Origin of the sequence: Flavobacterium fluvii (assembly GCF_900129545.1) — a bacterium.
Lineage (GTDB): Bacteria > Bacteroidota > Bacteroidia > Flavobacteriales > Flavobacteriaceae > Flavobacterium > Flavobacterium fluvii.
Window position 1 is genome coordinate 230,687 of sequence record NZ_FQWB01000005.1, and the last position, 57,671, is coordinate 288,357.

Genomic DNA, 57,671 nt, shown 5'->3' on the forward strand with positions numbered 1-57,671 from the left:
CTATAAAATGGTATATTTGCCAAAAATTTAACAAAAATGAACGAATTACAATCCATAATAGAACAAGCTTGGGAAAACCGTGCTTTGTTGCAAGAAACAAAAACTACTGAAGCCATTAGATCAGTTATTGAATTATTAGATTCAGGAAAATTGCGTGTTGCTGAGCCTGTTGGTGAAGGTTGGCAAGTAAACGAATGGGTAAAGAAAGCTGTTGTGCTATATTTCCCTATCCAAAAAATGGAAACATTGGAAGCCGGAATCTTCGAATACAACGACAAAATGTTGCTAAAAAGAGATTATGCCGAAAAAGGAGTTCGCGTGGTTCCTGGAGCATCTGCCCGTTACGGAGCTTTTCTTGCCAGCGGCGTAATCATGATGCCAAGTTATGTAAACATTGGTGCTTATGTTGATTCTGGAACAATGGTAGATACTTGGGCAACTGTTGGTAGCTGTGCTCAAATTGGTAAAGACGTTCACCTTTCTGGCGGTGTTGGAATTGGTGGTGTTTTGGAGCCTTTGCAAGCTGCACCGGTAATTATTGAAGACGGTGCTTTCATTGGTTCTCGTTGTATCATTGTTGAAGGAGTTCACGTAGGAAAAGAAGCCGTTCTTGGTGCCAATGTATGTTTGACCGCTTCAACAAAAATTATTGACGTTACCGGAGAAACTCCAGTGGAAAGAAAAGGTTTTGTTCCTGCTCGTTCCGTTGTGATTCCTGGTAGTTATACCAAAAAATTCGCTGCCGGAGATTTCCAAGTGCCTTGTGCCTTGATTATCGGAACTCGTAAACCTTCAACAGATTTAAAAACATCCTTGAATAATGCGTTGCGTGAATATGACGTTGCCGTTTAATATTATTTCATAAAAATATTGTACATTCCTCCCTCAAAAAGGGAGGTTTTTTTATACTATGAAAATACTAGTAATACAACAAAAAATGATTGGCGACGTGCTGGTAAGCAGCATTATTTGCAATAATTTGCGCCAAGCTTATCCTGATGCCCAAATCGATTATTTGGTTTACGAATCGACAATTCCAGTCTTGCAAGGCAATCCGAACATTGACAATGTGCTCTTGTTTCAGGAAAGACATCGCAAAAGCAAAAGAGAATTCCTGAATTTGGCTCTCGAAATTCGCTCTTTCCAATACGACTTGGTGATTGATGCCTATTCGAAATTGGAAAGCTGGCTGATTGTATTATTGAGTGGCGCCAAAAGAAAGATTTCCTATAAAAAATTTGGTCGCACTTTTTTATATACCGACAATGTTCCGTTTGCCGAATTTCCAAAAACAAATTTGGGCTTGGCCATCGAAAGACGACTTTCGTTGTTGGAACCACTTGACTTGAAAATTGAAGTTGACCCTTTTCCAAAGTTGTATGTTACCGATAAAGAAAATAAAGATGCACTTGTCCATTTTGAACATCATCACTTAAAAAAAGACCAAAAAACAGTTATGATTAGCCTCTTGGGTAGCGAAAAACTAAAAACCTATCCATTGGAATATATGGCGAAAGTGGTAGATTACATCGCCGACAATCAAGATGTGAATATTCTTTTCAATTATTTTCCAAAGCAAATTAACGATGCCAAAATCGTTTTTGATGCTTGTAAACCCTCCACTCAAGAAAAAATTTATTTTGATTTGTTGGGCAATGATTTGCGCTCTTTTATTGCGATAATGAACAATTGCGATTTGATCATTGGCAACGATGGCGGAGCAATCAATATGGCAAAAGCTTTAGGGAAATCCTCTTTTATTATTTTTTCGCCTTGGATTGAAAAGAAAATTTGGGCCACTCTCGAAGATGGCGTACATCACATTTCAGTACATTTGAATGATTTTAAACCCGAATTATTAGCCACGAAAACAGAAAAAGAGCTCAAAAAAAATGCGCTTTCTTTGTATCAAGAATTCGAACCCGACTTGTTCAAGGATAAAATTGAATTGTTTTTGAAACAGAATCTATAAAATTAAGCCTTCCAGAATTTCAATTTCTTTTTCAAACGTCTTTTTTTGGCAAAACGCTCTTGAAAATCATTGGTGTAAAACCACATTTTTTCAAAAATAGCCGCTTCCGTTTGAGCTGGATATAATTTGGAATATTCGTTGCTCATCAGGGCAATCATTTCCTTTTTGGGAGTCAAATGACTGAGGTTTTTCATTCTGGAATCAAAATCCATGTTGTCGTGAAAATTCATTCGATTCAAATCGACCAAGAAGAAATCGTAATTTCCTTGGGCATTTTTTTTAATCAGGGTATTTCCTGGAGAATGGTCTAAAAACTCGATTCCTTTTTCGTGCAAATCGAATGAAAACTGGGTAAATTGTCTTAAAATGTTTTCGTGATCTGGAAAATCAGGAATTTCGACCAATTCCCTATAAGTCAAATCACACTGAAGATGTTCGCTCACATAGTAACTATCCTTTAGTCCGATGAAATCTTGGTTTTCGAAATAAGCAATGGGTTGTGGCGTTCCAATTCCTTTTTCCAATAAAGTGGTGGCATATTCAAAAGAACGTCTGGCTTTGGATTTCCTGAAATATTTGTAAGCAATCTTATTGACTAAATGTGGAATTTTGAAGGATTTCACATTGATGGTTTTGCCTTCTAATTCAAATAGCTTGATTTTATTTCTTTTCCCATCCCCAAAAAGAATCCCGGTGGAGTTGAAGTTTTTTATGACAGAAACAATTTCCTTGTCCGCTATTTCGAAAAATGGATTAATGGTAAATTTCATCAAATGTATTTGTTAATGACTGACAAATGTAAGTATTGCATTTTACTAAAACAATTCTATCACAAATACTGATTGATACCCCGACTAATCCTTACCGTTTTATTTTTTATGGTTTCATTTTGTATTTTGTCGTTCAACTCAAAATTTTGTTTCGAATTAATTTTATGATGAATGTGAAATACAATTGCGGCATACCTTATCCTTTTTGCTTTTACTCCATTATTGCCCATACGAATGACTAAATCCGAATCTTCTCGTCCCCAACCTTCAAAATCTTCGTTATAGCCGTTAATTGCAATAATATCTTCACGCCAATACGACACATTACAACCCCTGAATTTCTTGGATATCCCTTGGTGTTTTTTATAGAATTTAGACAAAAATGGAAGGTGTAAACTTCTTGTTTTATTTTTAATCTCTTTTGAAAATAAATTAAAATTAGTTTTCTTTTTTTGAAAAACATCAACCACAAAATCTGGCAAAACATTGACCCTGGAACCATAGAGATACACCCCTTTTTGAGCTTCATTCAAATGGTCTTCAATAAAATTTTTATGCATAATGCAATCTCCATCGACTTGAATAATGTAGTCCGAATTAGTCTGGGCAATAGCTTTATTTAAAATTTTTGATTTTCTAAAACCAATATCTTCTTGCCAAACATGATGTATCGGAACATGACTTTTTTGAGTAAATTGTTCGATGAGTAATTTTGTTTCATCATTTGAACCATCATCTGCAATAATAATTTCATCGGGCATTTGTGTTTGAGACAAAGCACTTTTCAATACTAATTCAAGAGCTTCTGTCCAATTATAAGTAGATATTAATAGGGCTGATTTCATTATTTTAATATGTGGATTTCTACAGATTTCATTTTTCCATACATTGGATATGGATTAAAAAGGGCAAATTCATATCACTATCTAAACAAGAATTTAAACCATTGTCCGAAGTTTTTCTTTAAAATATAAAAATCCGAGGGAACCGCTTTAGACAAATCTAAATTTTCTTCAACCTCTTTGATGGTAGTTCCTTTTACAAATGCCAATTTTTTCCATTTTTCCGGTTCCAAATAGAAGAAATTCTCCATCGATTTATAATTATCTTGATTGACGGTTTCCCATTTCTCCAAGAACTGTTTTTTATTGATATCTACATTGTGTCCCCAATTATCCAATTTGAATTCAAGTTCCTCCCTTGTCCTTGACAAACATTCATGAAGTATTAATCCCCTAAAATAAATTATTCTTTGGCGTGTTTGTCTTCCCACTTTATAACTCGGAAAATTCGTGGCCAGTAGTTGTTTTGATGACTTTTCGACAAACAATAAGCCTTCGTCAAGCCTTTTATATAAATTGATTAAAAATGGAGAAATTTGAACTGGCGTTTTCTCTGGATTCTTCAAGAAATGATTTTTTGACCTTAAAAATGCTACGAACGATTTAAAATCCAAAAAATATTCATCGGCATCAATTTGTATTAGCCAATTGCCAATTCCCATTTTTTCCGCGAGCATTTTTCGTTCCCGCACTTCACATTGCATGGTTGTCAGGGTTGGGACATAGAACTCTTCTTCAAAAAGAACTATTTTATTGTCTACGTCAAAAGTCTTTATCCAATCAAAAAAATCAGGATTAATATCGATAGCATCTCCTTTCCAGGTTTTCCTGTTTTTATCGATAGCCAAAAAAATGGTGTCTGACTCTTTATATATGGTTGGCAACGAATTTTTTAATAATTCATAATCATACGAAACCAAATAACCTACTTGTATTTTTCCTGACATTGATGCTGTATAAAATTTGTTGCAATTTACTAATTAATATCTACTTTTGCGAAATGAAAAATGAATACGATTATTTAATTGTTGGGTCAGGACTTTTTGGAAGCGTTTTCGCCTACGAAGCAACAAAAGCAGGAAAAAAATGCTTGGTAATTGACAAAAGGGAGCATATCGGTGGAAATGTGCATTGCGAAAACATTGAAGGAATCAATGTTCATAAATACGGAGCCCACATCTTTCACACCAATGACAAAACTTTGTGGAATTATGTGAACCAATTTGTGGAATTCAACAATTTCACGAATTCACCTATGTCATTATCCAAAGGGAAATTATACAATTTACCCTTTAATATGAATACCTTTTACCAACTTTGGGGTACCAAAACTCCCCAGGAAGCCAAGGCAAAAATCGATGAACAAATCGCTATTTACGGAGTAGAAAACCCGAAAAACCTGGAAGAACAAGCATTAAGCCTAGTCGGAAAAGACATTTACGATCATTTCATCAAAGAATATACTGAAAAACAATGGGGCAGAAAAGCGACTGAATTACCCGCTTTCATCATAAAAAGGCTTCCCGTAAGATTCACTTTCGACAATAATTATTTTAACGATACTTATCAAGGAATTCCCATTGGCGGATACAACAAACTAATCGAAGGATTACTGGAAGGCATCGAAGTTGCAACAAAAACCGATTATTTTTCAGACAGGGAGAAGTTCAACAAACTATCCGACAAAATAGTCTATTCAGGAAAAATAGACGAATACTTTGATTACAAATTGGGCGTTCTGGAATACCGATCGCTTCATTTTGAAAATGAAATTCTGGAAACCGACAATTTTCAAGGAAATGCCGTTGTCAATTATAACGATGCCGATTATGATTATACAAGAATCATAGAACACAAGCATTTTGAATTTGGCAAACAAAATAAAACAGTCATCACAAAAGAGTATCCGCAGGAATGGAATCCGGGCAAAGAAGCTTTTTATCCCATAAATGACGCCAAAAATCAATCCTTGTTTGATGAATACAAAAAATTATCTTTGGAGGAAAAAAACGTGATTTTTGGTGGTAGACTATCGGAATACAAATATTACGACATGCACCAAGTGATTGCTTTGGCATTAACAAGATCAAAAAAAGAATTAGAAAATGGTTAAACTTTTTATAGTTACTCACAAAGAAAATCCTTTACTGTCCAATGAATTGCTCATCCCAATACAAGTTGGAAATAACGATGACATTACAGAAACTATATTAAGAGACAACACGCTTGACAACATATCCGACAAAAACAGTAATTATTGCGAACTGACGGCTACTTATTGGATTTGGAAAAACATAAAAGATGCCGAATATGTAGGCATTTGTCATTATAGAAGGTATTTTAATTTCTTTAACCCTTTTTATAATTTAAAACCCTCTGCCCAGAAAAAAATCAAGATTGCCGATTTCAAGAAAACCAAAACATTCCATTCTGGTGCGGAAAAGATGCAGAATAAAATTACTTCCATTTTAAAAAATCACGACATCATTCTTGGCCGTCCCTATAAATTCAAAAACACGACCCTGACCGATAATTTCTGCCATGGCCACAGAAAAAGTGACTGGGATTTAACCAAAAAAATAATTGTCGAAAAATATCCCGAATACGAACAAAGCATAATCAAGCATCTGGATGAAGGCGTATTATTTCACATGGGCAACATGATGATTTGCTCCAAAGAAAAATTCGATGCATATCAAACCTGGTTATTTTCGATATTATTTGAATTGGAATCCAAAATTGAAATTCCAAAAGACCAATACCAAGCACGTATTTTTGGTTTCATTTCGGAAAGACTCATCAATCTGTACGTATATCACAATAATTTCAAAATCAAGGGAATCCCTTCCTATAGAATAATCGATTTATAATGAACGAAGAAGTCCACAAAGCATTCGAAATAATACAGCAAGGCGGAATTATCCTTTACCCTACTGATACCGTGTGGGGAATTGGTTGCGATGCCACAAATCCTGAAGCTGTTGCCAAAATCTACAAACTCAAACAAAGAGCCGAAACACAATCGATGATTTGTTTGATGAACGGCGAAAAAATGTTGTACAACGTTTTCAAGGATATTCCAGAAGTGGCTTGGCAAATTATGGATTTATCCGAAAAACCAACTACCTTGATTCTTGACAATCCAAGAAACGTGGCAGCCAATCTTATCGCCACCGACAACACTCTTGGAATTCGAATCGTCAAAGAACCTTTCTGTTTCAAATTGATGGAACGAATGAAAAAGCCGTTGGTTTCCACCTCGGCAAATATCTCTGGACAACCCACTCCTATCGCCTTCAAAGATATTAGTCCCGAAATTATAAAAGGAGTTGACTATGTTGTAAATTTGCACCACGATAAAATTGCCGGAAAACCTTCTACAATCATAAAATTGACGAGCGATTCTCAGGTAAAAGTGATAAGGAAATAGGATTTTTACCGCAAATTCGCAAATTATTTTTTTACTTATATGGAAGAATACATTTATAAAGATGAAAATTACAAAATAGTAGGTATTCTATTTGAAGTACACAAAAATCTTGGAAAAGGATTTTCTGAAATTGTATACAAAGATGCTATTGAGTATGAATTTCTACAACAAGACATTCCATATCAACGAGAAAAAGAGTTTTCAATTAACTATAAAGACACCACTTTAAAACATAAATTTTACGCAGACTTTGTAGTTTACGATAAAATTATTCTCGAAATAAAAACCGTCGATTGTTTCAACAACAGTCATTATAATCAATGTTTAAATTATTTAAAAGTCTCAAAAAACAAATTGGCAATACTTGCTAATTTCAATTTAGTTTCTTTAGAATACAAACGCATCATAAGTTCAAAAAATTAATTTGCGAATTTGCGGTAAAAATTATGAATTACAAATCAGCCTTAAATAATAAAATATTCGAAGTCATCTCTCGAGCTTCCCAAGAACTTAATCTCGAAAGTTACGTGATTGGCGGTTTCGTGAGAGATTTAATCCTTGAAAGGGATTTTAAAAAAGACATCGACGTTGTTGCCGTTGGAAGCGGAATAGAATTAGCCCTAAAAGTTTCGGAATTATTGCCCAACAAACCAAAAGTCCAGGTTTTCAAAACCTATGGAACGGCAATGTTGCGTTTTGAAGACACCGAAATCGAATTTGTGGGCGCACGAAAAGAGTCCTATAACCTCGACAGTCGCAATCCTGTCGTGGAAAACGGAACTTTGGAAGACGACCAAAACCGTCGTGATTTCACCATCAATGCATTGGCTTTGTCATTAAACAAGGATAATTTTGGCGAATTATCAGATCCATTCAACGGATTGGAAGACCTGAAAAACAAAACCATCAAAACTCCGCTCGATCCCGATATCACTTTTTCCGACGATCCTTTGCGAATGTTGAGAGGAATTCGTTTTGCCAATCAATTGGGATTTGAAATTGAAGAAAAATCATTGCAATCCATTACCAAAAATGCAGACCGAATCAACATCATTTCTGGTGAAAGAATTGTCGATGAGTTGAATAAAATCCTTTCAACCGACACGCCTTCAGTTGGATTTTTATTGCTGTACAAAACCGGACTCTTGGATATCATTCTTCCTGAATTAACTGCTCTAAATCAAGTGGAAGAAATTGAAGGCCAAACGCATAAAAACAATTTCTACCACACCCTGGAAGTAGTCGACAATATTTGCCCAAATACGGATGATGTTTGGCTGCGTTGGGCCGCATTGTTGCACGACATAGGCAAAGCACCAACCAAACGTTTCAACAAAAAACAAGGCTGGACTTTTCACGGTCACGAATTCCTGGGTGGAAAAATGGCCAAGAAAATCTTCGAAAGATTAAGAATGCCGTTGAACCACAAAATGAAATTTGTGCAAAAAATGGTGATGATGAGTTCGCGTCCCATCGTGCTTTCACAAGATTTGGTTACCGATTCTGCCGTTCGACGCCTGGTTTTTGATGCCGGTGAAGACGTGGAAAGCTTGATGACTTTGTGTGAAGCCGACATCACGACCAAAAACCCCAATAAATTCAAGAAATACCACCAAAATTTCGAGATTGTCCGCAAGAAAATAGTGGAAGTGGAAGAACGCGACCAAGTTCGTAATTTTCAACCGCCTATTTCCGGCGAAGAGATTATGGCGATTTTCAATTTGCAACCTTCCCGAGAAATTGGAGTACTGAAAGAAGCCGTGAAAGAAGCTATTTTGGAAGGTGAAATCCCGAATGAATATCAGGCAGCTTATGATTTTGTATTGAAGCGTGGAGCAAAATTAGGCTTGAAGAAAGTTTAAATAAAAAAATGATGGATACTTTAGTAGTATTTTTTTAATTTTATTTTTAATAATAATCATATTATCAATTTTCATATTTATAAAAAGATTAAAAAAAATTGGAACTAATCATTTCATATACAAATTAACATTTACCTTATCCTGTTTTGTCTCTGTTATAACAATATTAATGTTTTATTTTATTTTTCAAAATGGTGTTTTAATCGATTTATTTAAGCTAAAAATTGACATTGACAGCTATACAAATAGAATCACATCAATGGCAATAGTCATGATTTTAAATATAATTGTGAATTTTTATCTATCAAAATTTTATTCAAAAAGGATTTACTTAAAGGAAACTAGAAAAACAGACGAAATCGAATTAATCGGAAAAGAATGAAAAAAGAAAACAAAGCCGTAATTATCTGGCTACTTTCAGGTTGCTTACTATTGTTTATAATGGTTGTGGTTGGTGGAATCACCCGATTGACCAATTCAGGATTATCAATGACCGACTGGCATTTAGTCACAGACACTTTTCCTCCGTTAACCGAAGCCAAATGGCAGGAAACATTCGAACAATACAAGAAATTTCCGGAATATCAAAAAATCAACGTTCACAATGATTTCCAATTGGATGATTATAAATTCATCTATTTTTGGGAATGGTTTCACCGATTTATAGGACGAATTATTGGATTGGTATTCCTCATTCCTTTTGTCTATTTTCTCATTAAAAAAAGACTTTCAAGCGAAACCCTAAAAAAATGTGTGGTGTTGCTTGGAATGGGTGCTTTTCAAGGGTTTTTGGGTTGGTTTATGGTACGAAGCGGCTTGATTGACAATCCAGACGTGAGCCATTTCAGGCTTTCCTTGCACTTGACATTTGCCTTTATCACATTTGCTTACACGCTTTGGGTTGCCCTGGATTTGATTTATCCCAATCGAAATGAAGCCATACTTCCACTACGAAAAATTGCTAGATATACGTTGGTATTTCTGCTATTGCAAATCATCTACGGTGGTTTCGTGGCTGGATTGAATGCTGGTTTAATTCACAACCATTGGCCTTTGATGAGCGACGGACAATTTCTTCACGAAAGTGTTGTTTTAGAAAAAGACTCTTGGTTATTAAGATTGACTGAAGGCAAAAGTGGAGTGCAATTTGTACATCGAACTTTGGCTTATGTTGTAGTTGGATTGATATTGCTCCTGGCTTTCAAAAGCCATAAATTTTATTTAAATGACAATCAAAAATCAGGAATAACCGCCTTGGTAATCCTAGTGATTTTACAATTCAGTTTAGGCGTTCTCACATTGCTTTACAGCGTTCCACTTTGTTTAGGATTAATCCATCAAATAATGGCTTTCTTTTTGCTTACGGCAATGACATATACTTTGCACCGATTGTCGAAATAACACTTTCAAAAGTAAATTATGAAAAAACTACTGCTCCTGTTCTCCATATTCTTCTTGTCAAACCTTTGTGCTCAATCAAAACCAAATCCAATGATTGTCATTGATGCAAAGAAAATAGGATTCATGCAAGATATTAACGAGCAAATGCAAGCCTTAAACCCAGATGATATTTCTACTTTGACCGTGTATAAAGATTCCTTGGTATGCACAAAATATGGTTCGAATTCTGGAGCAATAATCATTACAACCAAGAAATTTATACTGGATACATTTTATAAAAACAACATTGAAAATTCTCCTCTAAAAGAAAAAATAAAATCGTCGGATGATTTACTGAAAATTGGAGTTGTAACCGATCATCCTGAAAGCAAAAATCAACCGTATGATGAATTGTACCAATACATTGACACCTATACCATCAGCGAAAAAATAAAAAAAGTAGCCCAAATAACTTATTTAAATCCAGAAGATTCCATCAAAATAAATCCCGAATGGGTCAATGGAGCCATAGAAATTGCTGCAGAAATTGAATAAAAATCATTAAATTACACCTGACTATATTGTCGTATCCTACTTGTACATCCATAAATGTCTAAACTTGCTACCGAAGATGAATTTCTAGATTTGTCGGATTACGGAAGACCGATTGCAAAACTGTTTGCCAATCAATTAAAAAACACCCCATTTACGCCCATTCACGTCACTTTGCTTTTTGGCATTTGTGGTTTGATTGCCATATATTGCATTTTGCAAAATCACTACTTTTTAGCCAGTTTTTTCATCATTCTAAAATCGATTATTGATGCTGTTGACGGCGAATTGGCTCGAATAAAAAACACGCCTTCCTACGTTGGAAGATATCTCGACAGCGTGTTTGACATCATATTGAACTTCCTATTTTTAATGACGATTTGCCTTGTGTCCAAAACCTCATTTTGGATGACGTTATTGGCGTTTTTTTGCATCCAATTGCAAGGCACTTTGTACAATTATTACTATGTGATTTTGAGAAACAAATCAATTGGCGGAGACAAAACCAGCAAGATTTTTGAGGATAAATCACCTCAAGCTTTGCCTGGGGAAACTCAAAAATCAGTGGATATTTTGTTTGGGATTTACACCATCGTTTATGGCCTTTTCGACAAAATAATTCACGTTTTAGACAACAAGGCACACACGGTAAAATCCTTTCCAAACTGGTTTATGACATTTGTTTCTTTATATGGATTGGGTTTCCAATTACTGATTATTGCCGTTATGTTGCCTTTGGGATGGATAGAAATGATTGTTCCTTTTTTTATTGGCTATTCCGTATTCATCTTTGTTTTGATAGGCATCAGGAAAGGTTTCATAAAATAACAAGCAAAAAAACTCCTAAATATCAAAAGAGAATTATACAATTCGCTGTTTTATTTTAGGTTCCGTTCGGAAAAATCCAAAATAAAATTCCAAAAGCCGTATCCACAGGATAGTTAATCTGAAACCATTTTCTATTTTTGGTATTAAACTTGATAGGTACAAGTTGGAATTTTTAAAACCACATTTCATGAAAAATAAAGTTGTTCTCCTTTTTTCTCTTTTTATCTTGCTGCAAAATAGCGTGGCACAAACCAACAAAAACATTTTCCCCGACGGAACCCCTATTCCAAACTGGTTTCTCGACGCTTCGAAAATACCATTGAAAAGTTTGGGCAAACAATACGTCATCACTGCTTTTGGTGCCAAAAAAAACAGTACAGCCATACAAACCCTTGCCATCCAAAAAACGATTGACCAAGCAGCCAAAAATGGTGGTGGTGTCGTGGTAATTCCCAAAGGGACATTCTTCAGCGGAGCATTGTTCTTTAAACCCAAAACCCATCTTTATGTGTCGGAAGGCGCAGTCTTGAAAGGTTCGAACAACATTGCCGATTATCCAAAACAAGCCTCAAGAATGGAAGGTCAAAACCTGGATTATTTTGTGGCACTTGTCAATGCGTATGGTGTGGACGGTTTTACCATCAGCGGAAAAGGAACCATCGACGGCAACGGACTCAAATATTGGGAAGCTTTTTGGCAACGCCGAAAAGAGAATCCTAATTGTACCAATCTGGAAGTATCTCGTCCGCGTTTGGTTTTCATTTGGAACTCGAACAACGTGCAATTACAGGATGTCAAGTTACACAATGCCGGTTTTTGGACCAGCCATTATTACAAATGCAACAACGTAAAAATTATCGATTTGCATATTTATTCTCCATACGAACCCGTAAAAGCTCCAAGCACCGATGCCATTGACATTGATGCCTGTTCCAATGTCTTGATAAAAGGATGTTATATGTCCGTTAACGACGATGCCATTGCGCTTAAAGGCGGCAAAGGACCATGGGCCGACAAAGACCCTTTGAATGGAGGAAATTCCAATATTCTTATCGAAGATTGTGAATTTGGATTTTGTCACGCCGCATTGACTTCTGGAAGTGAGGCCATCCACAACAAAAACATCTTGATGCGAAACTGTCACGTCAACGAAGCCAAACGCCTCTTGTGGTTAAAAATGCGTCCTGATACCCCACAAAAATACGAATACATCACGCTTGAAAATATTAAAGGACAAGCTTATAGTTTAATCTACGTTAAACCTTGGACACAGTTCTTTGACATGAAAGACCGCAAAGATACTCCGGTTTCTTATTCCGAGAATATCACGCTAAAAAACATCGACCTGAAATGTGACGTCTTTTTTGACATTGCCATCAACCAATATGTGAAGCTAAAAAACTTCACTTTCGAGAATCTAAACATTGAGACCAAAAATTCGGCCATCGACAAAAGTATCGTCAACGGATTTACTTTGAAAAACGTGAAAGTGAACAATGTTTTGGTGGAGTAATAAAAAGTAAAATAATCAAAAATTAATTTTTTATAAAAATATTCTTTACATTTACTAAAGTGAAAAACCGAAAATTAATCTTTAAAAATACATACCATGGCTAAAAGTCAAGACGCAAAGAAAACCGTAAAAAAAGAACCTCTGAAAACCGCCAAGGAAAAGAAAGAGGAGAAAAGAGAAAAGAAAAACAGTCCGAAAAGGGATTAGTTTGCAGGTCACAGATTGCAGGTGACAGAAAAAAAGCAGTTTAAAATGATTCCTTTCATTTTTAAACTGCTTTTTTATTTATGCCAAATTACCTGATTTCTTATGTACTAAAATCTGCAACCTGAAATCTGATTACTACTTCACAGGAATGTTCTTCAAAATTTCCAGAACAAAATTCCAGAATTTTTGGGAAGATTTTATGGAAGCCCTTTCGTCTGGCGAATGTGCCCCTTGAATTGTTGGTCCAAAAGAAATCATGTCCATATCAGGATAATTCGTTCCCAGAATTCCACATTCCAAGCCGGCGTGACAAGCCACTACTTTAGGTTTTTCCTTGTTTTGTTTTTCGTAAACATGAACCAAAATATCCAAAATTTCAGATTTCACGTTGGGTGTCCAACCCGGGTAAGAACCTGACAAATTCACTTCGCAACCGCATAATTCAAAAGCAGAACGCAAGGCATTAGCCAAATCAAACTTGGACGTTTCCACAGAAGAACGCGTCAAGCATCCAATGGAAATTTCGCCATCCTTGATGATTACCCTTGCAATATTGTTGGAGGTTTCCACCAAATCTTCCATATCGGCCGACATTCTGTAAACACCATTGTGTGCGGCATAAATCGAACGGATAATTCCTTCCTGTACGCCCAAATCCATTACTTTATTCGGCAAATCGCTTTTCACGATTTCGATGGTCAAGTTTGGTTCGGTGGTTTTGAATTCCGTTTTGATGTCGTTGATGATTTCCTGCATGTCAAAAACATAGGCTTCGTCATACATTCCGGCTACGATGACTTTGGCAACGCTTTCTCTCGGAATCGCATTGCGTAAACTGCCACCGTTGATTTCGGAAACTTGCAAACCATAGTTTTCGAAAGCATCAAACAACAAACGGTTCATTATTTTGTTGGCATTGCCCAAACCTTTGTGAATATCCATACCGGAATGTCCGCCATTCAAGCCTTTTACTGTTATGGTATAACCAACGGAACCTTCGGGAGTTTCTTCTTCATAATACTCTCTTGTTGCCGTAACATCGATTCCACCTGCACAACCTATGTCTATTTCATCGTCTTCTTCGGTGTCCATATTCAACAGGATTTCGCCTTTAAGGATTCCTCCTTTTAGATTCAAAGCTCCCGTCATTCCAGTTTCTTCATCGATGGTAAACAAGGCTTCAATCGCTGGATGTGCAATTTCTTTGCTTTCCAAAATCGCCATAATCATCGCCACGCCAAGACCGTTGTCGGCACCAAGCGTGGTTCCACGAGCGCGAACCCAGTCGCCGTCAACATACATGTCAATTCCTTGTTGGTTAAAATCAAAAATGGTATCGGCATTTTTTTGGTGCACCATGTCCAAATGTCCTTGCAGGACAACGGCTTTACGATTTTCCATTCCTGCCGTGGCCGGCTTGCGGATAATCACGTTTCGGATTTCGTCTTCAAAGGTTTCCAATCCCAATGAATTTCCAAAGTTTTTGATAAACGCGATTACGCGATCTTCTTTTTTTGATGGACGCGGAACGGCATTCAAATCGGCAAATTTGTTCCAAAGTGCTTTGGGTTCCAGATTTCTTATTTCTTGGCTCATTATATATTATTTGTTTTTTGATACAGATTTTACAAAAAAAATACAGATCATGTTTTGAAAAAATCCAAAACAATTATCTGCATAAAAATTAGAATGGACGATGATATTTAATTATTTAAATCACTGGCTCAATAAAAATCCTCTTCTTCATCATCAATAAATTCATACGATTTTAAGTTTGAAACAAGTCTTTTATTAGCTCGTGATTTTTTTTTATCATCGATTGTGCTTTCCAAAAAATTCACAAAATTTAACGCTTCCTGAATTTTGGAGTCTGGAAATTGTCGCAATTTTTCGATAGTTTTAATAATAAGTTCTTCTCTTGACATCGCTTTTGAAGTATTTAAGTTTCAAAAATGGAATTCCTTTCAAATTTACAAAAAAAGAAAGTGCGCTTCTATTTTAATTGTTATTTTTATGCCAAAAGTAAAACCGTGAAAAAAAAGCATATTCTTCCCTTATTTCTCCTAATTCAAATTCTGTTTCTGAAAATAATTGCCTTTTTTCCGGAATTTGTGGAACGATTTTACAGCAATGGATTGTATGTTTTTATTTCAAAAATTTCTCGGTTTACTTTGGGAAAAATCCCTTTTTCGGTTGGAGACATTATTTATGGAATCCTGATTTTATATCTTCTGAAGTCGATTTGGAAAGCCAGGAAAACGTGGAAGACGGAATGGAAAAATAATGCTTTACGGGTTTTAAGCGTTCTTTCGGTGGCGTATTTTTTGTTTCATGTTTTGTGGGCGATGAATTATTACCGCCAACCGCTTTTTGAAAAAATGAAAATTGAAAGAGACTACACCGATGCCGATTTATTGGTTTTTACCAAAAAACTGATTGCCAAAACCAACGAAATTCAAACCCAAATCACCAAAAATGACAGCCTGAAAGTAGTTTTCCCCTACTCACAGGAACAGGTTTTCGAGATGAATCTGAATGGGTATAAAATCCTTTCTGCTCAATATCCTTTCTTTGAATATATCAATCCCAGCATCAAGAAATCGCTTTTCAGTTTGCCGCTGACTTATATGGGTTTTGGAGGTTATTTGAATCCGTTTACCAATGAAGCGCACGTGAATTATTTGATGCCAATGTATAATTCCCCGACCACTTCTTGCCACGAAATGGCACACCAAATGGGTTTTGCCAGCGAAAGCGAATGCAATTTTATTGGGTTTCTGGCTTCGATTAAAAACGACAATTTATACTTTCAATATTCGGGATATAGTTTTGCTTTGCGCTATTGTTTGGGTAATTGGTATGTTCGTGACGAAAAAGTGTATGACCAATTATTGAAAACCGTTCATCCCGGAATTTTGAAAAATTATCAGGAAAGCGAGGATTTCTGGAAACAACACGACACTTTTATCGACGAAGGCTTTCATTTTTTTTATGATAACTTCTTGAAAATGAACCAACAAAAAGACGGAATGGATAGTTACAGCAAATTCGTGAATTTGATGGTGAATTATTACAAGGAAAAAGAATTTTAGAAGAGATGGTTTCAAGCCCATCTCTACTCCCAATTAAAAAAACAAATTTGTAACAAATTATACTTTTTGCCCACTTATAGCATTATGAGCAACGATTTAGAACAATCTTTTGTGCAGCAATTGAAAACCAATCAGAATATAATCCACAAGATTTGTAGGTTGTATACGAATGGCGAAGACGCACACAAAGATTTGTTCCAGGAAATTACCATACAGCTGTGGAAGGCTTTTCCGAAGTTTCGCGGCGACAGCAAATTTTCGACTTGGGCTTATCGAGTGGCCTTGAATACGGCCATTACTCTATATCGAAAAAGCTCCAAAACGGTGAAGACGGTAGATTATGAAAAACAGCAGTTTTTCATCAGCCAAGAGGATTACAATTATGAAGAAGAAGAACGATTGAAGTTAATGTACCAAGCGGTTTATCAATTGAACGATATCGAAAAAGCCCTGATTTTCATGTATCTTGAAGACAAGGATTATGCGGAAATATCGGAAACTTTGGGAATCAGCGAGGTTAATGCAAGGGTGAAAATGAACAGAATTAAAGGGAAGTTGAAAAAAATATTAAATCCTTAATGAGTATGAAAGAGCTGGATTTATTAAAAAAAGATTGGAAAAAAAATAACACTTTTGAACAGGTTTCCGAAGTGGATATTTACAAGATGTTGCACTCCAAATCGTCTTCCATCGTGAAGTGGATATTTATTATCAGTATCCTGGAGATTTTGCTTTGGACATCAATCAGCGTTTTTTTTAATACCGACGATTATTTAAAAAAAATAAAACATGAGGAATTAAACCTCTTTTTTGAAATCTTGACGTATTTTAATTATGCCGTGATATTGGTCTTTATTTATTTGTTCTATAAAAACTATGTTTCCATTTCAACCACCGTTTCCACAAAACAGTTGATGAAAGACATTCTAAAAACCAGAAAAACGGTGCAATGTTATGTTTGGTACAACCTTGGAATGGTTGCATTTAGCATGATGATGGGTTTTTTCATGGCTTTTACCTACAATCCAGAAGTGGTTACCCTGATAGATAAAATGAACAACAATACCAAGATCATGGTTCTGACAATAGGGATATTTATTTTGCTTATTGCCACTTTCATGGGCCTTTTTTGGCTGTTTTACAGACTTGTATACGGAATCTTGCTCCGAAGATTGTATGCCAATTACAAGGAATTAAAGAAAATAGATTTATAAAAAAAGAGGCTTTTTAAGCCTCTTTTTTTATTTAAAATTCTCTCAATCGGTTGAGTTTTTTTTGTGCCTTTAATTCCTCGGCAGAAATTACTTTTAGAAATGAGGGATGTTGCTCGATGGCATATTCCACTTTTTCGACAATAGCTTCGATGCTGTCGTTTTCATAATCGATTTCCAGTGGCGGCTTGATGATGAAGGATTGCAGAATATCCTTTTTTTTCATGCGTAATCCCTTTTTGTCAAATGAACGACGAAAACCGTCAATCACGATGGGAATCACGATAGGTTTGTATTGCTTGATGATATGGGCCGTTCCTTTTCGAACGGGTTTGAATGATTTTGTAGTTCCTTGCGGGAAAGTAATCACCCAACCGTCATTCAAGGCTATTTTGATGTTTTCGGTATCATTGGGATTAACTTCTCTTTTTTCAGTCACGTCTTTGCCGCAAGAACGCCAAGTTCTTTCAACGGTGATGGCTCCGGCATAGGACAAAATTCTGGGCAATAATCCGGCTTTCATCGTTTCTTTGGCAGCAACATAATAGATGTTCAACTTGGGTTGCCAAATGTATCCGATATTTTTGATGGAATCTTGACGACCACTCAAACTGGCGTTAAAAACGTGAAACATCGCCACGACATCGGCAAAATAAGTTTGATGATTGGATATAAAAAGTACGTTGGTATCCGGTAATTTTGTGATGATTTCGGAACCTTCTATTTGCAAACTATTAAAACCTCTGTAACGTCTATGTGTCAAACACGCAAAAACCCGGATTAGATTCTTTTTTATAAATAGGATGTGTCCAAACGGACTTCTCTTAAATAATCCCATATACAATTATGTTTTGTATTATTTTTTTGATGGCAAACTTACAAAAACTTATAAATTAAAGTACTTTTTTCAGTACTTCTTTCAATTCGCTCAACATCATGGCCGTGGCTCCCCAGACAATGTGATCCCCTATTTTGAAAGCGGGAACCGAGATGTTCTCTGCATAAGAAGTCGATAAATTCACGCTTACCAGAATGTCGTCACTCATAAAAACAGACAACGGCAATTCGATTATGTCGGCAACTTCATCCGAATCGGGAATAAAAACGATTTCTTCTTTGCAAATTCCCAAAAAAGGATAGACCATAAAATTGCTCGGCTGAATATACAAACGGGTAAAAGCCTTCATGATTTTGATGCTGTCGGGAGGAATCCCTATTTCTTCATGCGTTTCTCGCAAGGCCGTATTCTCGAATATTTGGTCTCTTGGCTCATATTTCCCGCCTGGAAAAGCGATTTGGGCAGAATGGACGCCCTGGTAAGAATTTCGAACAATCAAAACCAAATGTGTCACTCCATTTTTAGGATAAAACAACATCATCACGGCGGCTGTTTTTGGGTTTTTAGTCTCGATTTTCAGGTTTTTCAAGCTCTCGATTCGCTCCAATGGCGCCATTTTAAAATGCGCTTCAGAGGCAGGAAGACCAACTTCCTTTAATTTTGGAACATATTCTAAAAAGTCTTGAAAATCCATGATCAAAGTCTATTTTTGTAATCCAAAAAGGTTTTGTAAATATACCACAACCTTGGACAAATTTACCGAAATTCAATGGCAATGACAATGTCAACCACAATTTTAAAATAAAAAACAATGTATAGCAAAGAAGAGGCTCAACGATTAAAACGGGAATTTTGGATTGATTTTGCCGAAAAATATCCTCGAAAATGGATTTTATACGATACAAAAATCAAGGATTTCTCCTTTAAGTTTTATGTCGACAACAAAAAAGCGCAGGTATTGATAGATATCGAACATCGAAGTGACGAAAAACGAATTGTTTATTTCGAAAAACTGGAATCTTTAAAAACGATATTGGAAGATGATTTTGTAAAAGACTTGGTGTTTGAAAAAAACTTCGTACTTGAAAACGGCAAAAAAATCAGTCGGATTTGGGTTGAAAAAACGGATGTGAGTGTCAGCAACAGGAAGTATTGGGACGAAATTTTCGACTTCTTTTTCGAAAAAATGAACGCTTTGGAAATGTTCTATTTTGAATACGGGGACTACATTCGGGATTTAGAAATTAATACTTAAAATTTTATTAAAATCCTTACAAACTTTAAACAAAAAATCTATATTTGATAAAATTAAATTCAAAATGAAGAAACTCCTTTTTGCGCTTTTTATTGGCTATTTTTCCAGTTCCTATTCCCAAACCGATTATTCTTTTGTTTACAACAACGACCTAATCCTGAAAAAAGGAATCTCGTTATATGAAGAAAAAAAATATGCCGAAGCCATAAAAGAGTACGAAAAAATCAGCAAAGTCGATCCAAAATATCTGGATGCCCAGTATGAAAAAGCAATGGCGCTTTCCGCTCTAGAAAAAAAAGAGGAATTGAAAGCTTTTTTTGAAGACTTATATGCTAAAAAACTAATGCCGGAATTCCCGACATTATATACCCTTTACGGCAATTTTTTGAGCGACCAAAAAGAGTACGACCAAGCCGAAAAAACATTCAAGGAAGGCGAAAAATACCTGCCGAACTCTTCCAATTTTTTATACAATTTAGCCATTTTGTATATCCGAAAAGAAGAGTCACAAAAAGCGGTCGATGTATTGGAACGAATTATTACCAACGATCCAAACCACAGCTCTTCACATTATTTGCTAGGCGCAATAGCGCTTGACAACGGCAAAATAGTTGAAGCCAGTTTGGCCATGATGAGCTATTTGGCTATTGCTCCAAATGGACGACATGCCGAAAAAGCCATTACAAATTTGAATGCAAAATATGGACAAAACTATCTAGGGGAAAATAAAATTGTTTTTTCTAAATCCGGAGATAATTTTGAAGAAATGGAGGTCATTCTCAGAAACCAATTGCCCTTGAAATCGGCCTATAAGGTAAAATCAGAAATTGACGATGTCATCATTCGCCAAATTCAGGCTATTGCCGAATATTCATTGGAACATAAAATGGGGAACGGTTTTTTTGAAACCATGTACATTCCCTGGATTAAAGACATGATGGAAAAGCAACGATTTGAAGCCTACTCCTACTACATTTTGCAATCAATGGAAGAAAAAATTGGTAAAAAACTCTCTTCCAAAAAGAAATTAATGATTGATTTTAACGACAATTATATCCTTGCCGGTTTTTGGGATTCCTTCGGAAAAAGAAAATTGGATCATTTTGGCACACAACAAGAAGTGATTGTGTCCATAAAAAATATGGTACCATACTTGATTGGCCAACAAATTAACGGAAAAAGCGAAGGCAAATACAAATACCTGAATGGAGATGGAAATCTTGCAGGCGAATTGAATTTCAAGAACAATGAGTTGGATGGATATCAAAAATATTTTGACGCCAAAGGCATTTTGAATGAAGAGAAATCCTTTAAAAACGGAAAAGTGGACGGAACCAGAACCGCTTATTATCCGAATGGATTGAAAAGCGTGGTCGAAAATTATGCAGATGGCGTATTAAACGGACTTGGGACTTCTTATTATGTAAATGGCGGAAAACAATGTGAAGTCAATTTTGTAAAAGGAGAACGAGACGGAAAATTAACGTGTTTATATCCAAATGGCAGCATAAAATCAGAAGCCAATTATGTAAACGGGAAACTGAATGGTCTTTTTTCCAGATATAATGAAGTGGGCGACATTGTGGAAACCTATACTTGTGTGAATGACTTGATTGACGGTAAATACCTGGAATATTATGACGGAAAGTTAGTGAAATCGGAAGCCGATTATGCCAACGGAAAAATTAAAGATTCCTATAAAACATATTACAGCAACGGTACATTGGAAAAAGAAAGCACTTATGAAGGCGGGAAAATAAAGAAATTGGTTTTTTATTTTTCAAACGGGAAAAAATCTTCCGAATCTTTCTATAATGACAAAGAAGAACTGGAAGCCTACAACTATTTTGACAGCAATGGCAACAAATATTTTGAAGAAAAATACAAATCTGGAGAACTAAAATCGGCTGTACAATATCTCAAAAACAATCCGAAACCAGTTGAAATCAGTTTGTCCAGCAAACCTTTTACAATGAAAGACTTTGACGGCAACCAATTGGCCGCCGGAAATTTTGAAAAAGGAAAGAAAACCGGAGAATGGAATCATCACTTTATATCGGGAACCAAAAGGCTGCAAGAATTTTATTCCCGCGGAAACCAAAATGGCCTAAGTCATGATTATAATAAAAATGGAGAGATAAGCAGCATAAAAAACTATTCGAACGACACCCTAAATGGACTTTATGAAGTTTACGAAAATGGGAAATTAGACCGAAGCTATTCGTATGAAAAAGGAAGACAAAATGGTCCATACAAATCATTTTACACAGACGGTTCCTTAAAATCAGAAGGTTTTCTTGTAAATGGTGGCACGAATTTTGAAAAATTAGGTTATTGGCAAAACGGCACAATTTCCAAACGCGAGAAATACATCGAAGACGTCTTGACTTCCTATGAAAACTATAATTCAAAAGGCGAAAAAGAAAGCAGTTTTGATTGCATAAACAAAACGGGAAAGTTCACGATTAGTCATAACAATGGGGCAACAACCATAACCAATGAATTGGTAAATGGCGAATTGAACGGGAAATTATTGGAAAAAGACAAATTCAACAATCCCTTGACGGAAACGGAATTTGTCAACGGCCAAAGACATAACGGATATAAAGAATATAGCCCATTGGGAACAATTAATAGAGAAATCACTTTTTATGCAGGAAAAATGAATGGTCTGGACAAGATTTATGATATTGTGGGCAATTTGAGATATTCCAATGAAAACTCTTTTGGGGATGAAAACGGAAAATTAATCCGATACTACCATAATAAATCGAAGATGCAGGAATGTACCCAATTAAACGGCTTAATAGAAGGTAATTACACCTATTTCAACCAAAAAGGAGAGCCTATTTTAATCATTGGTTACCAAAATAACGTCATTAAATATTACATCAAAAAAAATAAAACGGGTGAACTCAACGAAAAAGTGGAAATAATTGGGCAAAATGCCGATATTGCTTCTTTATATCCTAATGGAAAAACTGCCATCACGATAAAATTTGAAAAAGGAAATATTGAAGGAAAATTTGCCATCAACAATGAACTCGGAAAACCGGAATATGAAGCCAATTATTCCAATAATTCCTTAAATGGGACACGAATAGAATATTATGTAAATGGCAATGTTTACAAGAAGGAACACTTTAAAAACGACGACTTCCAAGGCATTCAAGAATATTTCAAGGAAGATGGAAAACCTTGGCTGACGGCAGAATATAAAAACGACGAATTACACGGCAACGTGTTAATTTACAATGAAGGGAAAATAATAACAACAAAAAAATATGATTCGGATGAATTGGTCGAAATTATCAAATAAACACATATATATCTTTGCTTTTTACGGGATTTTTGCCTTTACGGGCAACGCCCAAAATTCCTTTGATGAATACAAAAAACAATATCCTGATTATAACGAATTGGTGCTAAACGATATTCAGTCGTATGATTTTACCATTGAAAACAACAAGCTGAAAGTCATTCAGGACAACCAATACGAATCCATGATTCTTACCGAAAACGGAATTCAGGGCAACAAAGAATCTTTTAGTTATTCGGAATTAGTCAAACTTTTGGGTTATGACGCCTATTCCTTAGTCAATGTTGGCGGGAAGGAAAAAAAAATCAAGGTTACCCAAACCAACGAAATCCAGTCTGGTCAAAGTTCGGTGTTTTATGACGACGTAAAACAACGACAACTTCTTTTTCCGAATTTGGAAGCTGGAGCCAAAAAAGTTTACAACTACCAAGTCGATTTTTTGGATCCTTTTTTACTGCACAAATTTATTTTTGGCGGTGGCTTACCCATAAAAAACTCCACATTGGAAATAAAAACGGAGAAAAACATCAACATTGGATACAAAATTTTCAATGATCCATCCAATTCCATCGTGTTTTCAAGAACAGAAAAAAAAGGAAAATGGATTTACAAATGGACGATGAAAGATGTAAAACCCGTGAAAATGGAAGGCAATTCACCAGGTTATTTGTATGTCATTCCACACATCAATGTTTACATCAAGGATTATGTGGTCAACAATAAAAAGGTTGATGTTTTAGGTGACATCGACAAACTTTTTGCCTATTACAAAGGTTTTACAAAAAACCTGAACCAAACCGAAGACCCAACATTAAAAGCCATCACGCTTAAAATAACGGAGAATTTGACCAATGATGAAGACAAAATCAAAAGCATTTTCTATTGGGTAAAAGACAACATCAAATACATTGCTTTCGAAAATGGATACGAAGGTTTTATTCCAAGGGAAGCCAGCTTAATCTGCGAAAGAAAGTTTGGCGATTGCAAGGATATGGCCAGTATAATCACGGCCATGGCCAAATATGCCAATGTAAAAAACGTCTATATTGCTTGGATTGGAACACGGGAGATTCCATATTCTTACGAGGAATTACCCACTCCGGCGGTGGACAACCACATGATTGCCGTCTACAAAAAAGACAAGGAATTTATCTTCCTGGATGCAACGGACAAGGAAACGCTTTATGGAATTCCCACGGCTTTCATCCAAGGAAAAGAAGCCATGTACAATGATGGTGAAACCTACAAAATCATTCCTGTTCCAGTTGTTCCAGCCGAAAAAAATGAGGTAAAAGAGGAAGTAAAAATGAAGATTGAAAAAGACAAACTTCTGGGTTCCGGGAAAATCGAATTCTATGGCTACAACAGAAGTCGCCTTTTACCAAGAATCGGAGATGCCACAAACAAGACCCGGTTCGAAATGATAAAAAGTCTGGTGCTGAAAGGCAACAACAAGTTCAATTTGAAAGATTACAACGAAGAAAACATCAAGGACAGGGACAAACCTTATCAAATAAGTTACAATTTCGACTTGGGGAATTACATCGTGAAAGTCGATAAAGAAATGTATGTCAATTTATTTCTGGATCGACCTTTGGAAAAAATCATAATCGAAAAAGACCGTTTAGCAAAATTTGAGTTTGAACATTTGAATTACGTAAACAGCATTTACGAACTGGAAATCCCCAAAAATTGCACGGTAAAATACGTGCCGAAAAACTATAGCATGGACAACGATTACATCAAAGCTGATTTTGTGTATGAAGTAAAAAACAATAAAATACTTTTGCATTCCCAACTCAAACAAAAGAAATTATTGCTGGACAAACCTGATTTTGAACTTTGGAACAAGTCCATAAAAGAACTAAAAAACAATTACACTGACACCTTAATTTTATTGGAAAAATAATGAAAAGATATCCCCTAAAAACCATTTTTACCGTAGTTACCCTCTTGTGTTCCTCCCTGTTTTTTGCACAGGAATATTCCTTTAAAAATTATGATTGGAACGAGAAAGAAACAAAAGTCGAAATCCCGGAACAATACAAAAACGAGAAAGAAGTAATCCTGGAGCGAACCACAAAAATAGAAATAGTGGTTGAAGGCAAAACTGCAAAACAGTATCATTTGGTGCACGAAAAAATCTTCATCAATTCAGATGATGCCATCGAGCGCAACAACAAAATTTACATTCCTTTCAGCTTGGACGAAAGTGTTTTGATCAACAAAGCCAGAGTTATCCTCAAAAACGGCAGTGTCATCCATTTGGACAAAAAAGACATCAAGGAAGATACCGACCAAGAAAGAGGAATAAAATACAACTATTTTGCCATAAACGGAATGGAAAAAGGAGCCGTGATCGAAAAGATCTATGTACTCCAAGAAAGCCCTGAGTTTACCGGACAAACCATCAAAATGCAGGATGATTATCCTATTGCCAACTTAAATTTTGAACTAATTTACCCCAATTATCTGGTTTTCAAAACCAAATCCTACAACGGTTTAGGCGAGCCTGTAATTGATGATAAAAAGATTCCAAACACGGCAATTCTTGCCCTGTCAGAAAAAAACATCCCAGCTTTGGATAACGATGAAAACTATTCTAACTGGAATTTACAATTGAAATTGTTTCGCTACAAACTGGATGAAAACCTGATGAGCGGTGGCAGAAATCTAAATAACTTCAAGGAATTTTCAACCAATTTATACGAAAGACTTAATCCTGAATTGGATAAAAAAGTGCAAAAGACATTGGATGATTTTTGCAAGACCATCCCAAAATCAGACGATTTACAAGAACAAATTTGGAACATTGAAAACAAAATCAAGAAAACCATAACTTATGACAGATACATCGACAACAAAGAAACTGTTGCCAATGTCATTGAAACCAAACAAGCCAATCAAACGGATATTTTAAAAATTTACTTGGCTGTTTTCAAAAACTTCAATATCGAAAACAACATCGTTTTTACTTCAAACCGATACAAAATACCTTTTGACAAAGATTTCGAGAGTTTTGAAAACCTGAACGAATTGCTATTCTATTTTCCAAGCATCAAGAAATACCTGACCCCGACGGAAGTGGAGTATCGTATTCCTTTATTTCCGATGACAATAGCCAATAACAACGGTCTTTTCATCAAGGAAAAGACATTTGCGGGAGTCAAAATGGGCATTGGAGAAATTAATTTTATCGAAATTCCCGGCAATGACATTTCACACGACATCATGGACATTACCGTTGATTTCACCAATGATATCGAAAATCCATTGGTAACGAGCAATCTTTCGTTTGGAGGTTACTCTGGTCTAAATTTTCAACCTATCAAGGATTTTGCATCGGCAGAGCAATACAAAACTTTTTTGAAGAATGTCGCCGAAAATTATACCGTGGAAACAGAATACAAAACCTTGACCACTGAAAACGACGGAACCGATTTTATAGGCAAAAAACCATTTGTTTTGAATGTGACCTATGACGGAAAAGACCTTACCAAAAAAGCGGGAGAAAACTACCTGTTCTCTGTTGGGGAAACCATTGGAAAACAAATGGAGTTCTACCAAGAAAACAAAAGAACATTGCCTGTAGAGATTGATTATCCTCATTTCTACACTAGAAAAATCAAAATCATTTTGCCAAAAGGTGCCACCGTGAAAAACCTGGATAAATTTGTGATGGATTTTAAAACACAGATCAACGGGAAAACCGAAGCGGCTTTCATTAGTAAATACACCAAAAAAGGAGATGAAGTTTTAGTGGAAAATACCGAGTTTTACAATATCGTAAACTATCCATTAAACAAGTTTGAGGATTACAAAGCCGTAATCAATGCCGCCGCCGATTTCAATAAAATCGTTATTATAGTGACTAAATAAGCTGGAATTTAACTACCAATTTTGTCATTTCGACGAAGGATAAATCACATCAGTTGCTCTCGTTATGTGATTTCTCCTTCGTCGAAATGACAAATTAACATACCTTTCTTAAAAAGAATTCCCCAATTTTCAAATTTGAAAATTGGGGAATTCTTTTTATATCAAATTGGTTTTGGGTATCGTTTTCGAATATTGCGAACCAACTCTTCAAGTCCGTTGAGTTTTAATTCGTAAACCAATTGCAGCTGCTGTCCCAATTCTCCTTTTGGAAAACCTTTGTTGGAGTACCAAACCACATAATACTCCGGCAAATCAATAAGATATTTGCCTTCATATTTGCCGAAAGGCATTTTCGTGTGAGCCAGTTTGATGAGTTGTTTTGGGTCTTGTTCCAAATTTAAAGTTTAATGGCTAGTCTGCAAACTGAATACTGCGACTGAACACTGATTTATTTCCAATTAAAACTAATCCTCTTCTCAATTTCGGTATTCAAACTCAAGAAAACGGGACAAGTCATTGCGGCTCTTTCCAGAATAGTTTTTGTTTTTTCGTCGGTAGAAACATTCATGTCAAAAACAATTTCGATGGCGTTGATGCGTCTGGGTTCGGCTTGCATAATTTTGGTCACGTCAGCCGTGGAACCGGTAAAATCAACATTCAAGTCTCTTGCCTTGATTCCCATAATGGTCATCATGCAAGTTGCCAAAGCATTGGCAACGGTGTCTGTTGGCGAAAAAGCCTCGCCTTTTCCGTTGTTGTCAATTGGCGCATCCGAGATGATTTCGCTACCGGATTGCAAATGAATGGACGATGTTCTTAAATCGCCTAAATAGGTTACTTTTGAGGTCATATTATATTGTTGTTTTTATTCTACAATTGATCTGAAAACTGAATACTGGCAACTTTCTTAATTAGCTTCTTTTATCGTCAAATCGGTGTCGTAATACAGGATGTAAACTCCTTTATTGGTGTAGCCACCACCTTCTTTTTTGTAATACTCGAACTTGTTGTCCACTTGTTCCGTAGCAACGGTATCTGCTGTTTCCTGATAGGTTTTGCCTTGCGACAAACGCATCATGGTGTCAAAAGTCACGTCAAAACCACGAGTGGCATAATTGCTTGGAGCAATCTTGTTTTTCTTTCTGTACTCTTTTTCGAAAATCAGGGCTTCGGGAGATTCGTTTTCACGGGTCACGGAAGGATACATCAGTTTCAATTTCGTCAAATTCACAAAATTAATTTCATCGGTGTCCAAAGTTTCGTTTGGTTCCAAAATCACCAACTGCACTTTGTAATTGGCCAATGCGCTCATCATCGTGCTCATGGTCCATTTAATCATGACCGTGTTGGCCGTTTCCATAACCACATAATTCATTTTGTCTTTAACGAACAAACCTTTCAATCCCTCAACAGACAAACTTCCATTATCCAACAAAGGGGCAAATTGTACGTCACTTTGGTTCTCGCGAATATATTGTCTAACGGATTCCTTTTTTTTGTCTACAACCGCAATCATATTGCCTCCTTTTGCTCTCATGTAATCAAACATGGCAGTCTTTAGAACTTCATTTGCTGGAATGGTTTGATACAAATTGGCATAGGCATTTCCTATATCTTTTGACAAAGGCGAAATCACGGGAACATTGTTTTTGCCCAACAATTCAGCCGTTTTTTCGACATTGTTTTGGTAAAAAGGACCAATTATGGCATCGGCGGTTTCAAGATTATTTTCTTGGTTAATACCGGAAATATTCGAAGAGTTTTTAGTTTCTTGGGAATCTAAAATTTTAACGTCTATATTAACTCCTAGTGTTTTGGCAGAATCAATGGCCATCAAGGCACCGGAATAAAAATCCAGCGTCATGTTCAAAAACTTGTCTTTTTTCAATCGTGTTGTCGTCGAATTTATGGTATCCCCTTCTATTTTGGACAAATTAAAAGGTATCAACAACACCAGTTTTTTTCTGGAACCGTTTTTATTCGACAATGAAGTATATGTTTTCTTGGTTTCCTGCTTCATCGAAGCTGTTGACGGTACTTTCAAAATCATCCCCACTTCAACACCATTAGCCAACGCTGGATTTAATTTAATAAATTCTTCTTGACTCAAACCGGACAATTTGGACAAGCTGTACAAGGTTTCTTTTGGTTTTACCTCGTAATCTACATAATTGATGGTTGGAGCAGCTTTTGGAGTAACGGGTTTTGGAGTTTCCTTTTGGGGTTCAACCGCAACTATTTTATCCTTTTGATGAGCAGTTCCCTTAATCAACAATTGATAACCAATAGGTAAATTTGGAATAATTTCTGGATTTCGTTTTTCCAATTCCTCGATGGTCATTCCGTATTGTTTGGCAATGGAATACTTGGTTTCTTTTGGAAGTACCACGTGATAAACGGGTTTCTCAGGAGTTTTAACAACTGTTTTTGGAGCTGTACTCGAAGGAATGATGAGGGTTTGCCCAATTTGCAATCCTAATTTTTCTAAATCGGGATTGGCTTTTTTTAAGTCTTCATCCGAAACACCATATTTTTTTTCGATGGCAAACAAAGTTTCTTTTGGTTCTACTTTATGGGTTTTGGCCTGTGTAGTTGCTTTTGCAGAACTTGGCGTTGCAGCACCCGCTTTTTTGGGAATAATCAAAACGCTGTTGAGCTTCAAACCAGATTGGGCATCCGGATTTAATTTATAAATATCATAAGGAGTCACATTGTATTTTTGGGCTATTTGGGGTATTGTTTCCCCTTTTCCAACCTTGTGGGTGATGCTTTTTTCTTGTGAAAAACCATTGAAAGAAAAAACCAAGATAGCCAAACAAACTGTTATAAAATATTTCATCCTTTTGTCATTGTAAAAAATTAGTTTTTCAAAGATACCAAAACGGCATCAAATTTTATTCTAAAATTTGATGCCGTTTTTTATATAATTCCCATTAAATAGAGCTGTCGAAAAATAGGTATATTACAATCTATTATTCCCACTCAATGGTTGCAGGCGGTTTTGAGCTGATGTCATAAACTACTCTATTAACCCCTTTTACTTTATTGATAATATCGTTTGACACTTTCATCAAGAAATCATAAGGCAAATGTACCCAGTCTGCAGTCATTCCGTCTGTAGATTCTACTGCACGAAGCGCAACCACTTTTTCGTAAGTACGCTCATCACCCATTACTCCAACGCTGTTCACTGGAAGCAAAATCGCTCCTGCTTGCCAAACTTTGTCATACAATCCCCAAGATTTCAGTCCGTCGATAAAAACTTTATCCACGTCTTGCAAGATTTGTACTTTTTCCAAGGTAATATCTCCTAAAATACGGATGGACAATCCAGGTCCCGGAAAAGGATGTCTTCCCAACAATTCTGGATCAATTCCTAAAGTTGCTCCCACTCTACGCACTTCATCTTTGAAAAGCATGCGCAAAGGTTCTACCACTTTCAATTTCATGTAATCCGGCAATCCACCCACATTATGGTGCGATTTGATGGTTGCCGATGGTCCTTTTACAGAAACCGATTCTATTACGTCAGGATAAATGGTTCCTTGAGCCAACCAAGTAACGTCTTCTATGCGATGTGATTCAACATCAAAAACTTCGATAAATGCGTTACCAATGGCTTTTCTTTTTAATTCCGGATCAGTAACTCCAGCCAAGGCATCGTAAAAACGTTGCGAAGCATCTACTCCTTTCACGTTCAAGCCCATTCCTTCGTATTGATCTAAAACAGACTGGAATTCATTTTTGCGAAGCAATCCGTTGTTCACGAAAATACAATACAGGTTTTTACCAATTGCTTTGTTCAATAAAACCGCAGCCACAGTTGAATCTACTCCTCCTGAAAGACCTAAAACAACTTTGTCGTTTCCGATTTTTTCTTTCATTTCAGCCACGATTTCTTCAACGAAAGCGCCTGGCGTAAAATTCTGGGGAACGTGGGCGATTTTTACCAAGAAATTCTCCAACATTTTTGATCCATCTGTCGAGTGAAAAACTTCTGGATGGTATTGAATCGCATAAGTCGTTTCACCTTCTATTTTGTAAGCAGCAAATTCCACATCGTGAGTACTTGCCAATTTTACTGCATTAGTTGGTAACGCCTTGATACTATCGCTATGACTCATCCAAACCTGGCTATTTTCAGAAACACCTTCAAAGAAAGTTTCGTCTTCTTTAATATAGGATAAATTAGCTCTACCGTATTCTCTTGTATTGGATGCAGCAACTTCACCACCACTAAAATGGGCTAAATATTGCGCTCCGTAACAAACGGCAAGTATGGGTAGTTTACCCCTGATTTGGGATAAATCTGGATGTGGCGCATCTTCTCCTCTAACAGAAAAAGGGCTTCCTCCAAGAATTACCGCTTTATAACTTGATAAATCACTCGGAAAATGATTGTAAGGAAAAATTTCGCAGAATATATTTAATTCGCGAACTCTTCGAGCAATAAGCTGTGTGTATTGCGATCCGAAATCTAAAATAAGTACGTTGTGTTGCATTCGGCAAAAATACTTTATATAATTGGGATTGAAAAATCGAAATTTGAAAAAATTTAAATTACTCTTTAATAACTATTAATTTAATTTTGGTTCCAAGTGCTAAATTATTCCAATACTCGTCGGTCATCGGTTTAGCTTTGTCGTCAATAACGTGTATTTCTGCCGTATTCCCGCCAGAAGTTCCCTGGCTTGCCACAACAAACTCTATATTGTTTATCCCCTTTACCAAAGGAATTTTAAATTCATCCAATTGAGAATACAAGTACAGTTGGGATTGTATTAATACATCATTCAAATAGACATTAATCAAATCCCCGTCAATTTGAATATAATCCCTGTATTTAACCACCAAGAATTCCGATTTGGTTTTATAATCTCCCAAATATCTATCCTTTCTATCCAATGAGCTATAGTCCTCTTTCAATCCTTCGCGAACCATTGTTTTTTCCAAATCCTTGGTCATTTTGTCTTGATAAACATCGCCCAGCTTGTGTTCGAATCTATTTTTTGGAGTCATTGAAAAATGATTCTCGGCAGTACCAATTTCAAATGCATTATTAGGTTTGGGTTTTGTGCCATAAATGTTCGTTTCCTTGAATACATTGGGAGCAACGATTTTTGGGATGTTCAATTTGGGCAAATTCGTCGGTGGCTTGATGTCGGTTTTGGGTTTTGCAGTTGTAGTCTGGGGCTTGATGGGCCTGAATTTAGTGTTGAATTCAGCTTGCCCAAAGGCTTTTGAGCTAATGCCAAGTATAAGAATAAAAAAAAGAATTCTGTTCATGTCGTTTTTTCTATTGATGACTCAATATCTAAAAAATCCAAAAATAATGGAAATCAATTATCAAAAGTCACAAAAATAACATAAAATAACTTTCTGGATTTTATTTTCGGAATGGAAAACCTGAATCATAAAAAATATCTCTTTTATTCTTTAACCAATATAATGGTGGCTTTATAACCCGTTCCCACATTCCATTGACTGGAAGAAACTACCACGCCCATCTCATCATAAACCTGGAATTCCGCCGTATTGGGTGACGCAAAACCTTCGTTCAAAGCTTCAAAATCAATTCTGTTGACACCTTTTTCCAATTTAATCTTGAATCCTTTAGATTCTCCATCCATGACAATTTCCGGCTCGATTACTTTACCGTTCAAATGTACTTTTATCTTGTCGCCATCCACAAAAGCGGCATCCCGATAGCGTATGGTCGAGGTAAATGTCTTGATTTTGAAACTTCCCAAATATTGGTTTTTTCTATAAAAAACACCTTCCGAATTATTCTCTTTTTTATATAAGTTGCCGTCTTTAAAAAGCTCCTCGGGATTGACCTGCAAGGAATCCGGTTTTTTGACAACGGCTGGCGGCGTTTCTTTTGGCGAAACTTCATTTGGAGGAACCTCTTCTTTAACTTTTGGTTTTTTGGCCGGAATGGGTTTGAACTTGGTATCAAATTCATTCTGTGCATACCCATTTAAAGATATTGCCAATACCATAACAAAAAACAAAATTCTTTTCATCTGACTTAAATATTAGTGAATCCACGCAAACGGATTGATTAAACTCTCTATATATAACATTCAATTATGGAATTTATTACATAATTGAGAATTTTGTTCCTCCAAAATCAATTCTCGACAATTAATCCTTTAGAATGAAAAATTTGCATAATTTCTTGTCTAAATTTTTATAAATTGCAGCACTAAAACAAAAACCGGAGTTGAATTTCAACTCGTTTAAAATCAATACAAAAACAATTAAAATGAAAAGAGAAAACATCTTGACGGGTTCTCCATGGGAAGACAAAATGGGATATTGTCGTGCGGTTCGCATTGGAAATATCATTGAAGTATCAGGAACTGTTGCCATTGTGGATGGTGAAAAAGTGAAAGCCGATGATGCTCATGCACAAACGCTAAACATTCTGGAAAGAATAGAAAAAGTATTGGAAGACTTGAATGTGGGAATGAAAGACGTGATTCGTACTCGAATTTTCACTACCGAAATCACTTCTTTTGAAGATGTTGCCAGAGCGCACGCCACTTTTTTCAAAGACATCAAACCTGCAACCGGTTTTTATGAAGTAAGCAAATTGGTAGCTCCAGAATATTTGGTGGAAATAGAATTTACGGCTATCGCTGCTGAATAATTAAAAAATAGGCCACGAATTACACAAATTGTCACAAATTATATTCAATTTAAAAATCGAATTGTCACGAATTTTATCTGTTTTTAAAATTTGTGGAATTAGAACAGATTATTTTTCGTGTAAATTTGTGTAATTAGTGGCTAAAAAACCTTAAATGAACCTAAAAAACACAATCCTTATTTCCCTCAAATGGATTTTCATTTGTGTTTTGACAGGCATTTTTTCGGGTTCCGCTTCGGCCTTTTTTTTGGTGTCCCTGGAGTGGGTTACCCAATTTAGGGAACACAACAATTGGATTATTTGGCTATTGCCCATCGGTGGACTTTACATCGGATGGCTTTATCATCAATATGGGGCAACTGTAGTGAAAGGCAATAATTTATTGCTGGAAGAATACGAAAATCCAAAAAATACCATTCCGTTCAAAATGGCTCCGATGGTGTTTCTTACCACATTAATCACCCATCTTTTTGGAGGTTCTGCAGGTCGCGAAGGCACGGCAGTACAAATGGGAGGAGCAATCGCGGACCAATTTTCAAGACTGTCATCTCGAGCGAAGTCGAGAGACAAACTCGACAATTCCGACAGAAAAACACTGATCATTCTCGGTATCAGTGCGGGTTTTGCTTCGGTTTTTGGAACACCTTTGGCGGGAGCCTTATTTGCCTTGGAGGTTTTGTATTTCAGTAAAATCAGCATCAAGAGTATTGTTCTTTCCTTTTTGGCAGCTTATGTTGCCTATTTCACCGTTGCATTTTGGCAAGTATCACACACGCATTACCATATTCCGGTCGTGCCTGAAATGACGCTTCAAGTTATCCCCTGGATAATAGTGGCAAGTATTGCATTCGGTTTGGCGGCCATGCTTTTTTCCAGAACTACCCATTTTTGGGGAAGGTTATTTGCAAAAACCATAGATTTTCCACCCTTGCGTCCGTTTGTGGGAGGACTTGTTTTAGTCATTGCCATTTACTTGACAGGAACCACGAAATACATTGGTTTGGGAGTTCCCTCCATCGTCGATTCCTTCTCGAATCCAAATCAATCCCACGATTTTCTGCTCAAAATACTGTTTACTGGTTTCACGCTTGGAGCTGGATTTAAAGGAGGCGAAGTAACACCGCTTTTCTTCATTGGCGCCACGTTGGGAAGTGCTTTATCGCTTATCATTCCTTTGCCCATCGCACTTTTGGCAGGAATGGGATTCGTGGCCGTTTTTTCGGGAGCCACCCATACTCCTATCGCTTGCACCGTTATGGGAATGGAACTTTTTGGTTGGCAAAGTGGCATATTCATTGGCATTGCCTGCTTGATTGCTTATTTTGCTTCAGGTTCCATTGGTATTTATCATTCGCAAATTGTAAAAGGAGCCAAATATCGTTTGTACCAACGGTTTAAAAGAAAAGATTTGGAGGATTTTTAGTTTTTTTAAAAGTTTGTTAAATCTATAAATGTTTCGAAGATTACATTAAAAAAATGTAAATTCGCAAACTATGAAAGAACAAGAAATTCAAGCAATACAGCAGTTGTTGTCAACTCCAAAAAAAATTGCCATCATCCCGCATCGTAGTCCCGACGGTGATGCAATGGGTTCAACCCTTGGTTTATACCATTTTTTATTAAAAAACAACCACCAACCCGTCGTGGTTTCTCCCAACGAATTTCCCGACTTTTTGGCTTGGATGCCAGGCTCGGAAACCGTTAAAATATTCGAAAAAGACAAAAAAAACTGCACCAAAGTCCTGGAAGAAGCCGATCTGGTTTTCACGCTTGATTTTAATGCCTTGCACCGTGTGGGCGAAATGGAAAACGTGCTCAACAAGCTGACGGTTCCTTTCGTGATGATTGACCACCATCAATCGCCGGATGATTATGCGGTGGTAACTTATTCCGATACCGCTTTTGGTTCCACTTGCGAAATGTTGCATAATTTCATTTGTTTCCTTGGCAAAAAATCAGACATCGACAAAACCATTGGCACCTGCATTTATACAGGAATATTGACCGATTCCGGGTCTTTTCGTTTTCCAAAAACAACTGGAACAACCCATAGAATTATTGCAGATTTAATTGATTTGGGTGTCGAAAACACCGAAATTCCAACACTGCTTTACGACAACAGTTCATATGGCAGATTGCAATTGCTGGGCAAGGCACTCCAAAATATGCAGGTTTTGGCCAATCATAAAACAGCTTATACCACGTTAACACAAGAAGAGTTAGACTTTTTCAATCACGTAAAAGGCGACACCGAAGGCATTGTCAATTATGGATTAAGCATAAAAGGCATCGTTTTTACGGCTATTTTCATCGAAAATGCAGAAGAGAAAATCATCAAGATTTCATTCCGTTCCCAAGGTGATTTTGACGTGAATCTTTTTGCAAGAGAACATTTTAACGGCGGAGGCCATCGCAATGCCGCTGGAGGAAAATCGGAATTGTCGATGGAAGATACCGTTAATAAATTCGAAGATTTGGTAAACAAACTTAAAATATAAAACAGCATGAAATATCCTAAACTCATCCTTTTGGCAGGCTTGGTTTCTATAGCAGTGTCCAGTTGCAAACAAAGTCAAGAAGCCCGAAGACCGATTTCCCAAGCATCGGGAACTTTCATGAAAAAATCGGTAGAGCGAAACAAGAAGTTGATTGCTGGTGAAGAAGGACAAATCGATTCCCTGATCAAAAGCAACCCCAAGATAAAATACATGGCTTCTACAAAAGGATATTGGTACACTTATGTTGTTCAAAACATACAAGATACCTTGACTCCCAAAAAAGGGGATGTTGCCTTTTTTGATTACGAAATAAAGGATTTGAAAGGAAACATCATTTATTCCGAACTCGAATTAAGACCCCAAACCTATGCCGTTGACAAACAAAACATCATGTCCGGTTTGCGGGAAGGCATCAAATTGATGCACAAAAAAGAAAAAATAATTTTTCTTTTTCCGTCACACATCGCTTACGGTTTTCATGGCGACGACAAGAGAATTGGTCACAACCAGCCTTTGATGTGTACCGTTACCCTGCATAATTTCATATCGGAAGCAGCCTTCAAAAAAGAAATCTTGCTCAAGGCCGCCGCCGCTGCGGAGCAAGCCCAAAAAACAACTGTAACCCAACCAAAAGACACTGTAACCAATTAAGAAAATAATTTAAAAAATGAAAAAAAGCATACTATTACTATTCATTCTGGCAGCCTTATTGCAATCCTGTAAAAAAGAAGAAAAAAACAATCTTCCAGACGGATTATACGCCCAAATTGAAACGAATAAAGGGAACATAATCGTGCAATTGGATTACGAAAAAACGCCTGTTACCGTGGCCAACTTCGTGACATTGGCCGAAGGAAAAAACGAGTTTATCACCGACGAAAACCTCAAAAACAAACCTTTTTACGATGGCTTGAAATTTCACAGGGTAATTGCCAATTTCATGATTCAAGCCGGAGACCCTTTGGGAACAGGTTCTGGGGATACCGGTTATAAATTCAAGGACGAAATTACCGATATGCGTTTTGACAAAGGAGGCGTTTTGGCCATGGCCAACAATGGCCCCACAACCAACAGCAGCCAATTTTTCATCACGCATCTAGAAACGCCATGGCTAGACGGAAAACACACCATCTTTGGTCATGTAGTGGAAAATGGAATGGAAACGGTCAATAAAATTGTTCAAGACGACAACATCAAAACCATAACCATCATTAGAAACGGTGAAGCCGCCAAAAAGTTTGATGCCGTAAAAACCTTCCGTGACTATTTTGCCCAAGAAGCTGAAAACCAAAAGAAATACAAAATCGTTGCCGAACAAAAAGTGGCATCGCTAGCCGCCTTGAAAGCCCAAGCCATAAAAGCGCCTTCTGGATTAGAATATGTGATAACCAAAAAAGCGGGCGGCAAGAAACCTGCAAATGGTGCCAATATTTACATTCATTATTCCGGTTTTCTGGAAAACGGAACCTTATTTGATTCGAGTGTCGAAGAAGTTGTAAAAGCTTTTGGAAAATATGACCAAAACAAGGCTGCCCAAAACGGATACCAGCCCATTCCTTTTCAAGCAGGACAAAAAGAAGGCTTGATTCCAGGTTTTATAGAAGGAATCGAGAAATTATCATTTGGAGACAAAGCCACACTTTTTATCCCTTCAAAATTGGGTTATGGTGAAGCTGGAGCCGGTACCGTAATTCCTCCGAATGCCAACATTATTTTTGAAATAGAACTATTGGAAAATTTACCACAATAAATCATTAAAAAACTGACCTTAATTTAGACTGAAATGAAAGCTAAAATCTTATTATTGTTGTTCTTGGGAATGCTGAACATGCAAGCGCAAACTGCCAAAAAACCGGTTGCAACCAAAAAACCAACAGCAACCGCGAAGACAACAACAAAGGCAACTCCAAAAAAAACAGAGAATACCGATGGTATTTTTGCCACGATTGCCACCAATAAAGGAACTATCGTTGTTCAATTGGAATATCAAAAAACGCCTGTTACCGTAGCTAACTTTGTATCCTTGATTGAAGGAAAAAACACTTTTGTGACCAACGAAAAACTAAAAGGAAAACCCTTTTACGATGGATTGAAATTTCACCGTGTAATCGCCGATTTCATGATTCAGGGAGGAGATCCTTTCGGAAATGGTTCCGGCGGTCCAGGTTATTCTTTCAAAGACGAATTCACGGACTTGAAATTTGACAAAGGCGGAATTTTGGCCATGGCCAATTCTGGTCCAGCCACCAATGGAAGCCAATTTTTCATTACCCACAAAGACACGCCTTGGTTAACCGGAGCACATACCATTTTTGGCCACGTTGTAAAAGGAATGGACATTGTCAACTTGATTGCCCAAGACGATGTAATCCTCAAGGTTACCATCACCCGAAAAGGAGCTTTGGCCCAAGCCTTTGATGCGCCTAAAGTATTCTCCGATTATTTTTTAAATAAAGATGAAGACGCCAAAAAACAAGCCGCCATTAATGAAGAAAACAAAAAAAAGCAGGCCGCAGCCCAAGCAGAAGCCCAAAAGATGTATCTCCAAAAATATGATGGTGTCATCAAGGCAAAAGCAGCTTACATAGCCAAAACCAAAGCCGTTGCAACCCAAACAGCCTCTGGATTGTCTTATCAAATAACGCAAAAAGGAACTGGAGTAAAACCGGCGGATGGAACTATGGTCTACTTTAACTATGCAGGGTATTTTGAAGACGGAACTTTGTTTGACAGCAGCTACGAAGACGTTTGCAAAGCCTATGGAAAATACGACGCCAACAGGGCTGCCCAAAATGGATACAAACCCTACCCTATCGAAATTGGAAAAAAAGGCAGCATGATTCCTGGATTTCTGGAAGGATTAAGTTTAATGTCTTATGGAGACAAAGCCATCATTTTTATACCTTCCAATCTTGCTTATGGCGAAAGTGGTGCCGGTGGCGTGATTCCTCCTAATGCAACTCTCATCTTTGAGGTTGAAATGACCGAAATCAACCCAACCACCAAACAATTTTCGGAGGCAGTTCCCACTAAATCCAAACAATAATATATTGACCACATTATCCAAAAAAAAGGGATTTACATTTACGTAAATCCCTTTTTTGATTGAATGACTTCATGTTTTAGAAAACCCTATTTCTTGAATTTCCAATCGAATTCGTCCTTGGCATTGATGATGGCGCCAATTTCAAATTTCACGACCTCATCAAATTCCGTTTGCAGAATAATCCAGTTGTCTTCGTTGAAATAGTTTTCGAAAGTATCGAAATCTTCCTCGGTAAATTTGGTGATTCCTTTTGTGGCCAATTCTTTCTTGACATCATTTATTTTTTTTCCAATGATTTTATTCCCGAACAACTCCAAGTCTGGACTCGAAGCCACGATATAACCCAGTTTCAATTCTTCTTCCTGATAGAACGTCAAGCGCATTTTTAAGGCATTGTAGGCAAAAATAACATTGTCGTCTTCGTCCTTGTAATTTCTATTTGGTTTTCCGTAAAGAGCAGTGACATCATTTTGTTTCATTCCGAAAAGGAGCTTGTCGATTCCGTTTTTAAGATTTATTTTCATATCGTAATTTTTACCGTAAAGTTCGCAAAGTTTTAGGCAAAGTGAACAATGTTTTTGATTTTAAAAAAATCCTTGTTTTAATCAATAAAAAATCACAGAAACCTGTTCCCATATTAGTACGAAAAGTTTGCAACAAATAAAGTCTCTTTAAATGATTCGTAAAGAATTATTTATATATTTGAGTCTAAATATTGTGTGCTGTTTATCACACATATCTATCCCAAAAAAGGTGGCTTTGTATGACAAACGTCATACAAATAAATGAGTTGGTGGCAATTAAAAATACGACCTACACAAAAAATTTAATAGATGCAGTTTAATATCATAATCGACACTCTTGATAAGTTTGCAAGAGAAAATACATTTTTATCAATGATGATACTAGCAATACTTGGAAATTTGCTATATGATATTTTTAAGAAACTTATGTATTACACTGCTGTTTCAACTAAAAATGCTACAAAATCAACAGGTAAAGTCATATCAAAATGGAACAGGAAAAACATTGAGTATTTAATAAAGAATTATAAAGAGGATATAATTAAGGTAGAAAAGGTAAAAAATAATGAACAAGTGATGTATTACGAATTACTTCACGATCTCCACCATAATCTTTTAATGTTTTTCACAATTCTTATTTTGTATTTTATTGTTTTAAAACTAGACAATCCTATTTTGTTTTATGGGTTATTAGGTGCAAGTTCAAGGTATCTTATTTCTATATTTGCCTCAATATATTACAGGAATACTCTTTTTGAAAATGCTCGAAATTTTGACAAGTACAAACTGAAAAAAGAAAAACGTATTCTACTACTTGAAAAGATTCTTTAAAGGTAAAACTGCTAGTAACAAGATATAGATTATCCCGATAGCGCGGATTTAAACAAAAAAGTCAAAGTTGGCTGAAATATTTAGAAACACTTACCAAAAAAAGTCAATGAAGAAACTTATTATAACACCTTTTTTAATTGTTATTGGGGCATTGGAAATATTACTTTTAATTATGAGTGTATATTTCCTTTTAATAGATAATAATGGAGGAAAAGCGTTAGGAGGAGCAATTGCTTTTATTGGATTTATTATTTTTATAGTCATCATACTAATTGAACAATCGATTCTAAATTTTAGAAAATTTAATAAAGAAAAAGTATGGCTTCTTGAATCTGTAATTTTAATTATAGTAGCAATTTACATCTATTTAAACGGAATATCTATCGGATAAATAAACCCGATAGCGCGGATTTGCACACGAGCGAAGCGAACTGACGAAGTAATCCGTACCCACAAGAGAAAGCAAACAGAACGTTATAGCTAATCTTTCAAAGTTTACACAAAAAAATAGATTATGGAAAAATTAATAAATGATTTTAGTATTAGTTTGTTCTTATGGCAAACATTCCTTTTTGTATCACTAATTGTTGTGGTATATTTTATAGTTAAGTTGTATAAAAAAGTGATGCGATATTTGGATAACAAGTCCAAAGCAACTGAATAGACAAAACCCGATAGCGATCATTGTAGCAGGCAACTTCTCTAATTTTAATGTTTATTATTAGTAACTAAAATTATGGACAAGGAAACCTCTAAAGACTCTCTATTTATCGAGACCACAATTCATGCTTCGGTTGAAAAAGTGTGGGAAGCATGGACTGAACCTAGCGTCATAATGAACTGGTTTGGATCTGATCCCAAAGGGAAAGTATTAAATGCGAAATTAGATGTTAGGCCAGGCGGTAGTTTTGAAGTAACATTTAAAGATGCCGACCAAACCGAGCATACTTGTAGTGGCATTTATTCCGAGATTGAAAAATTAAGCAAGCTAACATTTACCTGGCATTGGAAAAGCGAACCCAGCGTAGAATCTTTTGTTGTTTTGTTGCTTACTGAAGAGGGTAAATCAACGAAAATGCAGTTTGAACACATAAATTTTGGAAACGGTTCAAAACACGACTATATAAAAGGATGGCAAAGTACTTTCTTGAAACTTGCACAACTATTAGAGGATAATCCTTAAAATCCCGATAGCACGGATTTGCACACGAGAGAAGCGAACTGACGAAGTAATCCGTACCCACAAGAGAAAGCAAACTAAAATATCTGTTGGAAAAGAAGTAATCCAAAAACAAAAAGGCAGTCCGTTGCCGAACCACCTTTTTAAAACATACAATACGACTTTAAAATTAATCCAAATCAAAGCGATCCAATTCCATCACTTTGTTCCAAGCCGCCACGAAATCCTTCACGAACTGTTCTTGGGAATCGGAGCATCCATAAACCTCGGCTAGAGCCCGAAGTTCCGAGTTGGAACCAAAGACAAGATCGACTCGAGTTCCCGTCCACTTGAGTTGTCCTGTGGCACGATCACGCCCTTCGAACACGTCTTGAGAGTCCGAAGAAGGTTTCCAGGTCGTGTTCAAATCAAGTAAATTCACGAAAAAGTCGTTGGTCAGGGTCTCCGGTCTTTTGGTGAACACTCCATTTTTAGACCCATCGAAGTTGGCGTTCAACACACGCAAACCGCCAACAAGAACCGTCAATTCGGGCGGAGTCAACGTCAATAGTTGTGCTTTGTCCACCAACATTTCTTCTGCCGAAACCGTGTATTGGGTTTTTATGTAGTTGCGGAAACCATCCGCTTCCGGTTCGAGGACGGCAAAAGATTCCACGTCAGTCAGCTCTTGCGTAGTATCGCCTCTTCCAGGCGTGAAAGGAACAATTGTATTTTGACCCGCTAGCTGTGCTGCCCTCTCGATTCCTGTACCTCCAGCCAAAATGATCAAGTCGGCCAAAGAGAGTTTTTTTCCTCCAGTCTGGGCATCATTGAATTCCGATTGAATATCTTTCAGTGTTGCCAATACCTTTGCCAATTGGGCTGGATTGTTGACTTTCCAATCTTTTTGTGGAGCCAATTGAATGCGGGCACCATTCGCACCACCTCTTTTGTCGGAACCACGGAAAGTGGATGCCGAAGCCCAAGCCGTGGACACCAATTGGGACACGGACAATCCCGAAGCCAATATTTTAGATTTCAATCCAGCAATGTCTTTTTCGTCTATTAATCGATATGTGACAGCCGGAACAGGGTCTTGCCAAATGAGTTCCTCTTGAGGCACTTCAGAACCTAGATAACGCACAATAGGGCCCATATCACGGTGTGTCAACTTGAACCAGGCACGAGCAAATGCATCGGCAAACTCGTCAGGATGGGTATGGAAGTGTCTGGAAATTTTTTCATAAACGGGATCTGCCCTCAAGGCGAGATCTGCAGTAAGCATCGTTGGTGCATGACGCTTTGACGCATTATGGGCATCCGGAACCGTTCCGGAACCCGCGCCTGCTTTTGGTTTCCACTGATGGGCACCTGCAGGGCTTTTGCTTAGCTCCCATTCGAATCCAAACAGATTTTCGAAATAGTTGTTGCTCCATTTAGTGGGCGTGGTCGTCCAAGCACCTTCGAGACCGCTGCTGATGGTGTCTTCTCCGTGACCGCTTCCAAAAGTGTTTTTCCAGCCAAGACCTTGCTCCTCAATACCCGCCGCGGCTGGTTCGACACCCACATACTGGTTGGGATCGGCAGCACCGTGGGTTTTACCGAAGGTGTGTCCCCCGGCAATCAGTGCCACGGTTTCTTCGTCATTCATCGCCATTCGGGCAAAAGTCTCGCGAATGTCAATGGCAGACGCCAATGGATCAGGATTTCCGTTGGGCCCTTCCGGATTCACGTAAATCAACCCCATTTGAACGGCTGCAAGAGGGCTTTCCAATTCGCGGTTTCCGGTGTAACGTTTGTCATCCAGCCATTTGCCTTCAGACCCCCAATAAATGTCTTCGTTAGGTTCCCAAACATCGACACGACCGCCACCAAAACCGAATGTCTTTAATCCCATAGATTCCAAGGCACAGTTTCCGGCCAGAATCATCAAGTCGGCCCAAGAGATTTTCTTGCCGTATTTCTGTTTGATGGGCCATAACAGCAAACGAGCCTTGTCTAGATTCACGTTGTCGGGCCAACTGTTGAGTGGCGCAAATCGCTGTGTTCCTGCTCCTCCTCCACCACGACCGTCGGCAATGCGATATGTTCCCGCACTGTGCCAAGCCATTCGAATAAAAAACGGGCCATAATGACCGTAATCAGCAGGCCACCATTCCTGGGAGTCGGTCATCAGGGCAAAAATATCCTGCTTCAAGGCCTTCAAATCAAGGCTCTTGAAAGCCTCGGCATAGTCAAAATTGTCCCCCATCGGATTGGACAAGGAAGAATGTTGGCGCAGCACGCTTAATTTCAATTGGTTGGGCCACCAATCATTGTTTCTGGTGCCCGATCCGGCACTCAGCTTTGAACCTGCTCCCGAAAACGGGCATTTGCTTTCTACGTTGTCTTTGGCAGCTTCCGAAGGGTAGCCATTTTCGTTATTTTCCATAATTATATAATTTTATTTTAAAAATTTTCTATGCTAATTTACCAATAATTTCCTTATCTAAATCATTTTCAGATAGATAAAAACTATGATTCCTGATAAAAATTGCAATGTAAATTAGTTGTCGAAAAAAAATAATTAAAAGATTTCTAGAAAACGGACTTGATTGAAAACCACTAGAGTTTCGCTGCCTATAACAGCACAAGAAATGAAACTCGTGTTGAACTTTTTAGATGACTATCAGTGATTAATACCAAGCTTAAAAAATAGCCGCAGCCCCATCTCTCGACAGGCAGGTCAAAAGATTTACACAGATTTTTCTAATGGCACTTATAAAATCTGTAAAAATTTGTGACCCGAGTCTACAAGACGAACAAGTGAAGCAAAATCAGTGGCAAAAAAATACTGGTAAACTTTACGGATAGGTTTATTTTTTTTTATTGTTGGATTGGAATTTTTAATTTTCTGTTTCCAACCACATCATAAAAAGTTTATACCCAATTGTAAGTATGATGGCCCCGAGAAACAATCCGATGAAACCGTTGAAAATAAATCCTCCGATGGCACCCAAAAATATCACGAGCATGGGTGCAGGTGCATTTCTTCCCAACAAAATGGGTTTTAAAACATTGTCTATCACAAGCGTTATCCCTATCCAAATAGCCAAAACTATGGAAGTTGTTGCATCGGAAACAGAAAACACATAAATGACAACCGGGATTGCGATTGGCCCTATCCCAACCTGGATAATGGCCAGAATTAGACACAAAACCGTCCACAAACCAGCAAAAGGAACTCCTGCCATAAAAAAACCAAGACCTGCCATAGTCGTTTGAATGATGGCAACACCCAAAATTCCCTTAACCACGTTTCGAATGGTAAGCACCGATATTTCGGTAAAATTATCGGCGTTATCACCCACCAATTTTTTAAAAATTTTATGGGTCACCTCTGACGAAGAATCTGCATAAATCAATAAAACACCTGCAATAATTATGGAAACTATAAAAAACAACAGCCCTTTTCCAATACCTGCCAAGGCCAATAACAAGAAAGAACCATATTCTTTTATCTGATCGGAATATTTCACGATGGTTTCCTGCAAATTCTCCGATGCCAATTGCCAAAACTCAACAATTGGTTTTGCAATGGTCGGCCAGTTTGCCGTACTTCCCCCTGGAGGCGGAATCAAAGGTTTGCCTGAATCAAACAATTCACGAAAGTGGTTGATTCCTTCGTAAAGAGAATACATGATCAATCCACTTGGAATTAAAATCAAACTCAACATAATCGAAATCAGCACTATACTCGCCAAAATATTCCTTCCCCTAAAAATTTTAGATAAAAGAACATGGATGGGATAAATGGCAACGGCAATGACTATAGCCCAAATCAAGATTAAAATAAAGGGTCTCAAAATATCAAGACACCACATCAACAGCAATGACAATACACCAAGCCGAATTAGAGTGTCAACTATTTTTTCGAAATTATATGAGCTAGAATTTGTGTTTTGGGATTCCATAAACGGCTGGTTTAGTTATATACTGAAGTAAATATATAAAAAACCGTTAAAAAAGGAAATACATAACTGAAAATTACCGAATAAGTCTTATTAAAATTCTTTTTGCATTTTCAATGCTTTATATTTGTTCAACAAATTTTCTCTTATGGAAGAATGTATCTCTGTTTTTGACATGTTAAAAATTGGCATCGGCCCTTCAAGTTCACACACTCTTGGTCCGTGGCGTGCTGCCGAGCGTTTTCTGGCAGAATTGCGCAACGAAAACCTGATGTATTCCATCAACCGAATAAAAGTGGATTTATACGGTTCCCTTTCCTTGACCGGCAAAGGACACTCCACCGATTTGGCCATATTATTGGGTTTGAGCGGTCAAGATCCCGAAACCATTCCCATAGCAAACATTCCGAAAATTGTAAAATCAATCCAGGACAACAACGAAATCATCCTCGGCAACGAAGTCACGATTCCTTTCCATTTTTTGGAAGACATTGTTTTCAACAAAAATTTTCTTCCATTTCACGCCAATGGGTTGTCTTTTACGGCCTACACTACCGATAAAAAAGAATACACCTCGACTTATTATTCCATCGGTGGTGGATTTGTCGTGGTGGAAGAACGCGTCAATGCCAAAAAGAAAATCGAGATAAAATGCGCCTTTCCATTCCCCATCAACAAAGCCGATGAACTTTTGAATTATACGATCCAGGAAAACAAGAAGATTTCGGAGATTGTGTATGAAAACGAAAAATCGATGCGTCCCGAAGCCGAAATTCACCACGAACTGATGCGAATTTGGAACACGATGCTCGAATGCATGTACATCGGTTGCCATTCCGAAGGGATTCTTCCCGGTGGTCTGCATGTTCGCCGCAGGGCTTTCGACATGCACCAACACCTCATCGGTTTGTCCAATTATGATTCGCCACAAACTTGGCTGGAACAAATTCGCTTGACGGAAGTGAAGTTTCGCCAAATCCTGAAATGGGTGAGTTGCTTTGCCTTGGCCGTAAACGAAGTAAATGCTTCCTTGGGTCGCGTGGTTACGGCTCCAACCAACGGAAGTGCCGGCGTTATTCCAGCCGTTTTAATGTATTATTTGGTTATCGAAAATCACCAGGCCGGCGAAAAGGAAATCAAGCAATTCTTGATGGTGGCCAGCGAGATCGGCAGTATTTTCAAAAAAGGCTCCACCATTTCAGCGGCGATGGGCGGTTGCCAGGCAGAAATTGGCGTATCCTCGGCAATGGCTGCTGCGGCTTTGTGCGAATTGATGGGCGGAACTCCTGCACAAGTGTTGATGGCCGCAGAAATCGCCATGGAGCACCATCTGGGTTTGACCTGTGATCCCATTGGCGGTTTGGTGCAAATTCCATGCATCGAAAGAAACACGATGGGTGCCATAAAAGCCATTCATGCTGCCGAATTGGCCTTGGAAACAGACCCGAAAAACGCAAAAGTCCCTTTGGATAAAGTCATTGACACGATGTGGCAAACCGCCAAAGACATGAACAACAAATACAAGGAAACTTCCGAAGGTGGTTTGGCCGTGGCCGTAAATATGTCGGATTGTTAATTTATTATGCTTAAAAACACTCGATTATCCTATTTCATCCTAATCCTTTTTGTGATTGTATTGGGAATAACATCCCGAAAGATTGATGGCGTTCCACTTTTTTTTGGAGACACTTTATACGCCGTTATGGTTTATTTTGGTGTGCGAATGTTCTTCGTCAATTTAAACGTTAAAAAATCGGCACTACTTGCTTTGGCATTTTGTTTTGGCATTGAATTCCTTCAATTGTATAGAGCCGAATGGATGTTGGCCATCCGAAGAACGACCTTGGGACATTATGTCTTGGGGGAAGGCTTTCTCTGGAGTGATTTGGGGTTTTATACGCTTGGAGTTCTAATGGCGTTTTCGATTGATTCCTATTTTATTAAAAAACAATAATACCCTTCAATTAAATATTGTGGATTGTCAAAAAATGTTTTGCCGCAGTTTACAGTTTTAAATTCTTGATAATACCATTTAGGCCTTAAATTTACCGTGATAAAACAATTTAACTGTACGCGTCAGTTCGAGTGTTTTATTAAAAATGCGATAGCTTTTTTAATAAAATGTATCGAGAACCCTAACACTGTAAGCTTCTCGATACAATTTTGACAGTAAAGCTCTCGCATTACTGTTCAAAATCACTCGAAGAGACGGGGTATTATTTTATTACAGTAAAATCAAAAGTAAAATTGTATAAACTGCAAACTGCAACAGAACACTTACACTTATTTTCTTTCCAATTCCAAGTTTACAATGGGCTGATAAACAAACGGCACTTCTTCAATTTCCACATCGCTTTTGTCCAATCCAAAAGCTCTTGTGTCCGAAAGTGACCAATTTTTGAGCATATAATAAGAGTGCAGCAGCATACTGTCCTTGATCGTGAACTCATTTTCGACAGACAAGAATTTTTCCAAAATAATGAATTTAAAATCAGGTTCCGCATTGTATTTGGTAGAACCATCGGGGCGAATATGCAAATTCAATTCTTTGTTTTTGACCAAATTCTGGACAATTTTCTTGAAATACAACTCCACTTTCGGTTGAATCCTGAAACCAATGTTCAATACAATTTTGATTACTTTATCGTCCAACAATTCGAAAACTTCATAATTCAAGGTAAAAGGATCATTGGTTCTATTGATATGAAAAAACCAGTAAACATCGGCTCTTTTGGGCTTTTTCGAAAAAATGGATTTCAATATTTTTTCTTCTATTTCATAATTTCTGTCCGCCTTCGACAAATAAATCAAATGGGTGGCATACTTGGGAATACTGTCATCATTGCTCAATTCATCCAGTTTTTGGGTGTGTTCCACCAAATTGGTAAACTTCAAAAATCTATTATTGATTTTTCGGGCATAAAACCAAGTGTACATCGTCATGAAAATGAAAAGTTCAAAAAACAAGAACATCCATCGTTCCCTGATTTTTACGACATTTGCAATAAAAAAAGCGATTTCAACAATGACAAAAACAGTTATGATTAAGACTATCAAAATTCGATTCCATTTTTTGATGTAAATCAAATAATAATTTAAAAGAACAGTGGTCATAAGCATCGCAATAGTTATGGAAAAACCATAAGCCGCCTCCATATTGGAAGAATTTTTAAAATATAAAATCATCAAAATACAGCCAATCCATAAAATTGTATTTATGGACGGAATATAGATTTGTCCTTTCAAATTGGTTGGATTTCTCATTCCGACACGTGGCCAAAAATTGAGCGACATTGCTTCATTTATCAACGTATACGAACCACTTATCAAGGCTTGGGAAGCAATAATGGCAGCAAAAGTGGCAATAATTACTCCCGAAAGTAAAAACCATTGCGGCATAATGGTATAAAAAGGATTTCTTCCTTCAAGAAATGTATTTCCTTGGGTCATCAGCCAGGATGCTTGTCCTAAATAATTCACGACCAAAGCAATTTTGACAAAAATCCAGGTAATCCTGATGTTGTTTTTTCCGCAATGTCCTAAATCAGAATACAAAGCTTCGGCTCCTGTTGTACATAAAAACACTGCTCCCAACAACCAAAAACCGTGTGGATATTCGACCAATAATTCATAGCCATAAACAGGATTTAATGCTTTTAAAATAGAAGGATGTTCCAATATTTGGACAAATCCCAATATAAAAAGCATCGAAAACCAAACCACCATCGCGGGTCCAAAAAAGAAACCCACTTTTTGTGTTCCGAATCGTTGAAAAAAGAACAATGCCGATAAAATAACAATTACAATAGGAAGTATTGGAATCCCCGGAATTACATCTCCTAAACCTTCTACGGCTGAAGCCACGGAAATAGGTGGTGTAATAATTCCGTCTGCCAAAAGCGTTGTCGCTCCGAGAATTGTCGGGATGACCAATTTCCCTTTTCCAAATCGTTTTACCAATGCGTAAAGCGAAAAAACACCTCCTTCACCGTGATTATCCGCCGAAAGCGTCATTAAAACATATTTGAAAGTGGTTTGGAAAGTAAGCGTCCAGAAAATACAGGAAATTCCACCATAGACTAATAATTCGGATATTTCTCTTTCGCCAATAATGGCTTTCATTACATATAGTGGACTCGTTCCAATGTCTCCGTATATGATTCCCAATGCCACTAAAAGAGAGGCTGCTGTTACTTTTTGAATGACTGATTTATTCATTTTATTTTAAATTTTGAATTGAATTTTAGATTATTTTTTGAGCATAGAAATCCTCTTCGCAATGATTTTGTGCATTACAATTGAAATTATTTTTTAAAGAATAGAGTGATTTTTAGCTCGTATTAAAGCGATAGCCCACACCCGATTCCGTGATTATAAATTTTGGACGGTTGGGGTCTTCTTCAATTTTTTTTCGAAGTTGTGCTACGAAAACTCGCAGGTATTGTGTTTGGTCGGAATAGCTGTTGCCCCAAACTTCTTTCAGCAAATAGTGATGCGTCAACACCCTGCCTTCATTCTTTACCAAAATGGAGAGCAGGTTGTATTCCGTTACCGTAAGCTTCAAAATTTCTTCTTTAAATTTCACGATCCTCGAAGTAAAATCAATCGAAACATTTCCAAAACTAACTATGGGTTCATTCTCTTTCTGGACTAAATTTCGCAAAGCAGTCCTGATTCTAGCCAACAATTCCTGTGTCCGAAATGGTTTGGTCAAATAATCATTGGCTCCATTATCAAGAGCTTTGACTATTTCTTCTTCGGTATTTTTTACCGTCAAAATGATGATTGGATTTTTAAACCATTCTCTCAATCGTTTCAAAACGACTTGTCCGTCTTCGTCGGGCAAACCCAGATCCAGAATAATCAAATCGGGTTGATGGTTGGCGACGGCCAATACTCCTTCTTTGGCATTTACGGCAAAAAAAGTCTTGTAACCATTGGAATCCAAAGTAATTTCAAGCAATTTTCGGATTTGAACTTCATCGTCAATGACTAATATTTCCGCTTGATTATTCATTTGAAATTTCTTTAGTATTCATAACTAATGCCGGAAAACCTATCGTAAAAATAGAACCGCCTTCTTCCCTGTTTTCTAATGTTATTTGACCATTTTGCGCTTCTACAAATCCTTTTACAATAGACAAACCCAATCCTGTTCCTCCTGTTTTGGAATTTTGCAACCTGTAAAACTTGTCAAACACTTTGTCGATTTCTTCTTCCGGAAAACCGCTTCCGTCATCGGCAATAGTTATCAGGCAAGGCATAGATTTATCAGGATTGTACTCTAAATCAACATCTGGATTGTATTCGATTTTCACTTCAATTTTCGCTCCTTTTGGTGTGTATTGCGAAGCATTGAAAACTAAATTGTAAATGATTTGCTCCGTCAAGCCATAATCCAATTTGAAAAGCGGTAAATTTTCATCCACATCGACCACAACTTTGTGAAAATGCAAGTCTTCTTTCAAATGATCGAGTACGTTGTATATCAATTCTTTCAAATCACACCAATCCACTTTGGGTTGGACAACTCCCGATTCCAGTCTTGACATATTCAACAAATTCTCCACCTGATGATTCAATCTCAAGGAAGCTTTTTCAATTTCTAAATACAATTGTTGCCTGTTTTTTTCAGAAATGTGAACCGTTTTACTTTGAATGGTATCAATGGCGCCCATAATAGCCGAAATTGGCGTGCGCAATTCGTGTGACAAAGAATCCAGCAAAGCGTTGTACAATTTCATCGTATTGACCCTGACTTCTTTTATTTGCAATCTTTTTTCGGCTTTCCTTATTTTATGCGTCAGGACTCCATTGACAAGCGTAATCATAAAGAACAAAAACAATAATAAAGAATCATCAGGACTATTGATATGAAACGTATAATAAGGTTGTATAAAGAAGAAATTAAGTATCAATGCGCTTAAAACAGCACTCAATAATACGGGAAGAATATCTAATGACATAGCCAATAAAGAAACCACGACCAATAATAAATATCCCACCACTTTATGATCCAAAAAATCTCGGGTAAGCAAACACAGTGAAGCCACAATACCAACTGATAGTAAACAAATCAAGTATTGATTCTTAATTTTTATATGACTTAAAATACTTCTCATGACAATCTCTTATTAACAATACAAAGTTAAATGATATGATGTAAGTATTTTATAATATAACTCGACTTGACATAAAGATTTCATAAAGATTTTTTGATGCTTCGATTTCTATTTTAATTGATTAATTTTACAGCCTTAAATCAGAATTCTAAAATCACAAATCAGAATGTCTACAGCAAAAAAAGATTATAAAAGAATTACCACCAAGTCACTGATTGACATGAAAGCCAATGGAGAAAAAATTTCCATGCTCACGGCTTACGATTATTCGATGGCAAAAATTGTTGATGTCGCAGGTGTTGATGCCATATTGGTGGGCGATTCTGCTTCGAATGTAATGGCGGGTCACGAAACCACTTTGCCCATTACTTTAGACCAAATGATTTATCACGCTTCCAGCGTAGTTCGTGCAGTTTCAAGAGCTTTGGTCGTTGTTGACTTACCTTTTGGAAGCTATCAATCCGATCCCAAAGAAGCCTTGCGTTCTGCCATCAGAATCATGAAGGAAAGCGGTGGACACGCCGTGAAACTGGAAGGCGGAAGCGAAATAAAAGATTCCATCAAAAAAATATTGAATGCCGGAATTCCCGTTATGGGACATTTGGGATTGACGCCGCAATCTATTTATAAATTTGGAACCTACACCGTTCGTGCCAAAGAAGAAGAAGAAGCCGAAAAACTGATGAAAGATGCCAAACTTTTGGAAAAACTAGGTTGTTTTGCCATAGTCATCGAAAAAGTTCCTGCCGAATTAGCCGAAAAAGTAGCCAAAAGCGTTTCGATTCCCATCATCGGAATTGGTGCCGGCGGTGGCGTGGATGGACAGGTTTTGGTCATTCACGACATGTTGGGAATGAACAACGAATTCAGTCCCCGATTTTTGCGTCGTTACATGAATTTATACGAAGGAATGACGACCGCAATTGGCCAGTATGTTGCCGACGTGAAGTCCACCGATTTTCCTAACGAGAAAGAGCAGTATTAACTTTAACAGAAGTCAGCATTTATTCCAAATTGTCTTTTTAACAAAACATTTATATGTCAACAGTTTTTAATACCAGTATTGTCATTCCGTGCTATAACGAAGAAAAAGGGATATCCAACAATGAATATTCCAATTTTTTGAACAACAATCCTGAGGCATTTATTTGTTTTGTAAATGACGGTTCCAAAGACAACACTCTTGGCGTTTTAAATGCTTTAAAAGAAAAACATCCTACCCAAATTGATGTGCTGTCCCTGAAAAAAAATTCCGGAAAAGCAGAAGCTGTCCGAGCTGGAATCAATTATTGCAATACCAACTACAGACATCAATACATAGGTTATCTCGATGCCGATTTGGCAACAACCTTGGAAGAATTTATTGAGCTGCGCAATTATTTGCAAGGCGAAATTGTCTTCAGTTTTGGTTCCAGAATTCGTAAAATTGGTTCCACCATCAAACGGGAAAACAGCCGCTTTTTGATAGGAAGGGTCGTGGCTACTTTTATTTCCAATATTCTGGACATCAAGGTTTACGACACCCAATGTGGATCCAAGCTTTTTACAAAAGAGATTTCGGAAATATTGTTTAAAAAGGAATTCATCTCCAGATGGTTGTTTGACGTGGAAATCTTCTTCCGAATGATTCATCTTTTCGGGAAAGAAAAAGCCATCAAAAAAATGATCGAAGTCCCCTTGAAATTATGGGTTGAAAAAGGAGATTCCAAAGTAAAATTCACTTACGGTATCAAACTCTGGTTTGACTTGTTTGAAATACAAAGAAAATACCAAAAAATAGCCCAAAATTTATCCAATCCAAACTTGCAGTAAATGATTTCAGAAAAGCTCAAAAACAATTCCTATGTGCTATACATTGCCGTAATTGTTCTCGTAATTTTTAGATTGTTGTTGACCATCACTATTCCTTTATTGGATAAAACCGAATCTAGATATGCCGAAATCGCCCGCATTATGTGGGAAACCAACCAATGGATTGTTCCCGAAATAGATTATGGCGTGCCGTTTTGGGCCAAACCACCTTTATCGACTTGGGGATCGGCAGTTAGTTATGTTATTTTTGGCGTCAACGAATTTGCCGCCAGATTTCCCTCATTTTTACTCAGCATCCTCTTGATTGCCATCACGGGAAAAATGGTCAAAAAAGAAGGTCATTCCTTTTATTTACCGGGATTCATCTTGCTGACGATGCCTGAATTCTTGATTCACACAGGTGTTGTTTCAACCGACACGACTTTAGAATTTTGCATTGTGATGATGATGATTTCCTTTTGGAAAACCATGAAAAGTGACACCAAAACCTATTGGAACTACATATTTTTTGTCTTTTTTGGACTTGGATTATTAGCCAAAGGTCCGCTGATAATGGTCTTGACCTTCCCTCCTCTTTTCTTGTGGTGTTGCTTGGACTTCAACAGATTCAAACAACTCTTCTCGAAATTTTCGATTGTAATTGGACTTCTGATTGCGGCCATCATTTCCGTTCCTTGGTATTATTTTGCCGAACAGCGATCGCCAGGTTTTCTGGATTATTTTATTGTTGGCGAACACTACAAACGCTTTTTGGAACCCGGTTGGAAAGGCGATTTATATGGTAGTGGCCACTCACAACCCAAAGGAATGATTTGGGTTTTATTGATTGCTTTTGCTTTTCCGTGGATACAAATCGTGCTGTACAAATTATGGAAAAACAGGGCAACCATTTTCAAAAATGAATGGGCTTCTTTCTTGATTTTATGGGCTTTTTGGACACCCGTGTTTTTCACGATTTCCAGCAACATCCTGCACACTTACCTTCTTCCTACAGCCATTCCAATCATGTTTTTAATCGTGTATTGGTGGGAAGATTTTACCAAAAAGAAAACAATCATCCGCACGGCATTGATTTTTCCAACGGCGGTGTTTATCGCTTATTTTGGGTTCGTTGCCACCGGACAATTGGACAATAAAATGAATTCCGACAAATATCTTTTGGCCAACTTGAAAGCGAAAAACGAAAACCGGGAAATCCCGATTTATTATTGGAAAGACAAAAGTTATTCTGGACAATTTTACACGAATGGAAAAGCAAGGGCAGTTCAAAACGAAAAACAATTGGATTCGGTTTTAAGTTTAAACAAACCATTGTTTTTTGTGTTTCCAAAGAAGAAACAACAGGAAATTCCACAAAAATATTTGGATAGAATGACCTTGACGGAAAGCAATTATAAAACTTCCATTTTTGAACTTAAATAAAAGAAGTCTGTAATTGATGAAAATACTGTCCAACAAAAACAACCTCCAAATCCTGCACGAAGACAACCATCTCATCGTGGTCAACAAGCGCGTGGGCGATATTGTGCAAGGCGACAAAACGGGCGACAAACCACTGTCTGACGTGGTCAAAGAATACATCAAGGACAAATACAAGAAACCCGGAGAAGTCTTTCTGGGAGTCGTTCACCGATTGGACAGACCCACTACCGGAATCGTCGTTTTTGCCAGAACCAGCAAGGCCTTGACTCGAATGAACGAATTGTTCAGCAATCGGGAAACCCAGAAAACCTATTGGGCCATCGTGAAAAACAAGCCTGAAAAAACGGAAGACAAACTGGTTCATTTTATAAAAAGAAACGAAAAAAACAATACTTCAAAAGCATATGTGAAGGAAGTTCCCGAAAGTAAAATAGCCAGCCTGGATTATACAATCATCAAGGAATTGAACAACTATTTTGCCCTGGAAATCAATCTTCACACAGGAAGACACCACCAAATTAGGGCTCAACTTTCGGCAATAGGTTCACCCATAAAAGGAGATTTGAAATACGGTTTCGACCGCAGCAATCCTGACGGCGGCATCCATCTGCACGCTAGAAAATTGGTATTTACACATCCCGTTTCCAAAGAAAACATTGTCATTGTGGCTCCAGTTCCAAATGACGTGATTTGGAATGCCATCTAATTCGAAAAAAATGTATCTTTAGGACTTAATTTAAGTTTTAAGTTATGGAGTATAAAACCAACATTAATTTCAGGAAAGAATCCCTGATAAAGTTGCTGAATGCCATCATCATTTATGAAAATGAAATCATTCAGGCTTTATACGACGATTTCAAAAAACCTGCTTTTGAAGCCGTGCTTACCGAAACGAGTTATGTTATTGCTGAATTAAAGAACACCATAAAAAACTTGAAAAATTGGGCCAAACCCAAAAGAGTATTTCCATCATTACTTAATTTTCCTTCCAAAGATTATATTTACAAAGAACCTTATGGCAAAGTCCTTATACTTGCACCTTGGAATTATCCTTTTCAATTGTCACTTTGTCCCTTAATTTCGGCGGTTGCGGCAGGAAATCAAGTGGTGGTAAAACCATCTGAATTGACCCCAAAAACATCCGAAATCATAGTAAAAATCATCGGCAAAGTTTTCGACAACAACCACGTTAAAGTTGTTGAAGGCGGGGCCGAAATCTCGCAACAATTGCTTTCTGAACGTTGGGATTACATTTTTTTTACGGGAAGCGTCGCCGTGGGTAAAATCGTGGCCAAAGCAGCAGCCGAAAATCTTACGCCCGTAACTCTTGAACTTGGAGGAAAAAATCCTTGCATCATTGACGAAACGGCCAATTTGAAACTGGCTGCCAAAAGAATCGTTTGGGGAAAATTCGTCAATGCGGGACAAACCTGCATTGCACCAGATTTCATCCTGATCCAAAAGAATATGAAAACCCATTTTGTGACTTATTTAAAAGAAGAAATCACGAAAGCATACGGCGAAAATCCTGCCAAATCTCCCGATTTTGCACGGATAATCAATACCAAAAACTGGCAACGACTAGTTGACATGATTGAACCTGAAAAGGTGATTTTTGGAGGGCAAAGCGATAGCTCCGATTGCTATATTGCTCCCACTCTTGTCGAAGAAACTTCAGTGGAAAGCATAATTATGCAGGAAGAAATTTTCGGTCCATTGCTTCCCATTCTTACTTACGAAAATGAAGCGGACATTGATGCCATAATAACCAAATATGAAAAACCTTTGGCTTTGTATATTTTCACCGAAAACCCTTATTTTTACAGACGAATAATTCAAAATTACTCTTTTGGGGGTGGTTGCATCAACGACACTTTAATTCATTTTGCCAATAAAAGATTGCCTTTTGGCGGTGTGGGTCACAGCGGAATTGGTGCCTACCACGGGAACTTGAGTTTTGACACTTTTTCACACACCAAAAGTATCGTAAAAAAAGCAAATTGGCTTGATTTACCCATGCGTTATGCGCCCTACAAAGATAGATTGCCCAACATTAGAAAAATATTAAGATGGCTGTAGCCAATTCCTAAAATCAAAACAACAACAAACCATAAAACATGAAAAACGTAAAAGACAGAATAGCAGAAATAACAACAAAAGGATACGAACTGGATTTTGGCACTGTTTTCGAAAATGCCTTTGAAAACTATAAAAAAATAGCCGTTTATGCTGGCTCAATGCTGTTGATCTTTACATTTCTTTTTATAATCCTGCTTTTTGGAATTGCAATTGCTGTTTTTGGAGTTGGTGCCTTATCCGAATTTATTAAACCGGGCAATTTAAAACCGGAAACTTTCACCGGCGATTTTCTGTTAATTTACACGGCCTGCGTTATATTGATTACTTGTTTGTTGAGCCCTTTTCAGGCGGGTTTTCTTAAAATGGCGGATTGCGGCCAAAAAGGAGAAGAATTTCACGTTTCTACCATTTTTGAATATTACAAACCGCCTTATTTTATCAACATTGTCTTCGCCACATTCACAATCACCTTATTCAGTACAGGATTGTCCACTCTTGCGGAACAAGCTGGAATGCCATTTATTGGGATTATAACCTCCCTTGCGATCACCTTCTTGACATTTATAACCATTCCCTTGATTGTTTTTGGAAACCTGAATGCAACTGAAGCCATCAAATCAAGT

Annotated in this window: 54 protein-coding genes (1 of these 54 cut by a window edge); 35 read left to right on the top strand and 19 right to left on the bottom strand. The window is 37.2% G+C overall.

Annotation, left to right across the window (positions count from 1 at the left end; genetic code table 11):
* The first annotated feature begins 36 nt into the window (after window positions 1–36).
* Both BUC16_RS12680 and BUC16_RS12685 read left to right on the top strand, forming a co-directional pair.
* Window positions 37–852 carry a 2,3,4,5-tetrahydropyridine-2,6-dicarboxylate N-succinyltransferase gene (locus BUC16_RS12680; protein ID WP_073371071.1) on the top strand — a complete coding sequence of 272 codons (816 nt, stop codon included), beginning with the start codon at window positions 37–39 and terminating at the stop codon, window positions 850–852.
* A 58-nt stretch (window positions 853–910) separates the two neighbouring features.
* Complete coding sequence (locus BUC16_RS12685) at window positions 911–1,972, top strand: glycosyltransferase family 9 protein (RefSeq protein WP_073371072.1); 1,062 nt, start codon at window positions 911–913, stop codon at window positions 1,970–1,972.
* A gap of 2 nt (window positions 1,973–1,974) precedes the next feature.
* Here the strand turns inward: BUC16_RS12685 and BUC16_RS12690 are convergent, their stop codons facing one another.
* The 3 genes from BUC16_RS12690 to BUC16_RS12700 form a co-directional block, all read right to left on the bottom strand.
* Window positions 1,975–2,742, bottom strand: coding sequence for a lipopolysaccharide kinase InaA family protein (locus tag BUC16_RS12690; protein WP_073371074.1), 768 nt, complete (start codon window positions 2,740–2,742; stop codon window positions 1,975–1,977).
* 59 nt (window positions 2,743–2,801) lie between these two features.
* Window positions 2,802–3,587, bottom strand: a complete 786-nt coding sequence (locus BUC16_RS12695) for a glycosyltransferase family 2 protein (RefSeq protein WP_073371075.1) — start codon at window positions 3,585–3,587, stop codon at window positions 2,802–2,804.
* 77 nt (window positions 3,588–3,664) lie between these two features.
* Window positions 3,665–4,531: a hypothetical protein gene (locus tag BUC16_RS12700; RefSeq protein ID WP_073371077.1), complete on the bottom strand. Its 867-nt coding sequence runs from the start codon at window positions 4,529–4,531 to the stop codon at window positions 3,665–3,667.
* A 53-nt stretch (window positions 4,532–4,584) separates the two neighbouring features.
* Here BUC16_RS12700 and glf point away from each other — a divergent pair, with 53 nt between their 5' ends.
* The 9 genes from glf to BUC16_RS12750 all read left to right on the top strand — a co-directional run bounded on the left by glf (window position 4,585) and on the right by BUC16_RS12750 (window position 13,149).
* Window positions 4,585–5,697: a UDP-galactopyranose mutase gene (glf, locus tag BUC16_RS12705; protein ID WP_073371078.1), complete on the top strand. Its 1,113-nt coding sequence runs from the start codon at window positions 4,585–4,587 to the stop codon at window positions 5,695–5,697.
* Complete coding sequence (locus BUC16_RS12710) at window positions 5,690–6,454, top strand: DUF4422 domain-containing protein (protein WP_073371079.1); 765 nt, start codon at window positions 5,690–5,692, stop codon at window positions 6,452–6,454. The genes glf and BUC16_RS12710 overlap by 8 nt, the downstream gene beginning before the upstream one ends.
* Entirely contained in the window at window positions 6,454–7,014 is a 561-nt protein-coding gene (locus BUC16_RS12715; RefSeq protein WP_073371081.1) for an L-threonylcarbamoyladenylate synthase, read from the top strand. The genes BUC16_RS12710 and BUC16_RS12715 overlap by 1 nt, the downstream gene beginning before the upstream one ends.
* Before the next feature lie 39 nt (window positions 7,015–7,053).
* Window positions 7,054–7,437: a GxxExxY protein gene (locus BUC16_RS12720; RefSeq protein ID WP_073371082.1), complete on the top strand. Its 384-nt coding sequence runs from the start codon at window positions 7,054–7,056 to the stop codon at window positions 7,435–7,437.
* Between the two features lie 23 nt (window positions 7,438–7,460).
* On the top strand, window positions 7,461–8,876 hold the full coding sequence (locus BUC16_RS12725) for a CCA tRNA nucleotidyltransferase (protein WP_073371084.1): 1,416 nt from the start codon (window positions 7,461–7,463) through the stop codon (window positions 8,874–8,876).
* A 378-nt stretch (window positions 8,877–9,254) separates the two neighbouring features.
* Window positions 9,255–10,277, top strand: a complete 1,023-nt coding sequence (locus BUC16_RS12735; protein WP_073371087.1) for a COX15/CtaA family protein — start codon at window positions 9,255–9,257, stop codon at window positions 10,275–10,277.
* Window positions 10,278–10,295: 18 nt separating this feature from the next.
* Window positions 10,296–10,811: a hypothetical protein gene (locus tag BUC16_RS12740; protein ID WP_141226153.1), complete on the top strand. Its 516-nt coding sequence runs from the start codon at window positions 10,296–10,298 to the stop codon at window positions 10,809–10,811.
* A gap of 54 nt (window positions 10,812–10,865) precedes the next feature.
* Entirely contained in the window at window positions 10,866–11,636 is a 771-nt protein-coding gene (locus BUC16_RS12745) for a CDP-alcohol phosphatidyltransferase family protein (RefSeq protein ID WP_073371090.1), read from the top strand.
* Window positions 11,637–11,823: 187 nt separating this feature from the next.
* Window positions 11,824–13,149, top strand: coding sequence for a rhamnogalacturonidase (locus tag BUC16_RS12750; protein ID WP_073371091.1), 1,326 nt, complete (start codon window positions 11,824–11,826; stop codon window positions 13,147–13,149).
* A 342-nt stretch (window positions 13,150–13,491) separates the two neighbouring features.
* Here the strand turns inward: BUC16_RS12750 and BUC16_RS12755 are convergent, their stop codons facing one another.
* Window positions 13,492–14,952 carry an aminoacyl-histidine dipeptidase gene (locus BUC16_RS12755; protein ID WP_073371093.1) on the bottom strand — a complete coding sequence of 487 codons (1,461 nt, stop codon included), beginning with the start codon at window positions 14,950–14,952 and terminating at the stop codon, window positions 13,492–13,494.
* 128 nt (window positions 14,953–15,080) lie between these two features.
* A complete protein-coding gene (locus tag BUC16_RS12760) occupies window positions 15,081–15,281 on the bottom strand; it encodes a hypothetical protein (RefSeq protein ID WP_073371094.1) in 201 nt (66 codons plus the stop codon).
* Between the two features lie 105 nt (window positions 15,282–15,386).
* Here BUC16_RS12760 and BUC16_RS12765 point away from each other — a divergent pair, with 105 nt between their 5' ends.
* From BUC16_RS12765 to BUC16_RS12775, 3 genes are all read left to right on the top strand, one after another.
* Entirely contained in the window at window positions 15,387–16,448 is a 1,062-nt protein-coding gene (locus BUC16_RS12765; protein WP_073371257.1) for a DUF3810 domain-containing protein, read from the top strand.
* A gap of 84 nt (window positions 16,449–16,532) precedes the next feature.
* Window positions 16,533–17,027 (top strand): RNA polymerase sigma factor, encoded by a 495-nt coding sequence (locus BUC16_RS12770; RefSeq protein ID WP_073371096.1) that lies wholly within the window; start codon window positions 16,533–16,535, stop codon window positions 17,025–17,027.
* Window positions 17,027–17,662 carry a DUF8845 family protein gene (locus tag BUC16_RS12775; protein WP_244534366.1) on the top strand — a complete coding sequence of 212 codons (636 nt, stop codon included), beginning with the start codon at window positions 17,027–17,029 and terminating at the stop codon, window positions 17,660–17,662. Before BUC16_RS12770 ends, BUC16_RS12775 begins: the two co-directional genes overlap by 1 nt.
* 31 nt (window positions 17,663–17,693) lie before the next feature.
* Here BUC16_RS12775 and BUC16_RS12780 read toward each other — a convergent pair whose 3' ends face one another.
* Window positions 17,694–18,497, bottom strand: a complete 804-nt coding sequence (locus tag BUC16_RS12780) for a lysophospholipid acyltransferase family protein (protein ID WP_073371097.1) — start codon at window positions 18,495–18,497, stop codon at window positions 17,694–17,696.
* A gap of 55 nt (window positions 18,498–18,552) precedes the next feature.
* Window positions 18,553–19,191 (bottom strand): NUDIX hydrolase, encoded by a 639-nt coding sequence (locus BUC16_RS12785; protein WP_073371099.1) that lies wholly within the window; start codon window positions 19,189–19,191, stop codon window positions 18,553–18,555.
* 117 nt (window positions 19,192–19,308) lie between these two features.
* On the opposite strand from BUC16_RS12785, the gene BUC16_RS12790 reads away from it, so the two are divergent.
* The 4 genes from BUC16_RS12790 (at window position 19,309) to BUC16_RS12805 (ending at window position 26,950) form a co-directional block, all read left to right on the top strand.
* Window positions 19,309–19,752, top strand: a complete 444-nt coding sequence (locus BUC16_RS12790) for a DUF4268 domain-containing protein (protein ID WP_073371100.1) — start codon at window positions 19,309–19,311, stop codon at window positions 19,750–19,752.
* Window positions 19,753–19,816: 64 nt separating this feature from the next.
* A complete protein-coding gene (locus BUC16_RS12795; RefSeq protein ID WP_073371102.1) occupies window positions 19,817–23,071 on the top strand; it encodes a toxin-antitoxin system YwqK family antitoxin in 3,255 nt (1,084 codons plus the stop codon).
* Entirely contained in the window at window positions 23,046–24,980 is a 1,935-nt protein-coding gene (locus BUC16_RS12800) for a DUF3857 domain-containing protein (RefSeq protein WP_170860875.1), read from the top strand. The genes BUC16_RS12795 and BUC16_RS12800 overlap by 26 nt, the downstream gene beginning before the upstream one ends.
* Complete coding sequence (locus BUC16_RS12805) at window positions 24,980–26,950, top strand: DUF3857 domain-containing protein (RefSeq protein ID WP_073371105.1); 1,971 nt, start codon at window positions 24,980–24,982, stop codon at window positions 26,948–26,950. The genes BUC16_RS12800 and BUC16_RS12805 overlap by 1 nt, the downstream gene beginning before the upstream one ends.
* A 161-nt stretch (window positions 26,951–27,111) precedes the next feature.
* Here BUC16_RS12805 and BUC16_RS12810 read toward each other — a convergent pair whose 3' ends face one another.
* From BUC16_RS12810 to BUC16_RS12835, 6 genes are all read right to left on the bottom strand, one after another.
* The gene (locus BUC16_RS12810) at window positions 27,112–27,345 is read right to left on the bottom strand and encodes a DUF3820 family protein (protein WP_073371106.1); all 234 of its coding nucleotides are present in this window, start codon (window positions 27,343–27,345) and stop codon (window positions 27,112–27,114) included.
* A 53-nt stretch (window positions 27,346–27,398) separates the two neighbouring features.
* Entirely contained in the window at window positions 27,399–27,800 is a 402-nt protein-coding gene (locus BUC16_RS12815; RefSeq protein WP_073371108.1) for an OsmC family protein, read from the bottom strand.
* Between the two features lie 57 nt (window positions 27,801–27,857).
* Window positions 27,858–29,789, bottom strand: coding sequence for a LysM peptidoglycan-binding domain-containing protein (locus BUC16_RS12820; protein WP_073371109.1), 1,932 nt, complete (start codon window positions 29,787–29,789; stop codon window positions 27,858–27,860).
* A 133-nt stretch (window positions 29,790–29,922) separates the two neighbouring features.
* Window positions 29,923–31,452: a glutamine-hydrolyzing GMP synthase gene (gene guaA, locus BUC16_RS12825; protein WP_073371111.1), complete on the bottom strand. Its 1,530-nt coding sequence runs from the start codon at window positions 31,450–31,452 to the stop codon at window positions 29,923–29,925.
* Window positions 31,453–31,510: 58 nt separating this feature from the next.
* Window positions 31,511–32,236 carry a hypothetical protein gene (locus BUC16_RS12830; RefSeq protein ID WP_073371112.1) on the bottom strand — a complete coding sequence of 242 codons (726 nt, stop codon included), beginning with the start codon at window positions 32,234–32,236 and terminating at the stop codon, window positions 31,511–31,513.
* 143 nt (window positions 32,237–32,379) lie between these two features.
* Complete coding sequence (locus BUC16_RS12835; RefSeq protein WP_073371114.1) at window positions 32,380–32,976, bottom strand: hypothetical protein; 597 nt, start codon at window positions 32,974–32,976, stop codon at window positions 32,380–32,382.
* 242 nt (window positions 32,977–33,218) lie between these two features.
* On the opposite strand from BUC16_RS12835, the gene BUC16_RS12840 reads away from it, so the two are divergent.
* The 6 genes from BUC16_RS12840 (at window position 33,219) to BUC16_RS12865 (ending at window position 39,149) form a co-directional block, all read left to right on the top strand.
* The gene (locus tag BUC16_RS12840) at window positions 33,219–33,605 is read left to right on the top strand and encodes a RidA family protein (RefSeq protein WP_073371115.1); all 387 of its coding nucleotides are present in this window, start codon (window positions 33,219–33,221) and stop codon (window positions 33,603–33,605) included.
* A gap of 154 nt (window positions 33,606–33,759) precedes the next feature.
* On the top strand, window positions 33,760–35,028 hold the full coding sequence (locus BUC16_RS12845) for a voltage-gated chloride channel family protein (RefSeq protein WP_073371117.1): 1,269 nt from the start codon (window positions 33,760–33,762) through the stop codon (window positions 35,026–35,028).
* 70 nt (window positions 35,029–35,098) lie between these two features.
* Window positions 35,099–36,103: a DHH family phosphoesterase gene (locus BUC16_RS12850; RefSeq protein ID WP_073371118.1), complete on the top strand. Its 1,005-nt coding sequence runs from the start codon at window positions 35,099–35,101 to the stop codon at window positions 36,101–36,103.
* A 6-nt stretch (window positions 36,104–36,109) separates the two neighbouring features.
* Window positions 36,110–36,754 carry a gliding motility-associated peptidyl-prolyl isomerase GldI gene (gene gldI, locus BUC16_RS12855; protein ID WP_073371120.1) on the top strand — a complete coding sequence of 215 codons (645 nt, stop codon included), beginning with the start codon at window positions 36,110–36,112 and terminating at the stop codon, window positions 36,752–36,754.
* 16 nt (window positions 36,755–36,770) lie between these two features.
* Complete coding sequence (locus BUC16_RS12860; protein WP_073371121.1) at window positions 36,771–37,853, top strand: peptidylprolyl isomerase; 1,083 nt, start codon at window positions 36,771–36,773, stop codon at window positions 37,851–37,853.
* A gap of 33 nt (window positions 37,854–37,886) precedes the next feature.
* The gene (locus BUC16_RS12865; protein ID WP_073371123.1) at window positions 37,887–39,149 is read left to right on the top strand and encodes a peptidylprolyl isomerase; all 1,263 of its coding nucleotides are present in this window, start codon (window positions 37,887–37,889) and stop codon (window positions 39,147–39,149) included.
* A gap of 86 nt (window positions 39,150–39,235) precedes the next feature.
* Here BUC16_RS12865 and BUC16_RS12870 read toward each other — a convergent pair whose 3' ends face one another.
* Complete coding sequence (locus tag BUC16_RS12870; RefSeq protein ID WP_073371125.1) at window positions 39,236–39,673, bottom strand: hypothetical protein; 438 nt, start codon at window positions 39,671–39,673, stop codon at window positions 39,236–39,238.
* Between the two features lie 309 nt (window positions 39,674–39,982).
* On the opposite strand from BUC16_RS12870, the gene BUC16_RS12875 reads away from it, so the two are divergent.
* From BUC16_RS12875 to BUC16_RS12885, 3 genes are all read left to right on the top strand, one after another.
* Window positions 39,983–40,504, top strand: a complete 522-nt coding sequence (locus BUC16_RS12875; RefSeq protein WP_141226154.1) for a hypothetical protein — start codon at window positions 39,983–39,985, stop codon at window positions 40,502–40,504.
* A gap of 106 nt (window positions 40,505–40,610) precedes the next feature.
* Window positions 40,611–40,895, top strand: a complete 285-nt coding sequence (locus BUC16_RS12880) for a hypothetical protein (RefSeq protein ID WP_073371128.1) — start codon at window positions 40,611–40,613, stop codon at window positions 40,893–40,895.
* A 345-nt stretch (window positions 40,896–41,240) separates the two neighbouring features.
* Window positions 41,241–41,687 carry an SRPBCC family protein gene (locus BUC16_RS12885; RefSeq protein ID WP_073371129.1) on the top strand — a complete coding sequence of 149 codons (447 nt, stop codon included), beginning with the start codon at window positions 41,241–41,243 and terminating at the stop codon, window positions 41,685–41,687.
* Between the two features lie 166 nt (window positions 41,688–41,853).
* Here the strand turns inward: BUC16_RS12885 and katG are convergent, their stop codons facing one another.
* Together katG and BUC16_RS12895 are read right to left on the bottom strand one after the other, a co-directional pair.
* Window positions 41,854–44,094 carry a catalase/peroxidase HPI gene (gene katG, locus BUC16_RS12890; protein ID WP_073371131.1) on the bottom strand — a complete coding sequence of 747 codons (2,241 nt, stop codon included), beginning with the start codon at window positions 44,092–44,094 and terminating at the stop codon, window positions 41,854–41,856.
* A 454-nt stretch (window positions 44,095–44,548) separates the two neighbouring features.
* Window positions 44,549–45,616 carry an AI-2E family transporter gene (locus BUC16_RS12895; RefSeq protein WP_073371133.1) on the bottom strand — a complete coding sequence of 356 codons (1,068 nt, stop codon included), beginning with the start codon at window positions 45,614–45,616 and terminating at the stop codon, window positions 44,549–44,551.
* A gap of 145 nt (window positions 45,617–45,761) precedes the next feature.
* On the opposite strand from BUC16_RS12895, the gene BUC16_RS12900 reads away from it, so the two are divergent.
* Both BUC16_RS12900 and BUC16_RS12905 read left to right on the top strand, forming a co-directional pair.
* On the top strand, window positions 45,762–47,189 hold the full coding sequence (locus BUC16_RS12900) for an L-serine ammonia-lyase (protein WP_073371134.1): 1,428 nt from the start codon (window positions 45,762–45,764) through the stop codon (window positions 47,187–47,189).
* Between the two features lie 6 nt (window positions 47,190–47,195).
* A complete protein-coding gene (locus BUC16_RS12905; RefSeq protein ID WP_073371193.1) occupies window positions 47,196–47,567 on the top strand; it encodes a ribosomal maturation YjgA family protein in 372 nt (123 codons plus the stop codon).
* Window positions 47,568–47,896: 329 nt separating this feature from the next.
* Here the strand turns inward: BUC16_RS12905 and BUC16_RS12910 are convergent, their stop codons facing one another.
* The 3 genes from BUC16_RS12910 to BUC16_RS12920 all read right to left on the bottom strand — a co-directional run bounded on the left by BUC16_RS12910 (window position 47,897) and on the right by BUC16_RS12920 (window position 51,735).
* Window positions 47,897–49,831: a KUP/HAK/KT family potassium transporter gene (locus BUC16_RS12910; protein WP_073371194.1), complete on the bottom strand. Its 1,935-nt coding sequence runs from the start codon at window positions 49,829–49,831 to the stop codon at window positions 47,897–47,899.
* A 112-nt stretch (window positions 49,832–49,943) separates the two neighbouring features.
* Window positions 49,944–50,630, bottom strand: a complete 687-nt coding sequence (locus BUC16_RS12915; protein WP_073371195.1) for a response regulator — start codon at window positions 50,628–50,630, stop codon at window positions 49,944–49,946.
* On the bottom strand, window positions 50,623–51,735 hold the full coding sequence (locus BUC16_RS12920; protein WP_073371196.1) for a sensor histidine kinase: 1,113 nt from the start codon (window positions 51,733–51,735) through the stop codon (window positions 50,623–50,625). The genes BUC16_RS12915 and BUC16_RS12920 overlap by 8 nt, the downstream gene beginning before the upstream one ends.
* A gap of 166 nt (window positions 51,736–51,901) precedes the next feature.
* On the opposite strand from BUC16_RS12920, the gene panB reads away from it, so the two are divergent.
* The 6 genes in view from panB to BUC16_RS12950 are tightly spaced (at most 53 nt apart) and all read left to right on the top strand, a layout consistent with a single transcriptional unit that may run on beyond the window.
* Entirely contained in the window at window positions 51,902–52,720 is an 819-nt protein-coding gene (gene panB / locus BUC16_RS12925) for a 3-methyl-2-oxobutanoate hydroxymethyltransferase (protein ID WP_073371197.1), read from the top strand.
* A gap of 53 nt (window positions 52,721–52,773) precedes the next feature.
* Window positions 52,774–53,547, top strand: a complete 774-nt coding sequence (locus BUC16_RS12930) for a glycosyltransferase (protein WP_073371198.1) — start codon at window positions 52,774–52,776, stop codon at window positions 53,545–53,547.
* Complete coding sequence (locus BUC16_RS12935; RefSeq protein WP_073371199.1) at window positions 53,548–54,969, top strand: ArnT family glycosyltransferase; 1,422 nt, start codon at window positions 53,548–53,550, stop codon at window positions 54,967–54,969.
* A gap of 16 nt (window positions 54,970–54,985) precedes the next feature.
* Window positions 54,986–55,675, top strand: a complete 690-nt coding sequence (locus BUC16_RS12940) for an RluA family pseudouridine synthase (RefSeq protein WP_073371200.1) — start codon at window positions 54,986–54,988, stop codon at window positions 55,673–55,675.
* 44 nt (window positions 55,676–55,719) lie between these two features.
* Window positions 55,720–57,048: an aldehyde dehydrogenase gene (locus tag BUC16_RS12945; protein ID WP_073371201.1), complete on the top strand. Its 1,329-nt coding sequence runs from the start codon at window positions 55,720–55,722 to the stop codon at window positions 57,046–57,048.
* Between the two features lie 38 nt (window positions 57,049–57,086).
* Window positions 57,087–57,671, top strand: partial view of a hypothetical protein gene (locus tag BUC16_RS12950; protein WP_073371202.1) — the 5' portion only. It continues 204 nt past the right edge of the window; 585 of the gene's 789 nt are visible here — the first part of the coding sequence; it begins with the start codon at window positions 57,087–57,089; its stop codon lies off the right edge, out of view.

Bases quoted from the DNA above. Each gene is read 5' to 3' on its own strand.
- BUC16_RS12680 (WP_073371071.1), top strand. From the start codon at position 37: ATGAACGAATTACAATCCATAATAGAACAAGCTTGGGAAAACCGTGCT.
- BUC16_RS12685 (WP_073371072.1), top strand. From the start codon at position 911: ATGAAAATACTAGTAATACAACAAAAAATGATTGGCGACGTGCTGGTA.
- BUC16_RS12690 (WP_073371074.1), bottom strand. From the start codon at position 2,742: ATGAAATTTACCATTAATCCATTTTTCGAAATAGCGGACAAGGAAATT.
- BUC16_RS12695 (WP_073371075.1), bottom strand. From the start codon at position 3,587: ATGAAATCAGCCCTATTAATATCTACTTATAATTGGACAGAAGCTCTT.
- BUC16_RS12700 (WP_073371077.1), bottom strand. From the start codon at position 4,531: ATGTCAGGAAAAATACAAGTAGGTTATTTGGTTTCGTATGATTATGAA.
- glf (WP_073371078.1), top strand. From the start codon at position 4,585: ATGAAAAATGAATACGATTATTTAATTGTTGGGTCAGGACTTTTTGGA.
- BUC16_RS12710 (WP_073371079.1), top strand. From the start codon at position 5,690: ATGGTTAAACTTTTTATAGTTACTCACAAAGAAAATCCTTTACTGTCC.
- BUC16_RS12715 (WP_073371081.1), top strand. From the start codon at position 6,454: ATGAACGAAGAAGTCCACAAAGCATTCGAAATAATACAGCAAGGCGGA.
- BUC16_RS12720 (WP_073371082.1), top strand. From the start codon at position 7,054: ATGGAAGAATACATTTATAAAGATGAAAATTACAAAATAGTAGGTATT.
- BUC16_RS12725 (WP_073371084.1), top strand. From the start codon at position 7,461: ATGAATTACAAATCAGCCTTAAATAATAAAATATTCGAAGTCATCTCT.
- BUC16_RS12735 (WP_073371087.1), top strand. From the start codon at position 9,255: ATGAAAAAAGAAAACAAAGCCGTAATTATCTGGCTACTTTCAGGTTGC.
- BUC16_RS12740 (WP_141226153.1), top strand. From the start codon at position 10,296: ATGAAAAAACTACTGCTCCTGTTCTCCATATTCTTCTTGTCAAACCTT.
- BUC16_RS12745 (WP_073371090.1), top strand. From the start codon at position 10,866: ATGTCTAAACTTGCTACCGAAGATGAATTTCTAGATTTGTCGGATTAC.
- BUC16_RS12750 (WP_073371091.1), top strand. From the start codon at position 11,824: ATGAAAAATAAAGTTGTTCTCCTTTTTTCTCTTTTTATCTTGCTGCAA.
- BUC16_RS12755 (WP_073371093.1), bottom strand. From the start codon at position 14,952: ATGAGCCAAGAAATAAGAAATCTGGAACCCAAAGCACTTTGGAACAAA.
- BUC16_RS12760 (WP_073371094.1), bottom strand. From the start codon at position 15,281: ATGTCAAGAGAAGAACTTATTATTAAAACTATCGAAAAATTGCGACAA.
- BUC16_RS12770 (WP_073371096.1), top strand. From the start codon at position 16,533: ATGAGCAACGATTTAGAACAATCTTTTGTGCAGCAATTGAAAACCAAT.
- BUC16_RS12775 (WP_244534366.1), top strand. From the start codon at position 17,027: ATGAGTATGAAAGAGCTGGATTTATTAAAAAAAGATTGGAAAAAAAAT.
- BUC16_RS12780 (WP_073371097.1), bottom strand. From the start codon at position 18,497: ATGGGATTATTTAAGAGAAGTCCGTTTGGACACATCCTATTTATAAAA.
- BUC16_RS12785 (WP_073371099.1), bottom strand. From the start codon at position 19,191: ATGGATTTTCAAGACTTTTTAGAATATGTTCCAAAATTAAAGGAAGTT.
- BUC16_RS12790 (WP_073371100.1), top strand. From the start codon at position 19,309: ATGTATAGCAAAGAAGAGGCTCAACGATTAAAACGGGAATTTTGGATT.
- BUC16_RS12795 (WP_073371102.1), top strand. From the start codon at position 19,817: ATGAAGAAACTCCTTTTTGCGCTTTTTATTGGCTATTTTTCCAGTTCC.
- BUC16_RS12800 (WP_170860875.1), top strand. From the start codon at position 23,046: ATGAATTGGTCGAAATTATCAAATAAACACATATATATCTTTGCTTTT.
- BUC16_RS12805 (WP_073371105.1), top strand. From the start codon at position 24,980: ATGAAAAGATATCCCCTAAAAACCATTTTTACCGTAGTTACCCTCTTG.
- BUC16_RS12815 (WP_073371108.1), bottom strand. From the start codon at position 27,800: ATGACCTCAAAAGTAACCTATTTAGGCGATTTAAGAACATCGTCCATT.
- BUC16_RS12820 (WP_073371109.1), bottom strand. From the start codon at position 29,789: ATGAAATATTTTATAACAGTTTGTTTGGCTATCTTGGTTTTTTCTTTC.
- guaA (WP_073371111.1), bottom strand. From the start codon at position 31,452: ATGCAACACAACGTACTTATTTTAGATTTCGGATCGCAATACACACAG.
- BUC16_RS12830 (WP_073371112.1), bottom strand. From the start codon at position 32,236: ATGAACAGAATTCTTTTTTTTATTCTTATACTTGGCATTAGCTCAAAA.
- BUC16_RS12835 (WP_073371114.1), bottom strand. From the start codon at position 32,976: ATGAAAAGAATTTTGTTTTTTGTTATGGTATTGGCAATATCTTTAAAT.
- BUC16_RS12840 (WP_073371115.1), top strand. From the start codon at position 33,219: ATGAAAAGAGAAAACATCTTGACGGGTTCTCCATGGGAAGACAAAATG.
- BUC16_RS12845 (WP_073371117.1), top strand. From the start codon at position 33,760: ATGAACCTAAAAAACACAATCCTTATTTCCCTCAAATGGATTTTCATT.
- BUC16_RS12850 (WP_073371118.1), top strand. From the start codon at position 35,099: ATGAAAGAACAAGAAATTCAAGCAATACAGCAGTTGTTGTCAACTCCA.
- gldI (WP_073371120.1), top strand. From the start codon at position 36,110: ATGAAATATCCTAAACTCATCCTTTTGGCAGGCTTGGTTTCTATAGCA.
- BUC16_RS12860 (WP_073371121.1), top strand. From the start codon at position 36,771: ATGAAAAAAAGCATACTATTACTATTCATTCTGGCAGCCTTATTGCAA.
- BUC16_RS12865 (WP_073371123.1), top strand. From the start codon at position 37,887: ATGAAAGCTAAAATCTTATTATTGTTGTTCTTGGGAATGCTGAACATG.
- BUC16_RS12870 (WP_073371125.1), bottom strand. From the start codon at position 39,673: ATGAAAATAAATCTTAAAAACGGAATCGACAAGCTCCTTTTCGGAATG.
- BUC16_RS12875 (WP_141226154.1), top strand. From the start codon at position 39,983: ATGCAGTTTAATATCATAATCGACACTCTTGATAAGTTTGCAAGAGAA.
- BUC16_RS12880 (WP_073371128.1), top strand. From the start codon at position 40,611: ATGAAGAAACTTATTATAACACCTTTTTTAATTGTTATTGGGGCATTG.
- BUC16_RS12885 (WP_073371129.1), top strand. From the start codon at position 41,241: ATGGACAAGGAAACCTCTAAAGACTCTCTATTTATCGAGACCACAATT.
- katG (WP_073371131.1), bottom strand. From the start codon at position 44,094: ATGGAAAATAACGAAAATGGCTACCCTTCGGAAGCTGCCAAAGACAAC.
- BUC16_RS12895 (WP_073371133.1), bottom strand. From the start codon at position 45,616: ATGGAATCCCAAAACACAAATTCTAGCTCATATAATTTCGAAAAAATA.
- BUC16_RS12900 (WP_073371134.1), top strand. From the start codon at position 45,762: ATGGAAGAATGTATCTCTGTTTTTGACATGTTAAAAATTGGCATCGGC.
- BUC16_RS12905 (WP_073371193.1), top strand. From the start codon at position 47,196: ATGCTTAAAAACACTCGATTATCCTATTTCATCCTAATCCTTTTTGTG.
- BUC16_RS12910 (WP_073371194.1), bottom strand. From the start codon at position 49,831: ATGAATAAATCAGTCATTCAAAAAGTAACAGCAGCCTCTCTTTTAGTG.
- BUC16_RS12915 (WP_073371195.1), bottom strand. From the start codon at position 50,630: ATGAATAATCAAGCGGAAATATTAGTCATTGACGATGAAGTTCAAATC.
- BUC16_RS12920 (WP_073371196.1), bottom strand. From the start codon at position 51,735: ATGAGAAGTATTTTAAGTCATATAAAAATTAAGAATCAATACTTGATT.
- panB (WP_073371197.1), top strand. From the start codon at position 51,902: ATGTCTACAGCAAAAAAAGATTATAAAAGAATTACCACCAAGTCACTG.
- BUC16_RS12930 (WP_073371198.1), top strand. From the start codon at position 52,774: ATGTCAACAGTTTTTAATACCAGTATTGTCATTCCGTGCTATAACGAA.
- BUC16_RS12935 (WP_073371199.1), top strand. From the start codon at position 53,548: ATGATTTCAGAAAAGCTCAAAAACAATTCCTATGTGCTATACATTGCC.
- BUC16_RS12940 (WP_073371200.1), top strand. From the start codon at position 54,986: ATGAAAATACTGTCCAACAAAAACAACCTCCAAATCCTGCACGAAGAC.
- BUC16_RS12945 (WP_073371201.1), top strand. From the start codon at position 55,720: ATGGAGTATAAAACCAACATTAATTTCAGGAAAGAATCCCTGATAAAG.